The 53,681-nt window shown below is 71.7% G+C and carries 58 protein-coding genes and 1 riboswitch (2 of these 59 running past the window's edge); of the genes, 28 read left to right on the forward strand and 30 right to left on the reverse strand.

Translation table 11 applies throughout. The features are described from left to right. The 3 genes from PV419_RS16380 to PV419_RS16390 all read left to right on the forward strand — a co-directional run. A protein-coding gene (locus PV419_RS16380; protein ID WP_319689268.1) for a LuxR family transcriptional regulator crosses the window boundary here: on the forward strand, positions 1–85 show its final stretch. 842 nt of this gene lie to the left of the window's left edge; the window shows 85 of its 927 coding nt (coding positions 843–927); its start codon lies beyond the left edge, outside the window; it ends in the stop codon at positions 83–85. A gap of 291 nt (positions 86–376) precedes the next feature. After that, positions 377–1,132 carry an IclR family transcriptional regulator gene (locus PV419_RS16385; RefSeq protein WP_319689269.1) on the forward strand — a complete coding sequence of 252 codons (756 nt, stop codon included), beginning with the start codon at positions 377–379 and terminating at the stop codon, positions 1,130–1,132. A gap of 191 nt (positions 1,133–1,323) precedes the next feature. Continuing rightward, positions 1,324–2,460 (forward strand): aminopeptidase P family protein, encoded by a 1,137-nt coding sequence (locus PV419_RS16390; protein ID WP_319689270.1) that lies wholly within the window; start codon positions 1,324–1,326, stop codon positions 2,458–2,460. Between the two features lie 160 nt (positions 2,461–2,620). Here PV419_RS16390 and PV419_RS16395 read toward each other — a convergent pair whose 3' ends face one another. Next, on the reverse strand, positions 2,621–3,631 hold the full coding sequence (locus PV419_RS16395) for a zinc-binding dehydrogenase (RefSeq protein ID WP_319689272.1): 1,011 nt from the start codon (positions 3,629–3,631) through the stop codon (positions 2,621–2,623). Between the two features lie 79 nt (positions 3,632–3,710). Continuing rightward, a complete protein-coding gene (locus PV419_RS16400; RefSeq protein WP_319689273.1) occupies positions 3,711–4,883 on the reverse strand; it encodes an NAD(P)-binding protein in 1,173 nt (390 codons plus the stop codon). 135 nt (positions 4,884–5,018) lie between these two features. On the opposite strand from PV419_RS16400, the gene PV419_RS16405 reads away from it, so the two are divergent. After that, positions 5,019–5,765, forward strand: a complete 747-nt coding sequence (locus PV419_RS16405) for a pentapeptide repeat-containing protein (protein ID WP_415925314.1) — start codon at positions 5,019–5,021, stop codon at positions 5,763–5,765. Here the strand turns inward: PV419_RS16405 and PV419_RS16410 are convergent. The 5 genes from PV419_RS16410 to PV419_RS16430 form a co-directional block, all read right to left on the reverse strand. Next, a complete protein-coding gene (locus tag PV419_RS16410; RefSeq protein WP_319689274.1) occupies positions 5,750–6,247 on the reverse strand; it encodes a hypothetical protein in 498 nt (165 codons plus the stop codon). The genes PV419_RS16405 and PV419_RS16410 overlap by 16 nt on opposite strands. Before the next feature lie 100 nt (positions 6,248–6,347). Further along, the gene (locus PV419_RS16415) at positions 6,348–6,986 is read right to left on the reverse strand and encodes an MBL fold metallo-hydrolase (RefSeq protein WP_319689276.1); all 639 of its coding nucleotides are present in this window, start codon (positions 6,984–6,986) and stop codon (positions 6,348–6,350) included. Further along, a complete protein-coding gene (locus PV419_RS16420) occupies positions 6,986–8,071 on the reverse strand; it encodes an S-(hydroxymethyl)mycothiol dehydrogenase (protein WP_319689277.1) in 1,086 nt (361 codons plus the stop codon). Before PV419_RS16420 ends, PV419_RS16415 begins: the two co-directional genes overlap by 1 nt. Before the next feature lie 181 nt (positions 8,072–8,252). Beyond that, positions 8,253–9,866, reverse strand: coding sequence for a M4 family metallopeptidase (locus PV419_RS16425; RefSeq protein WP_319689278.1), 1,614 nt, complete (start codon positions 9,864–9,866; stop codon positions 8,253–8,255). Positions 9,867–10,138: 272 nt separating this feature from the next. After that, the gene (locus tag PV419_RS16430; RefSeq protein WP_319689280.1) at positions 10,139–11,050 is read right to left on the reverse strand and encodes a helix-turn-helix transcriptional regulator; all 912 of its coding nucleotides are present in this window, start codon (positions 11,048–11,050) and stop codon (positions 10,139–10,141) included. Between the two features lie 161 nt (positions 11,051–11,211). Between PV419_RS16430 and PV419_RS16435 the strand changes: the two genes are divergently transcribed. Next, a complete protein-coding gene (locus PV419_RS16435) occupies positions 11,212–12,018 on the forward strand; it encodes an SDR family oxidoreductase (RefSeq protein ID WP_319689282.1) in 807 nt (268 codons plus the stop codon). A gap of 272 nt (positions 12,019–12,290) precedes the next feature. Here PV419_RS16435 and PV419_RS16440 read toward each other — a convergent pair whose 3' ends face one another. After that, positions 12,291–12,920 (reverse strand): TetR/AcrR family transcriptional regulator, encoded by a 630-nt coding sequence (locus PV419_RS16440; RefSeq protein WP_319689284.1) that lies wholly within the window; start codon positions 12,918–12,920, stop codon positions 12,291–12,293. A gap of 85 nt (positions 12,921–13,005) precedes the next feature. Here PV419_RS16440 and PV419_RS16445 point away from each other — a divergent pair, with 85 nt between their 5' ends. From PV419_RS16445 to PV419_RS16460, 4 genes are all read left to right on the forward strand, one after another. Further along, positions 13,006–13,737 (forward strand): SDR family oxidoreductase, encoded by a 732-nt coding sequence (locus PV419_RS16445; protein WP_319689286.1) that lies wholly within the window; start codon positions 13,006–13,008, stop codon positions 13,735–13,737. Positions 13,738–13,739: 2 nt separating this feature from the next. After that, complete coding sequence (locus PV419_RS16450) at positions 13,740–14,651, forward strand: SDR family NAD(P)-dependent oxidoreductase (RefSeq protein ID WP_319689288.1); 912 nt, start codon at positions 13,740–13,742, stop codon at positions 14,649–14,651. A gap of 140 nt (positions 14,652–14,791) precedes the next feature. Beyond that, positions 14,792–15,382, forward strand: a complete 591-nt coding sequence (locus PV419_RS16455) for a Uma2 family endonuclease (protein ID WP_415925315.1) — start codon at positions 14,792–14,794, stop codon at positions 15,380–15,382. 299 nt (positions 15,383–15,681) lie between these two features. After that, positions 15,682–15,897: a DUF397 domain-containing protein gene (locus PV419_RS16460; protein ID WP_319689290.1), complete on the forward strand. Its 216-nt coding sequence runs from the start codon at positions 15,682–15,684 to the stop codon at positions 15,895–15,897. Positions 15,898–16,097: 200 nt separating this feature from the next. On the opposite strand, the gene PV419_RS16465 is transcribed toward PV419_RS16460, so the two are convergent. After that, positions 16,098–16,502: a VOC family protein gene (locus PV419_RS16465; RefSeq protein WP_319689292.1), complete on the reverse strand. Its 405-nt coding sequence runs from the start codon at positions 16,500–16,502 to the stop codon at positions 16,098–16,100. Positions 16,503–16,563: 61 nt separating this feature from the next. Between PV419_RS16465 and PV419_RS16470 the strand changes: the two genes are divergently transcribed. Continuing rightward, entirely contained in the window at positions 16,564–16,998 is a 435-nt protein-coding gene (locus PV419_RS16470; RefSeq protein ID WP_319689293.1) for a MarR family transcriptional regulator, read from the forward strand. A gap of 34 nt (positions 16,999–17,032) precedes the next feature. Here PV419_RS16470 and PV419_RS16475 read toward each other — a convergent pair whose 3' ends face one another. Further along, positions 17,033–19,414, reverse strand: coding sequence for an ABC transporter permease (locus PV419_RS16475; protein ID WP_319689294.1), 2,382 nt, complete (start codon positions 19,412–19,414; stop codon positions 17,033–17,035). Continuing rightward, a complete protein-coding gene (locus tag PV419_RS16480) occupies positions 19,414–20,181 on the reverse strand; it encodes an ABC transporter ATP-binding protein (protein ID WP_319689295.1) in 768 nt (255 codons plus the stop codon). Before PV419_RS16480 ends, PV419_RS16475 begins: the two co-directional genes overlap by 1 nt. A gap of 109 nt (positions 20,182–20,290) precedes the next feature. Between PV419_RS16480 and PV419_RS16485 the strand changes: the two genes are divergently transcribed. Continuing rightward, positions 20,291–21,514, forward strand: a complete 1,224-nt coding sequence (locus PV419_RS16485; protein WP_319689296.1) for a sensor histidine kinase — start codon at positions 20,291–20,293, stop codon at positions 21,512–21,514. Further along, the gene (locus PV419_RS16490) at positions 21,499–22,146 is read left to right on the forward strand and encodes a response regulator transcription factor (RefSeq protein WP_319689297.1); all 648 of its coding nucleotides are present in this window, start codon (positions 21,499–21,501) and stop codon (positions 22,144–22,146) included. The genes PV419_RS16485 and PV419_RS16490 overlap by 16 nt, the downstream gene beginning before the upstream one ends. 67 nt (positions 22,147–22,213) lie before the next feature. Here PV419_RS16490 and PV419_RS16495 read toward each other — a convergent pair whose 3' ends face one another. Further along, positions 22,214–22,789, reverse strand: coding sequence for a TerD family protein (locus PV419_RS16495; protein WP_319689299.1), 576 nt, complete (start codon positions 22,787–22,789; stop codon positions 22,214–22,216). Between the two features lie 197 nt (positions 22,790–22,986). On the opposite strand from PV419_RS16495, the gene arfB reads away from it, so the two are divergent. Further along, positions 22,987–23,415: an alternative ribosome rescue aminoacyl-tRNA hydrolase ArfB gene (gene arfB, locus PV419_RS16500; protein ID WP_319689301.1), complete on the forward strand. Its 429-nt coding sequence runs from the start codon at positions 22,987–22,989 to the stop codon at positions 23,413–23,415. 74 nt (positions 23,416–23,489) lie between these two features. On the opposite strand, the gene PV419_RS16505 is transcribed toward arfB, so the two are convergent. Together PV419_RS16505 and PV419_RS16510 are read right to left on the reverse strand one after the other, a co-directional pair. Then, positions 23,490–23,846: an arsenate reductase family protein gene (locus PV419_RS16505; RefSeq protein WP_319689302.1), complete on the reverse strand. Its 357-nt coding sequence runs from the start codon at positions 23,844–23,846 to the stop codon at positions 23,490–23,492. 63 nt (positions 23,847–23,909) lie between these two features. Beyond that, entirely contained in the window at positions 23,910–24,410 is a 501-nt protein-coding gene (locus PV419_RS16510) for a flavin reductase family protein (protein ID WP_319689305.1), read from the reverse strand. Positions 24,411–24,827: 417 nt separating this feature from the next. On the opposite strand from PV419_RS16510, the gene cdgB reads away from it, so the two are divergent. Together cdgB and PV419_RS16520 are read left to right on the forward strand one after the other, a co-directional pair. After that, positions 24,828–26,534: a diguanylate cyclase CdgB gene (cdgB, locus tag PV419_RS16515; protein WP_319689306.1), complete on the forward strand. Its 1,707-nt coding sequence runs from the start codon at positions 24,828–24,830 to the stop codon at positions 26,532–26,534. A gap of 198 nt (positions 26,535–26,732) precedes the next feature. Then, positions 26,733–27,740, forward strand: a complete 1,008-nt coding sequence (locus PV419_RS16520) for a CBM35 domain-containing protein (RefSeq protein ID WP_319689307.1) — start codon at positions 26,733–26,735, stop codon at positions 27,738–27,740. A 42-nt stretch (positions 27,741–27,782) separates the two neighbouring features. Here PV419_RS16520 and PV419_RS16525 read toward each other — a convergent pair whose 3' ends face one another. From PV419_RS16525 to PV419_RS16535, 3 genes are all read right to left on the reverse strand, one after another. Beyond that, on the reverse strand, positions 27,783–28,712 hold the full coding sequence (locus tag PV419_RS16525; RefSeq protein WP_319689309.1) for a 1-phosphofructokinase family hexose kinase: 930 nt from the start codon (positions 28,710–28,712) through the stop codon (positions 27,783–27,785). 154 nt (positions 28,713–28,866) lie between these two features. After that, the gene (nagA, locus tag PV419_RS16530) at positions 28,867–30,084 is read right to left on the reverse strand and encodes an N-acetylglucosamine-6-phosphate deacetylase (protein WP_319689311.1); all 1,218 of its coding nucleotides are present in this window, start codon (positions 30,082–30,084) and stop codon (positions 28,867–28,869) included. Further along, a complete protein-coding gene (locus PV419_RS16535; protein WP_319689312.1) occupies positions 30,084–31,016 on the reverse strand; it encodes an ROK family protein in 933 nt (310 codons plus the stop codon). Before PV419_RS16535 ends, nagA begins: the two co-directional genes overlap by 1 nt. Positions 31,017–31,246: 230 nt before the next feature. Between PV419_RS16535 and PV419_RS16540 the strand changes: the two genes are divergently transcribed. The 3 genes from PV419_RS16540 to otsB are packed head-to-tail and all read left to right on the forward strand — an operon-like array spanning position 31,247 to position 33,736. Beyond that, complete coding sequence (locus tag PV419_RS16540) at positions 31,247–32,509, forward strand: extracellular solute-binding protein (RefSeq protein ID WP_319689313.1); 1,263 nt, start codon at positions 31,247–31,249, stop codon at positions 32,507–32,509. 2 nt (positions 32,510–32,511) lie between these two features. Next, the gene (locus tag PV419_RS16545; protein ID WP_319689314.1) at positions 32,512–32,838 is read left to right on the forward strand and encodes a DUF3263 domain-containing protein; all 327 of its coding nucleotides are present in this window, start codon (positions 32,512–32,514) and stop codon (positions 32,836–32,838) included. Between the two features lie 55 nt (positions 32,839–32,893). After that, positions 32,894–33,736 (forward strand): trehalose-phosphatase, encoded by an 843-nt coding sequence (otsB, locus tag PV419_RS16550; RefSeq protein ID WP_319689315.1) that lies wholly within the window; start codon positions 32,894–32,896, stop codon positions 33,734–33,736. 55 nt (positions 33,737–33,791) lie between these two features. On the opposite strand, the gene PV419_RS16555 is transcribed toward otsB, so the two are convergent. Beyond that, entirely contained in the window at positions 33,792–35,252 is a 1,461-nt protein-coding gene (locus PV419_RS16555; protein ID WP_319689316.1) for a trehalose-6-phosphate synthase, read from the reverse strand. A gap of 99 nt (positions 35,253–35,351) precedes the next feature. Further along, the gene (locus PV419_RS16560) at positions 35,352–36,326 is read right to left on the reverse strand and encodes a glucosyl-3-phosphoglycerate synthase (RefSeq protein WP_319689318.1); all 975 of its coding nucleotides are present in this window, start codon (positions 36,324–36,326) and stop codon (positions 35,352–35,354) included. Between the two features lie 156 nt (positions 36,327–36,482). Further along, a riboswitch (SAM riboswitch) is annotated at positions 36,483–36,626 on the forward strand. Here PV419_RS16560 and thrC point away from each other — a divergent pair. From thrC to groL, 4 genes are all read left to right on the forward strand, one after another. Beyond that, on the forward strand, positions 36,620–37,966 hold the full coding sequence (gene thrC / locus PV419_RS16565) for a threonine synthase (protein ID WP_319689320.1): 1,347 nt from the start codon (positions 36,620–36,622) through the stop codon (positions 37,964–37,966). (Overlaps the previous riboswitch by 7 nt.) A gap of 77 nt (positions 37,967–38,043) precedes the next feature. Then, the gene (locus PV419_RS16570; protein WP_319689322.1) at positions 38,044–38,322 is read left to right on the forward strand and encodes a MoaD/ThiS family protein; all 279 of its coding nucleotides are present in this window, start codon (positions 38,044–38,046) and stop codon (positions 38,320–38,322) included. Between the two features lie 433 nt (positions 38,323–38,755). Beyond that, a complete protein-coding gene (locus tag PV419_RS16575; RefSeq protein WP_009716982.1) occupies positions 38,756–38,962 on the forward strand; it encodes a cold-shock protein in 207 nt (68 codons plus the stop codon). A gap of 305 nt (positions 38,963–39,267) precedes the next feature. Further along, complete coding sequence (gene groL, locus PV419_RS16580) at positions 39,268–40,893, forward strand: chaperonin GroEL (protein WP_319689325.1); 1,626 nt, start codon at positions 39,268–39,270, stop codon at positions 40,891–40,893. 105 nt (positions 40,894–40,998) lie between these two features. Here the strand turns inward: groL and murQ are convergent, their stop codons facing one another. Further along, complete coding sequence (murQ, locus tag PV419_RS16585; RefSeq protein WP_319689327.1) at positions 40,999–41,934, reverse strand: N-acetylmuramic acid 6-phosphate etherase; 936 nt, start codon at positions 41,932–41,934, stop codon at positions 40,999–41,001. Between the two features lie 82 nt (positions 41,935–42,016). Next, positions 42,017–42,946, reverse strand: a complete 930-nt coding sequence (locus PV419_RS16590; protein ID WP_319689329.1) for a MurR/RpiR family transcriptional regulator — start codon at positions 42,944–42,946, stop codon at positions 42,017–42,019. Between the two features lie 107 nt (positions 42,947–43,053). Here PV419_RS16590 and PV419_RS16595 point away from each other — a divergent pair, with 107 nt between their 5' ends. Beyond that, on the forward strand, positions 43,054–43,407 hold the full coding sequence (locus PV419_RS16595; RefSeq protein WP_319689331.1) for a hypothetical protein: 354 nt from the start codon (positions 43,054–43,056) through the stop codon (positions 43,405–43,407). Positions 43,408–43,468: 61 nt separating this feature from the next. On the opposite strand, the gene PV419_RS16600 is transcribed toward PV419_RS16595, so the two are convergent. Then, complete coding sequence (locus PV419_RS16600) at positions 43,469–43,711, reverse strand: hypothetical protein (RefSeq protein ID WP_319689333.1); 243 nt, start codon at positions 43,709–43,711, stop codon at positions 43,469–43,471. On the opposite strand from PV419_RS16600, the gene PV419_RS16605 reads away from it, so the two are divergent. Then, a complete protein-coding gene (locus PV419_RS16605) occupies positions 43,700–44,617 on the forward strand; it encodes an Lrp/AsnC family transcriptional regulator (protein WP_319689335.1) in 918 nt (305 codons plus the stop codon). The two genes, PV419_RS16600 and PV419_RS16605, sit on opposite strands and share 12 nt — an antisense overlap. Here the strand turns inward: PV419_RS16605 and PV419_RS16610 are convergent. Beyond that, positions 44,580–45,725 carry an FAD-dependent oxidoreductase gene (locus PV419_RS16610; RefSeq protein ID WP_319689337.1) on the reverse strand — a complete coding sequence of 382 codons (1,146 nt, stop codon included), beginning with the start codon at positions 45,723–45,725 and terminating at the stop codon, positions 44,580–44,582. The genes PV419_RS16605 and PV419_RS16610 overlap by 38 nt on opposite strands. A gap of 8 nt (positions 45,726–45,733) precedes the next feature. Between PV419_RS16610 and PV419_RS16615 the strand changes: the two genes are divergently transcribed. After that, positions 45,734–46,459 carry a TetR/AcrR family transcriptional regulator gene (locus PV419_RS16615; RefSeq protein WP_319689339.1) on the forward strand — a complete coding sequence of 242 codons (726 nt, stop codon included), beginning with the start codon at positions 45,734–45,736 and terminating at the stop codon, positions 46,457–46,459. 1 nt (position 46,460) lies between these two features. Here the strand turns inward: PV419_RS16615 and PV419_RS16620 are convergent, their stop codons facing one another. Next, the gene (locus tag PV419_RS16620; RefSeq protein ID WP_319689341.1) at positions 46,461–47,645 is read right to left on the reverse strand and encodes a Cmx/CmrA family chloramphenicol efflux MFS transporter; all 1,185 of its coding nucleotides are present in this window, start codon (positions 47,643–47,645) and stop codon (positions 46,461–46,463) included. A 129-nt stretch (positions 47,646–47,774) separates the two neighbouring features. Between PV419_RS16620 and PV419_RS16625 the strand changes: the two genes are divergently transcribed. Further along, positions 47,775–48,605, forward strand: coding sequence for a DUF1963 domain-containing protein (locus PV419_RS16625; RefSeq protein WP_319689343.1), 831 nt, complete (start codon positions 47,775–47,777; stop codon positions 48,603–48,605). A gap of 25 nt (positions 48,606–48,630) precedes the next feature. Here the strand turns inward: PV419_RS16625 and PV419_RS16630 are convergent, their stop codons facing one another. Beyond that, positions 48,631–49,200: a dihydrofolate reductase family protein gene (locus PV419_RS16630; protein WP_319689345.1), complete on the reverse strand. Its 570-nt coding sequence runs from the start codon at positions 49,198–49,200 to the stop codon at positions 48,631–48,633. 94 nt (positions 49,201–49,294) lie between these two features. On the opposite strand from PV419_RS16630, the gene PV419_RS16635 reads away from it, so the two are divergent. Continuing rightward, positions 49,295–49,885, forward strand: coding sequence for a TetR/AcrR family transcriptional regulator (locus PV419_RS16635; RefSeq protein ID WP_319689347.1), 591 nt, complete (start codon positions 49,295–49,297; stop codon positions 49,883–49,885). Positions 49,886–50,024: 139 nt separating this feature from the next. Here the strand turns inward: PV419_RS16635 and PV419_RS16640 are convergent, their stop codons facing one another. The 3 genes from PV419_RS16640 to PV419_RS16650 all read right to left on the reverse strand — a co-directional run bounded on the left by PV419_RS16640 (position 50,025) and on the right by PV419_RS16650 (position 51,578). After that, positions 50,025–50,543 carry an N-acetyltransferase gene (locus PV419_RS16640; RefSeq protein ID WP_319689349.1) on the reverse strand — a complete coding sequence of 173 codons (519 nt, stop codon included), beginning with the start codon at positions 50,541–50,543 and terminating at the stop codon, positions 50,025–50,027. 220 nt (positions 50,544–50,763) lie between these two features. Further along, positions 50,764–51,180 carry an SRPBCC family protein gene (locus PV419_RS16645; RefSeq protein WP_319689351.1) on the reverse strand — a complete coding sequence of 139 codons (417 nt, stop codon included), beginning with the start codon at positions 51,178–51,180 and terminating at the stop codon, positions 50,764–50,766. A gap of 26 nt (positions 51,181–51,206) precedes the next feature. Beyond that, positions 51,207–51,578 (reverse strand): VOC family protein, encoded by a 372-nt coding sequence (locus tag PV419_RS16650; RefSeq protein WP_319689353.1) that lies wholly within the window; start codon positions 51,576–51,578, stop codon positions 51,207–51,209. A gap of 173 nt (positions 51,579–51,751) precedes the next feature. On the opposite strand from PV419_RS16650, the gene PV419_RS16655 reads away from it, so the two are divergent. Beyond that, complete coding sequence (locus PV419_RS16655) at positions 51,752–52,567, forward strand: AraC family transcriptional regulator (RefSeq protein WP_319689356.1); 816 nt, start codon at positions 51,752–51,754, stop codon at positions 52,565–52,567. 133 nt (positions 52,568–52,700) lie between these two features. Here PV419_RS16655 and PV419_RS16660 read toward each other — a convergent pair whose 3' ends face one another. Beyond that, positions 52,701–53,429, reverse strand: a complete 729-nt coding sequence (locus tag PV419_RS16660) for a phosphatase PAP2 family protein (protein ID WP_319689358.1) — start codon at positions 53,427–53,429, stop codon at positions 52,701–52,703. 88 nt (positions 53,430–53,517) lie between these two features. After that, positions 53,518–53,681 carry the 3' portion of a hypothetical protein gene (locus tag PV419_RS16665; protein WP_319689360.1) on the reverse strand. Its footprint extends 127 nt past the window's final position, so only the last 164 of its 291 coding nucleotides appear in the window; its start codon lies off the right edge, out of view — the gene reads right to left on this strand; its stop codon occupies positions 53,518–53,520.

Below are 53,681 nucleotides of genomic sequence, written 5' to 3' on the forward strand. Positions count from 1 at the left end.
CGGGGTGCGCGCCGCTGAGCTGGGGCTACTGCCGGTCACACCGCCCGGGGACGCCCCGCGGGACCCCCCGCGCCACCGGCGCTGAGCCGGTGGCGCGGGGGCCGGTGACCGTGGCCGGTTGAGGTGCTGGCAGCTTCCTGTAGCCGCGTTGCGGGTGCTCTGGGCGTCCGGCTAGACATGATGAACTGACCTGACGAAAGCCGTAGTTGCGGACGGTCCTGGCGCATGGGAGTGACCGGCCCGACAAGGAGGCACTCTTATGACGATTTCAACTCCCGAAAAGCTGCTGACGAATCACCGGAAGACGACTCGGGGAAAGACGGCTCCGGCTGCCCCGGCTGTTCCGGCCGCCCCGGAAAGGATGACTCCGGAACGGATGTCTCCAGACCGGACTTCTCCAGACCGGACCTCTCCAGATCAACTGCTGAGCGGGGTCGGGGTGCTCGACAAGGCCTCGCTCCTGCTCGGCGTCCTGGAAGCGGGCCCGGCCTCCCTGGCCAGGCTGGTCTCCGCCACCGGCCTCAAACGCCCCACCGTGCACCGGCTGGTGCTCGCCCTGGAGCGGCTGCGGCTGCTCGCCCGGGACGCGCAGGGCCGGTTCATCCTGGGGCCGCGGCTGGGGCTGATGGCCCTGGAGGCCTGTCGGGACCACCTGGCCACGACGGCGGAACCCGTGCTGAGCGAGCTGCGCGATGTGACCGGCGCCAGCGCCCGGCTCTACCGGCGCCGCGGATATATGCGCATCTGTGTCGCCGAGGCCGCGGTGGCCGGCAACCCCGTCGCCCAGGACCGGGTGCCGGTCGGCGCCGCCCTGCCGATGAACGCCGGCCCCGTCTCCCAGGTGTTGCTGGCCTGGGAGCGGCCCGAGGACCTGTGCGAGGGGCTGCGCGGCGCCCAGTTCACGGCGGCCACCCTCTCCGGTGTACGGCGCCAGGGCTGGGCCCAGAGCGTCGGCGGGCGGGAGCACGGGATAGCCGCCGTGGCGGCCCCGGTGCGCGGCCCCGGCGGCCGGGTGGTCGCCGCGCTGTCGATCTCCGGGCCCATCGGACGGATGTCCGGCGCCCCGGGCCGGGTCTACGGCAGCGCGGTGATCGACGCGGCGGTACGGCTGGGCAGCGGGTTCCAGCGCTGACCTCGGAGGCGAGGGCCGCCGCAGCCAGATTCGGTTCGTCTCCGGGGCGCCACAGCCCCCTGTCGACGGTCGACCCTGCTCGGCCCTCCGCGCGCTCTCCCTTTCACAGCGCACATCAGCGCCTCCGGCGCGGGCGGCGCGCCCCTTCGGCTCAGTCGCGGGCGCGGCCACCGCTGCGGGATGCTGTCCGCATGCCGACGCCCGCTGAGCAACAGCTCGCCCCCATGACCCTTGAGGACTACACCGTCCGGATGTCCCGGGCGGCCCGGACCGCCGCCGACGCCGGGCTGTCCGGACTGGTGGTCACCCCAGGCCCGGACATGGTCCATCTGTGCGGTTACCGTCCGCCGGCGGAGACCGAGCGCCTCACCGCGCTGCTGCTCGTCCCCGGGCAGACGCCCCGGCTCCTGGTGCCCCTGCTGGAGCGGCCGGACGCCCTGGCCGCGACCGGCGTGGGGGCGACCGAGGTGACGGGCTGGACCGACGGCAGCGACCCGTACCGGACGGCGGCGGACCTGCTGCCGCCGCGCGGCCGCTACGGGATCTCCGACGAGACCTGGGCCGTCCACCTGCTCGGCCTCCAGCGCACCCTCCCGGACACCTCCTACTCCGCGATGGGCGAGGCGCTGCCCATGCTGCGCGCGGTGAAGGACACCCACGAGGTGCAGCGGCTCGCGGCGGCGGGGGCGGCCGCCGACGCCGCGTACGAGGAGATCGTCCGGGTCCGCTTCGCCGGGCGGCGGGAGCGCGACATCGCCGCCGACCTCCGCGCACTGCTGCTGCGGTACGGCCACAGCCAGGTCGACTTCACCGTCGTGGGCTCCGGCCCCAACGGCGCCAACCCGCATCACGAGGCCGGAGAGCGGGTGATCGAGGAGGGCGACATGGTGGTGCTGGACTTCGGCGGCCTCAAGGACGGCTACGGCTCCGACACCACGCGTACGGTGCACGTCGGCGAGGCCACGAAGGAGGAGCGCAAGGTCCACGACGTCGTACGCGAGGCGCAGCAGGCGGCGTTCGAGGCGGTCCGGCCGGGGGCGGCCTGCCAGGACATCGACCGGGTGGCGCGCCAGGTGATCACCGAGGCGGGCTACGGCGAGTACTTCATCCACCGCACCGGCCACGGCATCGGCGTCACGACGCACGAGCCGCCCTATATGGCGGAGGGCGAGCAGCTGCCGCTGGTGCCGGGGATGTGCTTCTCGATCGAGCCGGGGATCTATCTGCCGGGGCGGTTCGGGGTGCGCATCGAGGACATCGTGACCTGCACGGAGACGGGCGGGCGGCGGTTGAACAACACGGCGCGGGAGCTGCGGGTGGTGGCCTGAGGGAGCGGTGGCTGGAGTACTACTGGCGGGATGGGAGCTGGTGGGGCCCGCCGGGCCGGTCCCGCTCTCCCCTCGTGGAGCGGCACCGGCCCCGGCGGGCCGGTCTGGCTGACGGCACCGCTCTGGTGACGGCACCGGGACGGCTACGGCACCGGGACGGCTACGGCACCAGGACGACCTTGCCCGTCGTGGCGCGCGTCTCCAGGGCCCGGTGGGCGGCCGCCGCCTCGGCGAGGGGGAAGCGGTGCACCCCCGGGACGAGGCGGCCGGCCGCGGCCTCGGCCATGGAGCGTTCCTCCAGCGTGCGGATCGGGTCCGGTCCGCCGGCCTTCGCCAGCATCGGCGGGCCGAGCACGACCTCGGAGGTGATGCCGCGCGCCGTCAGCTCCTCCTCGCCCAACTCCAGCGGGCCGTCACCGTCGGTGAGCAGTCCGCCCGAGGACCAGCCGAAGACGAGGTGACGGCCGCCGGGGCCGAGCAGGTCCACGCCCGCGCGGCCGGGCTCGCCGCCGACGCCGTCGAACAGCACGGTCGCGGCCCGGCCGCCGAGGGCGGCGCGGACCAGGTCCGGCCAGTCAGGGGCCGTGTAGTCGACGGCGATGTCGGCGCCCAGTTCGCGTACCCGCGCCACCTTCTCGGGGCCGCCCGCGAGCCCGACGACCGTGGCGCCCGCGTGGCGCGCGTACTGCACCAGGAGCTGGCCGATGCCGCCCGCCGCCGAGGTGACGACCGCGACGTCGTCGGCGGTCAGATCGGCGAACTGCAGGATCCCCATCGCGGTCCGGCCGGTGCCGATCATGGCGACGGCCTGTGCCTCGTCCAGGTTCGCGGGCACCTCGTGCAGCTTCCCGGCGGCGACCACGGCCAGTTCCGCGTAGCCGCCGGGGACCATCCCGAGGTGGGCGACCACGCGCTTGCCGAGCCATGCCGGGTCGGTGCCCTCGCCGAGCGCCTCGACGGTGCCCGCGACCTCGCGGCCGGGGATGGTCGGCAGTTCGGGCGCTGAGTGCACGGTGGTGGTCCGGCCCTCGCGCAGGGTGGTGTCGAGCAGGTGGACCCCGGCCGCGGCGACCGCGATCCGGACCTCGCCGGGACCCGGCAGCGGATCGTCGGTCTTCTCGAAGGTCAGGTTCTCGGCGGGGCCGAAGGCGTGCAGGCGGATGGCGTACATGGTGGTCTCCCAGGGCTTCTCAACGGAACAGCCGGTGCTGTGCCGCGCCGTAACCCTCCAACTTCAACGAAACTTGAAGTCAAGGGGTGCCGAGCGGCGGGGAGGCGGCACGATGCCCGCCGAGGGCGAGCGTGGCGGCGGTGAGCGCGCTGTTGAACGACACCTCGCAGAGCACCCCCGGCGCGGCCACCTGGTCGCCCGCCAGATACACCCCGTCGCCCCGGTCGACCGCCGGCCGGTCCCGCCAGGTGGTGCCGGGCGCGTCCACCGCCCCCGTACGCCCGGTCGCCAGGGCCTCCCGCCGGAAGACCGTACGCTCGCGCCAGCCGGGGAAGCCCAGGCCCAGCAGGTGTTCGGCGCGGGCGATGCCGTCGGCCCTGGTCTCGTCCGGGCCGATCGGCACCTGACCTTGGATCAGCTGCTCGCCGGGCGGGGCCAGTGAGGGGTCCTGGGCGGTGAAGCGTTCGACCCAGCCGGGGGATTCGAGGTCGGAGACGGCGAACGCGTCGCCGCGCCGGGTGCGTACGGCCAGGTCGAGCAGCACGGTGCGGCCGCCGGCCCAGGTGAGCGAGGCGTCGCCGAGGAGCGCGCGGGCGGCGGACAGCTGGGTCGCGACGATCACCGGGCCCCGGTCGGCGGGCAGCGCGTCCACGCGGGAGCCGGTCTCGATCCGTACGCCGAGCTTCCAGGCGTGGTCGGCCATCCGGTCGATGACCGCGCCCCAGCCGCCGCGCACGTAGTGGGCCTCCGGCGGCACCTTGGCGGCGCGCCGGAAGCGCTCCTGTACGAAGGCGGCGGACAGCTGCCCGGGGGCGTGGTGGAAGGTGGCGACGCCCACGTAGTTCGCGGCCGCGCGGGCCCCGGCCGTGCCGACGACGCCCGTCGCCCAAGTGGTGAAGTCGGCGTCGACCGGCGCCTCTTTGGTCAGCAGCAGCCTGAGCATGGCGGCCGGCGGCACGCGGCGCAGCCGTCCGTCGCGGTGGAAGCGCAGCCGGGCGCCCTCCAGGGGCGGGAGTTTGGCGAGCGGGCCGAGCAGGCCCCGCTGCTTCAGCCATGACCAGTGCGGCCCGCCCGCGTAGAAGGCGTGCGGACCCTCATTGGTGCGGTACGGGGCGGGGGCGGTGCGGGCGCGGCCGCCGAGCGTGTGGTGGGACTCGTACAGGGTCACCCCGGCCCCGGCCCGGGCCTCGGCGGCGGCGATGGCCGCGGTGAGGCCTGCGAGGCCGCCGCCGATGACGGTGATACGACGCATGGGCAGCACTCCCTGACGTACTGCGACCCGGGTCGGATCGCGCTTCACGAGTACGACGACGCGGCGCGGCGAGGTGTGACATCGGGCCGCTGTCAGGCCGTTGTCAGTGGGGTGGTTCACGATGGAGAGCGGGTCATGGCGAGCGGACGGGACGGAGCGGCGATGGCAGGGCGCGGCAGGAGCGGGGCGAGGACGGCGGGCGCGGTGCGGGCGGCGCGGCGGCCGGAGGTGGCGCTGCCCGAGTTGCGGCCTTACGGGGGCGGGGAGCTGGAGCCCGAGGGGGACTACGACGGGCTGGACTTCGCGGACCTGGACTTCGCCGGGCAGCGGGCGGGCGGCGCCCGCTTCCTGGACTGCGGGTTCCGCCGCTGCGGGTTCGACGAGGCCAGGCTGTCCCGGGCCAGTTTCGTCGACTGTGTGCTGGAGGGCGTGCGGGGCGTGGGCGCCGATGTCTCGGAGGCGCGGCTGCGGGATGTGGAGCTGGTGGACGCCCGGCTGGGCGGCGTCCAGCTGCACGGGGCGGTGCTGGAGCGGGTGGTGGTGCGCGGCGGGAAGATCGACTATTTGAATCTGCGGACGGCCCGGCTCACGGACGTCGTCTTCGAGGGGTGCTTGCTGGCGGAGGCGGACTTCGGCGGGGCGGTGCTGGAGCGGGTGGAGTTCGTGGACTGCGCGCTGCGCGGGGCGGACTTCACGCAGGCGCGGCTGACGGACGTCGATCTGCGCGCGGTCACGGAGCTGGACATCGAGCGGGGCGTGGAGCACCTGGCGGGCGCGGTGATCAGCCCGTCGCAGCTGCTCGACCTGGCTCCGGCGCTCGCGGCCCGGCTGGGCATACGGGTGGAGGCGGAGGCTCGGACCGGGGATCAGACGCGGGGGTAGCGGGCCTGCAGCTCCCACACCGCCGGGTTGTCGGCCAGCCCCTCGTGCATATCGGTGAGGTCCGCGATCAGGTCGTGCAGGAAGTCGCGGGCCTCCCGGCGCAGCGTGGCGTGGTTGAAGGTGAGCGGCGACTCCTCGGCCGGCATCCAGTCGGCCGTGATGTCCACCCAGCCGAAGCGCCGTTCGAAGAGCATCCGGTCGGCCGACTCGGTGAAGTCCAGCTCGGCGTGGACGGGGCGCGCGGAGCGGCTGCCGAGCGGGTCGCGGTCGAGCCGCTCGACGATGTGGCACAGTGCCCAGGCGAAGTCGAGCACGGGCACCCATCCCCAGGCTGTGGACAGCTCGCGGTCCGCGTCGGTGTCGGCGAGGTAGACGTCGCCGCAGAACAGGTCGTGGCGCAGGGTGCGCACATCCGCGGTGCGGTAGTCCGTCTGCGGGGGGTCGGGGAAGCGGCGGGAGAGGGAGTAGCCGAGGTCGATCACGCGGTCGATGGTGTCACGGGGGGTGCCGCCCCCTCGGGCCGCACCCGTCACCCGCGCCGTCCCGCCGGGAGGGAAAGGCGCGGGGTGACGCGGGACGCGCTCAGTGGCCGCGGGCGATCCACTCCTCCAGGTGCGGGGCCTCGTCGCCGATGGTGGTCGGGTCGCCGTGGCCGGTGCGTACGACGGTCTCGGGCGGCAGCGACAGCAACCGCTCCCGGAGGGACTCGATGATCGTCGGGAAGGACGAGTACGAGCGGCCGGTCGCCCCGGGGCCGCCCTGGAAGAGCGTGTCCCCGGAGAAGACCGTGGTCAGCGCGGGGGCGTACAGACAGACGGCGCCCGGGGAGTGGCCGGGGGTGTGCAGCACCCGCAGTTCGGTGCCGGCGACGGTGAGGACGTCGCCGTCGGCCAGCGCCCGGTCGGGCTTGCGGTCGGGGTGGCGCATGCGCCACAGCACCTCGTCGTCCGGGTGCAGCAGGATCGGCGCGCCGGTGCGGTCGGCGACGTCCGGGGCCGCGTCGATGTGGTCGTCGTGGCCGTGGGTGCACAGGATGCCGAGCAGCCGCCGGTCCCCGACCGCCCGGGTGATCGCGTCCGCGTCATGGGCAGCGTCGATGACGTACACCTCGCTGTCGTCGCCGACCAGCCAGACGTTGTTGTCCACCTCCCAGGTGCCGCCGTCCAGGGAGAAGGTGCCGGAGGTGACCAGCCGGTCGACGCGTACGGGCGGGGGAGTCATCAGAGCGTCACCACCGAGCGCAGCACCTCGCCGCGGTGCATCTTCGCGAACGCCTCCTCGACATCGTCAAGACCGATCGTCTCGCTGACGAACGCGTCGAGGTCGAGCCGCCCCTGCAGATACAGGTCGATCAGCACCGGGAAGTCGCGGGAGGGCAGACAGTCCCCGTACCAGGAGGACTTGAGCGCGCCGCCGCGTCCGAAGACGTCCAGGAGCGGCAGCTCCAGCTTCATCTCCGGGGTGGGCACGCCGACCAGCACCACGGTGCCGGCGAGGTCGCGGGCGTAGAAGGCCTGGCGGTAGGTCTCTGGCCGGCCGACCGCGTCGATCACGACATCGGCGCCGTGGCCGCCGGTCAGCTCCTGGACGGCCTCGACGACATCGGCCGTCGTGCCGTTGACGGTGTGGGTGGCGCCCAGGGCGCGCGCCGTCTCCAGCTTCCGGTCGTCCAGGTCCACCGCGATGATCTTCGAGGCTCCGGCCAGCAGGGACCCGGCGATCGCCGCGCCGCCGACGCCGCCGCAGCCGATGACGGCGACCGAGTCGCCGCGCCCCACCGCGCCGGTGTTGATCGCCGCGCCGAGGCCGGCCATCACCCCGCAGCCCAGCAGGCCCGCCGCCGCGGGCGATGCGGCCGGGTCGACCTTGGTGCACTGCCCGGCCGCCACCAGCGTCTTCTCGGCGAACGCGCCGATGCCCAGGGCCGGGGACAGCGGGGTGCCGTCGGTGAGCGTCATGGCCTGGGTGGCGTTGTGGGTGTCGAAGCAGTACCAGGGGCGGCCGCGGCGACACGCCCGGCACTGGCCGCACACCGCACGCCAGTTGAGGATCACGAAGTCACCGGGGGCCACCTCCGTGACGCCCTCCCCGACGGACTCCACGACGCCCGCCGCCTCGTGGCCGAGCAGGAACGGGAACTCGTCGTTGATGCCGCCCTCCCGGTAGTGCAGGTCGGTGTGGCACACACCGCACGCCCGCACCTGAACCACCGCCTCGCCGGGACCGGGGTCCGGCACCACGATCGTCTCGATCCTGACCTGCTCGCCTTTGCCCGGGGCGATGACACCGCGTACGTGTTGAGTCATGGCAGCAGCGTAAGTGCCGATCAGCGGCGGGGACAGGAGCGGCAGCGGCGGAAGCGGCGGGTACGGAAGCGGCGGGTACGGGAAACGGGCCGCACCGGGTTGCGGTGCGGCCCGTCGTCGCCGCGGCGCTCCTGGCGCCGGGCCTACTTCAGGTGCTTCAGGCGCTTCGGGTGCTTCGGCTTCACTTCACGTTGATCGCGGTCCAGGCGGCCGCGACGGCCTTGTACTCGGCGCTGCTCGCCCCGTACAGGTCGGTCGCCGCGCTGAGCGAGGCGGTGCGGGCCTGCGCGTACTTGGAGGTGGAGGTCAGGTACGTGGTCAGGGCCTTGTACCAGATCTTGGTGGCCTTGTCCCGGCCGATGCCGGTGACCGTGGAGCCGTCGTACGTCGGGCTGTTGTAGCTCACGCCGTTGATGGTCTTCGCGCCGCTGCCCTCGGACAGCAGGTAGTACCAGTGGTTGGCGGGCCCGGAGGAGTAGTGGACGTCGATGTTGCCGAGCGTCGAGGACCAGTAGTCCCTGGACGCCCCGTCCTTGCTGGGCTTGTCCTGGTAGCGCAGCGGGGTGCCGTCGCCGTTGATGTTGATCTTCTCGCCGATGAGGTAGTCACCGACGTCGGCGGAGTTGCCGGAGTGGAACTCCACGGCGGTGGCGAAGATGTCGGAGGTGGCCTCGTTGAGGCCGCCGGACTCGCCGCTGTAGTTCAGCTTGGCGGTGGCCGCGGTCACGCCGTGGGTCATCTCGTGGCCGGCCACGTCGAGCGAGGTGAGCGCGTTGGCGTTGCCGGAGCCGTCGCCGTAGGTCATGCAGAAGCAGGAGTCCTGCCAGAAGGCGTTGACGTAGTTGTTGCCGTAGTGGACCCGGGAGTACGAGCCGACGCCGTTGTTCTTGATGCCGTTGCGGCCCAGCACCTCCTTGTAGAAGTCCCAGGTCTCCGCGGCGCCGTAGTGCGCGTCGACGCCGGCGGTCTGGCGGCCGCCGCCCCACGCGTCGTCGGCGTCGGTGAACAGGGTGCCGGTGCCCGACGAGCCCTGGTTAAGGTCGTAGGTCTTGTGGTTGCCGCGCGTGCCGTCGGTGAGGCTGTAGGTGCTGCCGCTCTTGGTGGTGCCGAGCGTCACCGTGCCGCTGTACTTGCTGGTGCCGGTGCCGGTCTCGACGGCCTCGTCGGTGAACAGCTTCTTGCCGGTGGCGGCGTCGGTGATGACGTGCAGCTCGCTCGGGGTGCCGTCCTTCTGCACGCCGGTGACGACGGTCTCCCAGGCCAGGACCGGCTTCCCGGTCGCCGCCCAGATGACCTTGCGCGGCGACTTGCCGGCCTTGTCGTCGGTGGGCGCCGCCTTGAGGGCGGCGCTCCTGGCGTCCGCGGACGGCACGTCGGCGGAGGTGGTCGGCACGGATATCGTGGCCGAGGTCGCCTTGGTCACGCTGCGCGCGCCGCCGGCCTTCTCGTGGACGACCAGGTCGCCGCCGAGGACGGGCAGCCCGGCGTACGTACGCTCGTAGCGGGTGTGAACGGTGCCGTCCGCGTCCTTGATGACGTCCCGCACCAGGAGCTTCTCCTGGGCCCCGAGCCCGAGGAACTCGGCCTGCGCGGAGGCGTCGGCCTGCGCGGCCTTGATCGCGGAGGCGCGCTCCTGGGCGGAGAGCGGCAGCGCCGTCGCGCCGGCTTCACGGCCGCGCTCGGCCTGGGCGCTGGCCGGGCCGGTCTGTACGCCGATCACGACCATCGCGGCGGAGGCGACGAGGGCCGCGGTGCGGATGGTCTTCTTACGGGTGGCGGAAGCGATGGATCTCACTCGGTCTCCTTGCCTTGGGGCCGCTGGGTCGCGGTCCTGTGTAGGGGGTGCGGGCAGCCATGGGTGGGTTGCCCGGTGGTGCGAGGAGTGGTGCGTGAGTGACGCTTGCTTGAGTGGTGCCGGCACCTGGCGCGCAGTCATCTGACGTGCATCTGAACATGCGCGGTGACCGAGCAGAGATTGTCATCGAACGACCTGTTCGGACAGGTCTGAAACAAGAATTTGACTTGGCGTTGTCTCTTCAGAAGCGATTCAGGTCAGGTTTCCGCCACTTAACCGCGCCTGGAAGATGAGGGCTTGTCACTTTTCGCGCGGCCGTCCTCGGCCGCCGAATCGGCCCCGCCCTGGGTGGCCGCCCAGCTCGCGAGCACCGCCAACTTCTCCGCGGCGGCCGAGCCCGGCACGGCCGTATATGCGACCAGAAGCTGGTCGGGATCGCCGGGCAGCGCGAGCGTTTCGTACCCCAGTTCCAGATCGCCCACGACCGGATGGCGCATGCGCTTGACCCCGTGTGTCTTCTCCTTGACCGGGTGGTCGGCCCAGAGCCGGCGGAATGTCTCGTTCTTCATCGCCAGTTCACCGATCAGCGATGCCATCAGCGGGTCGTCCGGGTGCCGGCCCGCATCCAGCCGCAGATAGGCCACCGTCTCCGCGGCCACCGTGGCCCAGTCGGTGTAGAACGCGCGGGCCGCCGGGTCCAGGAAGGTGTGCCGGGCGGCGTTGCGCTCCCCCTCGGCCATCGCGGAGAAGCCCGACACGGCGTCCGCGAGGGCGTTCCACGCGAGGATGTCCATCCGCCGCCCGAGGACGAAGGCGGGCGTGCGCGTCATGGTGTCCATCAGGGTGCGCACCCCCGTACGCAGCGCCCGCGCGCCGCCCTCCCGCGCCGCCGCCCCGCGGCCCCGGCCCCGCTTCGGCCTGGCCAGATCTCGCAGATGGGTGTGCTCGGCCTCGGTCAGCGCCAGCACCCGCGCGACCGCGTCGAGCACCGCGTCGGAGACGTTCGACCCGCGGCCCTGCTCCAGCCGGACGTAGTAGTCCACGCTGACCCCGGCCAGCTGGGCCACCTCCTCCCGGCGCAACCCCGGCACCCGGCGGCGCCCATGGGAGACCAGCCCCACCTCTTCGGGGCGTATACGGGCGCGCCGTGAGCGCAGGAAGTCACCGAGAGCGTCGTCGTGCATGCCTTGAGGGTAGGCCAGCCCTCCGCCGCCAACCTGGTACTGGCAGACCCAGGAAAAGCAGCACCCTGGGTACGGCGGCGCGGCGGCCGCAGTCTTGAGGACGTGCCGGGGAGGTTCCCGCACCGCACGACATCACCGCACCACACCTCAGGAGCAACGAGATGAGCCACGCCGACACCGCCGCGAACATCGCCGCGAACACCGCCGCGAACACCGGCGACCTCGCCGGGCGCACCGCCGTCGTCACCGGAGCCGCCAGCGGCATGGGCGCCGCGACCGCCCGGCTGCTCGCCGCCCGGGGCGCCCGGGTGGCGCTGTGGGCGCGGCGCGCCGACCGGCTGGAGGAGCTGGCCGGGAAGATCGCCGCCGAGGGCGGACAGGCTCTCGCGGTCCCGGTCGATGTGACCGACGAGGCCGCGGTCGCCGCCGGTGCCGCCCGGGTCCACGACGCCTTCGGCCCAGTGGACCTGGTGGTCAACGGCGCCGGGGTGATGCTGCCGAACCCGGTCGACGCCGGCCGGATCGACGAGTGGACCCGCATGGTGGACACCAACCTCACCGGAGCGCTGCGCGTCGTGGGCGCCTTCACCCAGGACCTGCTCGCCGCGGCGGCGGACGGCAGGCCCGCCGACCTCGTCAACATCTCCTCCATCGGAGCGCATGTGCCGTTCCCCACCTACGCGGTGTACTCGGCGACGAAGGCCGCGCTCACCCAACTGTCGGCGTCGCTGCGCACCGAATTCGGCCCGCGGAACGTGCGCGTCACCAACATCGAGCCGGGGCTGACCGAGAGCGAGCTCGGCAGCCACGTCGACAACGCGGCGGCGACCAGCCAGCTGGACGACATGTTCGCCGCCCTCGGCGGGCTCTCCTCCGAGGACGTCGCCGACCTGATCGCGTATGTCACCAGCCGCCCGGCCCATGTGAACCTGCGCCAGGTGATCGTGCTGCCCACGCGCCAGGCGTGACGTCGGCCGCGCCCACCCTGAGCGTGGCGTCGGCGGCCCTCGCCTCGGCGTCGGACCCCGGCGACTCGGCGACGCGGGTCTCGCCTGGCGCGCCCACCTGGCGGGCGCTGCCCGGCGCCGGCCCGCCCCGTCGGGGTGGCGCCTTGGCGGCCCGGACCCCTGCGGCTTGGAGGCCTGGCGGCCCGGCGCCCCGGCGGCCTGGAGCCTCCGCACCCCCGCGGTCTGGCGGCCCGGCGGGCGCTACCCCCCACCGGCCTTCGCGGCCGGGTGCTCTACCCGGCGTCGACCCCGCCCGCCGACGCAACCCCGCCCGGTGGGGCGAGCAGCCGGCGCAGCGCGGCTGACACCTCGTGGGCGAGTTCGGCGTTCACGGGGGCGTGTCGGCTCATCAGCCGGTACCACATCACCCCGAAGGCGAGGTCGACCGCGAGGTCGAGCGAGGCCGCGTGCTCGCTCAGCTTCCCCTTCCGTACCGCCCGCTCCAGCACCTCGCGCAGCGCGCGCCGGCGCGACGCGAGCAGCCCGGCCTGCAGCCGGTCGGCGAGCTCGGGGTCGCGCTGGGCCTCGGCCATCAGCCCGGCGACGGCCTGGCCGGTCAGCCGCGCGGTCATGGTGTACGCGGCGACGAGAAACGTCTCCAGATCGCGCAGCGGATCGCCGGTGTCCGGGAGAAGGGTTGGGGCCTCGCGCTCCGTCAGGTCGCGCAACGCCTCCAGCAGCACGGCCTCCTTCGTCGGCCACCAGCGGTAGACCGTCTGCCGCCCGACCCCGGCCGCCTCGGCGATCCCCTTGATGGTCAGCGGCTGGAAGCCGTCGCGATGGCACAGCTCCAGCGCCGCGGCCAGGACGGCCCGCCGCGCCTGTTCACTGCGCGGTCTGCCGCGCGCCGGGATGCCTGTCATGGAACCCACTTTACAAGACACCATGCCTCGAATTAAATTTAACGAGTCACCGTGCCTCGTAAAAAGTGCTGAGGAGAAGCAGGCAATGACGGAACGAATCGTGATCATCGGCGGCACCTCGGGCATCGGGCTGGCCGCGGCCGAGCGGCAGCTGGCCCAGGGCCGCGAGGTCGTGATCACCGGGCGGGACGCGGATCGCCTGGCGGCCGCCCTGGAAAAGCTGCGGAAGCTGGGCGGGGCCGCCACCGGCCGGTCCGTGGACGCGCGTGACGAGGCGGCGATGCGCGCCTTTTTCACCGGCCTCGGCGCGGTCGACCACGTCGTGATCACCGCCACTGGCGCCTCGGCGGCCGGCCCCTTCAAGGACCTGGCGGTCGACGAACTGCGCACCGCGGTCGAGGGCAAGCTCGTCGCCCAGACGGTCGCCGCACAGGCGGCGCTCGATGTGCTTGCCCCCGAAGGCTCGCTGACCTTCATCACCGCGGGATCGTCCGGCGCCTCGCTGCCCGGCACGGCGGGGCTGGCGGCGGTCAACGCCGCCGTCGAGGCGATGGTTCCGGTGCTGGCCGTGGAACTCGCGCCGGTGCGGGTCAACGCGGTGTCGCCGGGCGTCATCGCCACCCCGTGGTGGGACTGGATGCCCGCCGAGGCGCGGCAGCAAGCCTTCGACAGCTACGCCAAGGTCACCCCGGCCGGGCGTGTGGGCGCGGCGGAGGACATCGCCGACGCCATCGGATACCTGATCGGCAACAGCTACACCACGGGCACCGTCCTGTCGGTCGACGGCGGCCTGCGGCTCAACGCGGCGGCGCTGTGACGGTGCGTTCCGCGGTCGCGGGCCGGACCGTACTGATCACCGGCTCGACGGACGGGCTCGGTCGTGAGCTGGCCGTGCGGCTCGCCGCCGAAGGCGCGCATGTGCTGGTCCACGGGCGGGACGCGGAGCGGGCGGAGGAGGTGTGCGAGCGCATCCGGGAGGCGACGGCCGGGTCCGCGTCCGGCCACGGACCGGGCTCCGGGGCAGACTCGGGGGCCGGGCCGGCCACGGCTCGCGGCAGCGCCGAGGTGCTGCTCGCCGACCTGGCCGACCTGCGGGCGGTGGACCGCCTCGCGGACCAGGTCCTCGCCCGCTGCGACCGGCTGGACGTCCTGATCAACAACGCCGGCCTCGGCGGCGGCCCGCCCGGCCGAGGCCGCGAGGAGAGCGCCGACGGCTACGAACTCCGATTCGCCGTCAACTACCTCGCGGGCTACCACCTCACCCGCCGCCTGCTGCCCCTGCTCACCCGCTCCGCCCCGGCCCGCGTCGTCAACGTCGCCTCGGTGGGCCAGCGGGCGCTCGACTTCACCGATGTGATGCTGGAGTGCGGCTACGACCGTTCGCACGCGTATGCGCAGAGCAAGCTCGCCCAGATCATGTTCACCTTCGACCTGGCCGAGGAACTCGACCCCGCCGCCGTCTTCGTCGGCGCCCTGCATCCCGCGACGTACATGGCCACCACCATGGTCCGCGAGGCCGCCGTCGCGCCCTGGAGCACGGTCCAGGAAGGGGCGCAAGCGGTCCTGCACCTCCTCTCCGCCCCCGCGCGCGGCGTGCCTTCCGGCCGCTACTTCAACGGCACGGAGGAATCCCGCGCGGACCCCCAGGCCTACGACGCGCAGGCCCGCCGGAGGCTGCGCGAGCTGTCCGACGACCTCATCGCGCGGGCCCTGGCGCCGGGGTCCGCGTGAGCGAGCAACTTGGAGCTCAGAGGTGACACCCATGACCTGCGGGAACGCTGAGCACTCCTCGTATGGGTGACATCTGGCGCATTGATCCATCGGTTGCCCGCCTAGGCTGGGAGCGTCGCTCCGTACGAAGGAGGTCCACCGTGGCACTGACGGCTCCCGAGCTCGCACCGCACACGGACACCGACGGGAACACCGTCTCATCGGTCGAGGACGCCTTCGTGGCGTTGAGCGCGGCAGCCCCTGAGGGGTGGCGCGTGGAACTGATCGAAGGGAAAATCCACGTGGTGCCTCCCGCCAATGGCGAGCACGAAGAGATTGTGTCCGAAGTGACGGGGCAAGTGCGTGACCATCGGAAGGACCTGGGGCGTTACACCGGCATCGGGCTTCTCGTCCCGGGCGGGTCGCCCACCGGCAAGGTCGTACCCGATCTCGTCATCGCGCCCAAAGGCAGCTTCAGCGACGCGTTGGAGTACCACGACCCCAGCCCCACACTGCTTGTCGGCGAGGTCACCTCGGGCTCGACCGCCGAGAACGACCGAGGGCCGAAGCTTCGCGGCTATGCCCAGGCGGGCATCCCCTGTTACCTCCTGATCGACAGGGAACGGGGCCACGTGGTCGTGCACACCGAGCCCGCCGGGCAGCGTTACGCCCGGCGGACCGAGGTGGAGCTCGGCAAGACGGTTGCCCTGCCGTATCCCTTCGAATTCGAGCTGGATACGAGCGAGTTCTGATCCGCGTGGACCGCGTGTGCGCCGGTGGGCGGCATTCGGCTCGGGCGGGTGGCGGGCATCGTCTCGCGCCTTCGGCGCAGGGCCGAGCCATCCCTTCGAGGGGGTAATTACCTGTTGTGACAGCGGGATTGCCGTGGGTGTCCTAAATTGGGTGGACCTAAATACTCCCTTGCCTCGTCAAGGGGTGGAAACGGGACACAGGGGTGGGCATATGACGTTCCAGATCTGTTCAGGGCCATGGCCCTCTCGCCTTGCGACTCCGAGGCGATGATCCGAGCGGCGATGGAGGACTGGAAGGCATGTCGACCACCCCTGACCTGAACGCCGCTGTGTGGCGCAAGAGCAGCTACAGCAATGCTGACGGCGGCGAATGCGTCGAGGTGGCCGACGGCCACCCCGGCATAGTGCCCGTACGCGACTCCAAACACCCCGACGGCCCCGCCTTGGTCTTCCCCGCCCCTGCGTGGTCCGCCTTCGTGTCGGAAATCAAGGGTGACGGCTTTCTCGCCGACTGACCCCGGAAGTTCGCCGTGGTTCTGACGGTTGTCGAGCGTGCGCCGGATGCGGGCGCCGGCGCGCGTACCCTCGCGTCGATCGAGGAAGCCTTTGTGGCGCTCAGCGCGGCGGCCCTTGAGGGGGCGTGTGGAGCTGCTTGCGGTACGGCTCCTTCGGGGGCGAGTCGATGAGACCCCGGGCCTTGCTTCCGGCGGTTCGGTCAATAGGACTGCAGCTCCAGCAAGTTGCCCTCGGGGTCGCGGACATGGGCCGTGCGGCATGTCGGCCCCCATTCGGGGCGCGCGGTCGGCCCGGCGACGTCCTGCGCCCCGTTGGCGAGACACAGCGCATGGGCCGCGTCGACATCGGAGACCCGGCTGACCAGCATGACCGCATCCTGTGCGGGCCGGTGCTCGGGCAGCTCGGTGGTCCCGGCCGCCGCGGCCATGGCGGCGCGGTCGAAGAGCCTCACCGCCCCCTCCTCGCCCACGTCCCAACTCGCGTAAGGGCCCTGCTCATTGCCGCCTGTCAGACGAGCGCCGATCAGCTTCGGCAAGACCGAGTCGTAGAACCGGAAGCAGTCGCCGAATCGAGTCACGAGGAGGCGCGGGTGCATCGCGTCCATATGGATTCCTTCTCCAATGATAGGTGCGCACCAATGATTGGTGTTGACCTACCATAAGGGCATGTCCGCAATGCCTCCGAGTCTCACCTCGCTCACCAGCTACCTTCTGTCCAAAGTGGGCAAGAATGCCCGAGGTCTCCTCGCCGAACGCCTCGCGGTCAAGGAGCTGCGCCTGTGGCACATGGCGACGCTCGCCGCCCTCGCCGACTTCGGCCCGCACGCTCAGCGGGACCTCGCCCAGCGACTGGCCATCCACACAAGTGACATGACCAAGCTTCTCGATGAACTCGCCGCCCAGGGGCATGTCACCCGCGACCGCGACCCCGCCGACCGCCGCAAGGTCCTGGTCACCGTCACACCGGCCGGGCGCGATGCCCTCGCCGCTCTCATCGACGAAGCCGAGGCCGTTCAGGACGCGATCCTCGCACCCCTGAGCACCGACGAACGCACCCTTCTTCACGGCCTGCTGCTGCGCCTGCATGACGGGCCGGGCTGAGGCAGCTCGCGGAGGCGCTGATCGCCACGCCGTCCTATGCCGTTTCCCGGCGCATGGTTCGCCATGTGACGATCACGCTCGCCGCGGTGGCCAGCAAGAGGGAGCCGGCGATCACCCAGGCGACCGTGGACAGGTTCAGGTGCAGGCCGACGTCGGTGGAGGTCGCCTGGGACAGCCCGGACGCCATGCCGGCCAGCGGGCCCAGGGGCACCAGGACGCCGAGGGCCGCGCCGACGGTGGTGACGAGGGTGGTCTCGGCGACGGAGAACAGCAGTAGCTGCTGTTCCGTGCCGCCGGCCGACCTCATCACGGAGAAGTCGCGGCGCCGGCTGTGTGCGGTCATGGCCATGCTGTTGGCCACGGCGATGCCGCTGTAGCCGACGGCGATGACGATCAGCATGGTGGCGAGGCTGTCGGTCAGCTTCGCGTCGGTGTTGTAATCGTCGAGCGCGTACCGCATCGCGTCGTGCACGGCCGTGCCGGGGACGGCGGTGGCGGGCTGAGACGTGGCCGGGACGAAGATGTCGTCGGTGAGCGCGGCCGGATCGTGCTCGCGCACCAGCGCGCGGGCCACGACGAAGTCGCCGCGGGCGGGGTCGTCCGCCAGGACCTGTGCGATGCGCAGCGTCATCGTGGTGCCGTCGGCGAAGCGCACCGTGTGGCTGTCACCGGCCTTCACGCCGAGGAAGGCCGCCATCCGCTCGCCGAGCACCGCCTGGCCCGGCTTGTCCCAGCGCGCGTCGCGTGAGCCGAGCGCGTCGATGACGGCGAGGTCGCCGTCCTTGTCGCGGACGAAGGCGCGGGTGGGCAGCGCGGCCTTGCCCACCGGGTTGGCGGCGACCACCTCGTCGGTGTTGCCCGGTGTCCCGTCCGGAGTCACGATCATCTGTCCTTTGAGCTTGACCGCGTCGCCCGCCGGGTACGCCACACGCATGGTCTCCACCATGCCGCTGAGCAGGACGGCGAAACCGACGGCGGCTATCACCGGAGCGGCGAGGGAGGCCGCCCGGCGCGCGTTGGCGCCCAGCTCCGCCCGCACGAGCAGGGGGGCGGCCGAGCGGGACCGCTCGAACGGCGAGGTGAGGGCACGTCCGACGGGGCCGACGAACACCGGCGCGAGCAGCGCCGCTGCCACGATGAGCACCATCGTGGCGCAGATCGCCAGGTTGATGCGGCTGTCGGCGGCGACCGAGGCGGTCGCGATCGCGAGCACCAGGCCGAGGCCGAGCACGGTCAGGCCGCCGATCCAGCGTGCACGGCTCATGGTCCGGCTGTTCGCCCCGCTGTCCAACAGCGCCTCGACCGGCGCGACCTTGGCAGCGGTCCGTCCGGCCGACCAGGCCCCGAGGACGCTGACGCCGATACCGATGGCCGCGGCCGTGAACAGCGGCCACATCGCCACCCGCAGCGTGAGTTCCGGGGGCGTCACGTCGAGCCCCTTGAGGATGTCACGCAGCAATGGTGCGGCGCCGATACCGGTCAGGCAGCCGGTCAGCGAGCCGAGCAGGCCGATGACGCCCGCCTCGCCCAGGATCATCCGGCGCACCTGCCGGGGGGTCGCGCCGATCATGCGCAGCAGGCCGATCTCCCGCCGCCGCAGCCCGGTCGCCAGGGCGAGCATGGACGCGACGACGAAGACCGTGGTGAACAGGCCGAGCGTCGCCAAAGCCGTGATGAGCTGTGTGCCGAGGAACCGCTTGTGCTCCACGTACTCGGGCTGGAGCGCCGAGCGGCCGTCGCCGGTGACCACGGTGCCCTTGTCGCCGACGACGCTCTCGGCCTTCGCCTTGACCTCGCTGACGGAGGCGCCCTTGTCGGTGAGGATCGCGAGGGCGCCGACGCCGGGCTCCTGCCGTGCGGCGAAGGCGTCGGTGAAGTAGTAGCCCGGTCCGTCGACGGTGCCGACCACGCGGAACTCGGTGCGGCCGGCGGTGATGTTCACCGTGAGGGTGCTGCCCGGAGCCACCCCGAGCGACCGGTCCACCACGACCTCGTGGTCCGTGGCCGGCGCCCGTCCCTTGACGAGCTCGTACGGTGCGAGGCGCGCGCTCGGCCAGCCGTGCCCGGCCTCCAGTGCGCCCTTGTCCGCCACCGGCCGCTCGCCGCGGAAGGCCTGCGCGTAGAACGAGCGGTCCACGACCACGGAGGCCACGCCGGGCACCTCGCGCAGCCTCTCGATGAGCGGCTGCGCCTCGCTTTCGCTCCACGGCACCCGGTCCTTCGGGCTGCCGTCCTCGTCGGCCGCCTGGTCGGGGATCGCGAGCGCGGGGGCACCCGCCAGACGGGACTGGACGTTGGGGAGGGAGGAGTCGTAGATGATCAGCGTCGTGGTGATGAGCGCGACGCCGACCAGCACCGCGGCGAAGGCTGCCAGGAAGCTGCTCCAGCGCTCACGGACGTTTGCGAAGACCAGCATCACGCCTCCAGCTTTGCCATGTGGGCGGCGATCGAGGCGGCGTTGCGGCTGTCGGAGCCACGGCTGAGGGCGATCCGGTCCGTGATGCGGCCGTCCTTGAGGAAGACGACCACGTCGGCGACCGCCGCGGCCATGGGGTCGTGGGTGACCATGAGCGTGGTCTGGCCCTCCTGGTCGACCAGCATGCGCATCATGTGCAGCACCTCGCGCGAGGTGATGGTGTCCAGTGCGCCGGTGGGCTCGTCCGCGAACAGCACGTCCGGCCGGGTCACGAGCGCGCGGGCGAGTGCGACGCGCTGCTGCTGGCCGCCGGACATCTCGCTGGGGCGGTGCCCCGCCCGCTCGGACAGACCGACCGCGGCCAGCGCCTCGGCGACCTGCCCGCGGCCCACCCGGCGCCCGGCGAAACGCGACGGCAACTCGACGTTCTGCGCCGCGGTCAGTGATTCGACCAGGTTGAAGGACTGGAACACAAAGCCGATGTGGTCGCGCCGGAATGTGGTGCGCTCCCGCTCGTTCTTCCGGCCGATGTCGACACCGGCCACCACGACCCGGCCTTCGGTGGGCCGGTCCAGACCGGCCGCACACTGGAGCAGCGTGGATTTCCCGGAGCCGGACGGCCCCATGATGGCGGTGAAGGTCCCACGGGGAAAGCCGATGGAAACGCCGTCCAGTGCGGTGACGGAGCGATCGCCGGCTCCGTGGACCTTGCGGACGGTGTGAAGCTCAACCGCATCGGATGCGGGTGCCTGCCTGGTAGGGGTCATGGCGTCGATTTCAGCGGGACGACCCGTGCCACCGCACTGATCTGAGCTGTAGTCCGTAGGTAGAGCCAGCTCTACTGAGTTGACCGGCTGCGCGGGATAGCGTCGTCGCATGTACCCCAGAACGGCCTGGCAGGCCATGGCTCAGCGCCCACTGAGCTTCTTGACCTCCAGCTGGCCATGGCGCTCACTGGCGTATCTGGCCACCGGTGTTGTGGTCGGCGCGGCCGCGGTGGCGGTGTTCGTGACAGGGCTCGTGGCCGGGCTGCTTCTGCTGGTGGTCCTGGTCGGTGTGGCCCCGCTGGTCGGCGTCGTGCTGTCGTCGAACACCGTGGCGACGGTCGAGCGGTACCGGCTGCGCCTCGTCGACCGCGACGAGATGCCGAACCCGCACCGGCCTCCTGACGGAGCCGGTTTCCGCGCCTGGATGTCGACCCGGCTGACCGAACAGGTCACCTGGCGCGAGCTGGGGTTCGCGCTTGTCTCCGCGGCGGCGCTGTGGTGGCTGGACCTGCTGGTACTCGCCTTCTCCTTCGGACTGCCCGTGCTCACGTTCGAGGCACTCCAAGACAGGACCACCTGGCCGTGGGCGGTCTTCGGTGTCATCGTGCTGCTGGCCTCGCCGTACACCGTGACCTCGTGGGCGGGGGCGCGCGCCGCGCTCACCCGGACCTTCCTCGCCCCGCGGGACGGCGAACTCGGGGAGTCCCTGCGGGAGGTCCAGGCCTCGCGCGTGCGGCTCATCGACTCCTTCGACGCCGAGCGCGTACGCATCGAGCGCGACCTGCACGATGGCGCGCAGCAACGGCTGGTGTCGCTCGGGATGATGCTGGGTCTGATGCGCCTGGACATCCCCGAGGGATCTCCGCTGGCCGCCCAGCTGACGGCGGCCGAGGAGCAGCTTTCCACCGCCCACCAGGAGTTGCGCAGTCTCATCCGGGGGCTCAACCCCCCGGTGCTCGCGGACCACGGCCTGGTCGCCGCCGTGCAGGACCACGCGAGCCGTTTCCCCGTCCCGGTCACCGTCGATCTCCAGCTGCCGGGAAGACTCCCTCGGCAACTGGAGACCAATGTGTACTACCTGATCAACGAGGCCATGACGAACATCGCGCGGCACAGCGGCGCCAAGAGCGCCAAGATCCATGGCCGATACCATGCGGACGTGCTGGTTCTGGAGATCACGGACGATGGACACGGCGGCGCGGAGCCGAGCGCCGGCAGCGGTCTGACCGGTCTCGCGGACCGGCTCACCGCGTTGGAGGGCCGGATGCGGGTGTCCAGCCCGGTCGGCGGTCCGACCCTGCTCCATGTGGAGATTCCATGCCACTTCGCGTGATCGTCGCGGAGGACGCCGTCCTGTTGCGTGAAGGGCTGGTCAGCCTGTTGCAGCGGTTCGGCCACGAGACGCTCGCCGCGGTGGGCAGTGCGGACGCGCTGCTCGAGGCGGTCCACCACGACCGGCCCGATCTTGTGATCACGGACGTACGGATGCCGCCCGGGGAGGGAGACGACGGACTGCGGGCGGCGGTGGCCCTGCGCGAGACGTACACCAGGCTGCCGGTGCTGGTGCTCAGCCAGTACGTCGAGCGGTCGTATGCCGTACGGCTGCTCGACTCGTGCAACGGCGCGGCGGTGGGTTATTTGTTGAAGGAACGCGTCGGTGCGGTCGTCGACTTCATGGCGGCGCTGGACCGCGTGGCCGGCGGCGGGACCGTGGTGGACCCCGAGGTGATCCACCAGCTCGTCAAGCTCCGTCACGATCCTCTGGAACGGCTCAGCGCCCGCGAAAAGGAAGTCTTGAGCCTCATGGCGGAGGGACGGTCCAACGCGAATCTGGCGGCCCAGTTGTTCATCAGCGAAGCCGCCGTCAACAAGCACATCGGCAACATCTTCAACAAGCTCGATCTGCCAGTGGACACGGACGGGCATCGCCGGGTCCTGGCGGTGCTGGCGTTCCTCAGAGCGTGACACCGGCCTCGCGCCAAGGGCCGCCCTTGAACAGGGCGGCCCTCGGCGTGGTGTGGCTCGTCAGACCTCAGACGTTGACGCCGAAGTCCTTGGCGATGCCCGCCAGGCCCGCGGCGTAGCCCTGGCCGACCGCGCGGAACTTCCACTCCGCGCCGTTGCGGTAGAGCTCGCCGAAGACCATGGCGGTCTCGGTGGCCGCGTCCTCGCTCAGGTCGTAGCGGGCGATCTCGGTGCCGCCGGCCTGGTTGATGATGCGGATGAAGGCATTCCGCACCTGGCCGAAGTTCTGGCTGCGGGACTCGGCGTCGTAGATGGAGACCGGGAAGACGATCTTCTCGACGTCGGCGGGCAGGCCCGCCAGGTTGACGTTGATCTGCTCGTCGTCGCCCTCGCCCTGGCCGGTGACGTTGTCACCGGTGTGGACGATGGTCTGGTCCGGGGTGGACTTGTTGTTGAAGAAGATGAAGTGCTGGTCCGAGTAGACCTTGCCGCTCGGGTTCACGGCGATGGCGCTCGCGTCCAGGTCGAAGTCGGTACCGGTGGTGGTGCGGACGTCCCAGCCAAGGCCCACCGTGACGGCGGTCAGGCCCGGTGCCTCCTTGGTGAGCGAGACGTTGCCGCCCTTGGACAGGCTTACAGCCATGGGGAGTCCCTTTCGTGGTCGAGTCCTCGGGGCTTCGTACTCCGGACGAAGCTACCGTCACCCACCTCAACGCCGTCAGCCGCCCACCGGTTCCAGGTTCCTTTACCTTCTTTGCCAAGTCTTATCGCCGGGCGGTTCGCTCTCGCCCGGCGCGAAATACAGATGACGGCCCTCCGGCGGCGCGGGATCATAGGGGCATGCCCGGGCCCTATGTCATCCGTGGCTCGGTCTCCCTGCCGGAGGCCGAGCTGATGTGGCGTTTCTCGCGGTCGTCCGGGCCGGGCGGGCAGCACGTCAACACCAGCGACAGCCAGGTGGAGCTGCGCTTCGACCTGGCCGCGACCGAGGCGCTTCCGCCGGTGTGGAAGGAGCGCGCGCTGGAGCGGCTTGCGGGGCGGCTGGTCGGCGGGGTGGTGACCGTACGGGCCTCCGAGCACCGCTCGCAGTGGCGCAACCGTGAGACGGCCGCGGTCCGGCTCGCGTCGCTGCTGGCCGAGGCGACCGCGCCGCCGCCCAAGCCGCGCCGTCCGACCCGTATCCCACGCGGCATCAACGAGCGGCGGCTGCGGGAGAAGAAGCAGCGCGGCGACACCAAGCGGGGGCGGTCCGGGCGGGACTGGGGTTAGTCGGGGTGGCGCGCTTTGGCCGCTTGTCCTGGCCGACGGCGTGAAGGTCTGCTTCGACGGGCGGCTCCGGGCGGCTACGGGAGTACGGAGCGGACCGCGTCCGGTGTGCGGCCCACGACCGCCGTGCCGTCGTCCGCTGTGATGATCGGCCGCTGGATGAGGATCGGATGGGCGGCCAGCGCCTCGATCCACCGGGCGCGGGCGGACTCCTCGCGCGGCCAGTTGCTCAGGCCCAGTTCGGCCGCGGCGGATTCACCGGTGCGGGTGATGTCCCAGGGCTCCAGGCCGAGGCGGTGCAGTACGTCCTCGATCTCCTTGGCCGTAGGCGGCGCTTCCAGATAGCGGCGCACCGTGTACTGGGCGCCCTCGGCGTCCAGCAGGGTCAGCGCGGACCGGCACTTGGAGCAGGCGGGGTTGATCCAGATTTCCATGGGTTCGTCGGTCTCTCGATCGCCAAAAGGAGCGTGGACGACGTTACCCGAGCGGGGAGAGGGTCAGTCCAGCGTGCGGTAGCGGCCCCGGAAGTACATCAGCGGGCCGCCGTCCGCGCTCGGGGTCCCCGCCGACAGCACCCGGCCCACCACCAGCGTGTGGTCGCCGGCCGTCACCCGCTGCTCGGTGCGGCTCTCCACGATCGCGAGCGCCCCGCCGACGAGGGGCGCGCCTGTGGTGGCGCCGCGCGTATAGGGGATGTCCTCGAACAGTAGCCTGTCGCTGATGCGCCCCTTCATGGCGAATCGTCCCGCTATGTGGCGCTGGCTTTCCGACAGGACCGATACCGCCCAGAGGGGCTGTCGGGCCAGGAGGTCGTCCATCCGCGAGCCGTTGCGAACGCTCACCATGACGAGCGGCGGGTCAAGTGACACTGACATAAACGCGGTGGCTGTCATGCCGACGTCCTCGCCACGCGCCCCTTCCTCCGGGTCGTGGGCGGTCACCAGTACCACGCCCGCCGAGAGTCGGGACAGGGCGGCACGGAACTCGTCCTCACTCACCCCACCAGCATGGGGGATGGCGGGCTGCGCGGGGGCGGAACTCGATGGGTGCGGCACGTACTGAACGCTAACGCGGGCCCGGCGGGTTCCGCATCGGGCCCCGGGACCAGGCCGGTCCTAGGTCGCGGGCTGTATCCGCCCTACGCCGGGGGTGGCAGTGGGCGACCTTCGGATGAGTGGCTGAACGGCGTTTCGGGATTTGCATTCACAAAAAACAGGAGCGCTCCCACGCTTGTCTCCAAGGCTTGAACACTGTCTGTGACATGACTCACACCAGGCAGTAATTGTTGACCCTGTGTACCGAGTGGGCAGCTCGCTGTGATTCAGTGGCCATGGCAATCGGACGACAAGTCGGACGACAAGAAGGACGACGAGAAGCCAGGAGTTGCTGTCGAGGTCTCGGGGGAGTAGCAAGCGATGGAGACCGAGTCGGAGCCGTATATCCGCCTTGCGACCCTGCGGCTGTTGCACCAGGTGGTCGCCGATCTGAACACCGCCCGCAGCCTCGCCGACACCGTGCAGACAGTCGCCGACGGGGTGATCGCCGGGCTCGGCTACCAGCTCTCGGCCGTCAATCTGGTCCGTCCGGACGGCGATCTGGTCGTCGCGGCCGTCGGCGGAAACGCCGGGGCCGAGGCATTGATGGCCGGCCGGGTCGGCTCGCGCGCTTCTTGGGAGCGCCGGCTGTCCATGGGCGACCGCTGGGGCGACCTGCACTTCATCCCGTACACGGAGGGGTGGGTGCTGGACGAGGACGACGTTCCGGAGTGGCCCACCCCCGGACCCGCGCCCCGCTACGCCGACGAATGGCATCCCATGGACCGCCTGTTCGCCCCGATGTACACGGCGGGCGGCGCGGGCGGCGAGCTGATCGGCGTCATAACCGTCGACCGGCCGAGCAATGGCCGCCGCCCCGGCGCATGGGGGCGCGAGGCCCTGCAGATGTACGCCTTTCACGCCGCGACCGCGATCGGCAACGCCCGCCTGCGCGCCAACATGCAGCGCGCGTTGCTGCGCCTCGAGCGCGAGCAGCAGGCCCTGCGCGCCAGCGAGGAGAGCTTCCGGCAGGCCTTCGAGTACGCGCCGAGCGGCATGGCCATCGCCGAGATGGGCGGCGACCAGCACGGGCGGCTGCTGCGCGCCAACGACGCGCTGTGCCGGCTGCTGGGCCGCCCGGCCTCCGCCCTGCGCCGCTACTCCTTCTCCGACCTCGTGCACCGCGAGGACATCGGCACCCTGCTGCGCACCTCCGCCGAGGGCGGCCGCTCCGAGCTGCGGCTGGCCCGCAGGGACGGCAGCTACGTCTGGGTGAGCCTGCGCAACTCCGTGGTCGCCGACGCGGCTGACGGCCCGCGCTTTCTGCTCACCCACGTCGAGGACATCGAGGAGCGCAAACACCACGAGCTGCAGCTCGCCCACCGCGCCAGCCACGACTCGCTGACCGGCCTGCCCAACAGCGCCGAGCTGCGCGCCCGCCTCGGCAGCAGGCTGTGCGGCAACCCGCCGCGGCCCGGGCGGTCCGGGACCGGGGCCGACGCCGGGGCGGGCGCGCTCTCCCGCGGCTACGACGAGTTCGAGAGGTTGGCTGTCTTCGACGAGCCGGGCGTCTTCGATGCGCCGGGTGTCTTCGAGGGGCCGGGGCCGAACAGGCCGGGCGGCTCCATCCCGTACGAGCCCCATGTACACGCCATCGCGCCACGGGAGGACGACGACGTCGACGACGGCCACAAGGGGCTGGCCGTCCTCTTCTGCGACCTGGACGGCTTCAAGTCGATCAACGACCGGTTCGGCCACCACGCGGGCGACGCCGTCCTCATCGAGGTCGCCCGCCGGCTGGCCGCCGGGGTGCGGGAGGGGGACACCGTGGCCCGCCTCGGCGGCGACGAGTTCGTGGTCCTCGCGGACGGCCTCGGCCGGGCCGACGCCAAGGACCTGGCGGTCCGGCTACGCAACGCGATCACCCCACCGATCCGGGTGGACGGCCGGGCCGTCCGGGTCGGGGCCAGCTTCGGTATCGGCTGGGCCAGTTGCGGGATGACGGCCGAGGAAGTGCTGCAGTCGGCCGACCAGCGGATGTACGTCGAGAAGCGGTCGCGCGCCAAGGACCGCCGCCGCGTCGGATGAACCTTCTCCGACTCGCGTTGCCCTCGGCAGGGTAGGCTGCCCTGATGCGGCACTGCCGCCGAGGGTGAATCGATCATGAATATTGGCCATCCGGACAGTGCATGCCCTGTTGCGGCCCTCCCGGCCCTGATATGAGCTGTCATGGCGCATACGCACCTGAGCGCCTTTGGCCATATGCACAGGGGAGTGACGAGAGGGATGACGGCCGGCAACAACGGCTCGGACACGCCGGAGAATGACGACCCGTTCGCCTATCTGTACCGCTCGGAGGGCGGACAGGACGGCCAGCCGGGACAGTCGGGCTCCGCCCCCCGGACCGGCGGCTACGGCTACCCGGGCCCGGCCGCCCCGCACCAGCCAGGGGTCCCCCGCACCTCGTACAACCACGTCCGCGCGGTCGGCGAGCGCACCTACGGGCAGCAGAACCAGCAGCAGTACCAGCAGGGTCAGCAGATCCCGAACCAGCAGGCGTACGGCCGCCAGGGCCAGCAGCAGGGCCACGGGCAGCAGAACGCCCACTACGCCGCCCCCGAGACCATGCCCGGCGGCGCCCCCCGCCAGCCGGCCCCCTCGCGCGGCGGCCGCGGCCGTGGCCCCAACAACAAGGGGCTGCTCATCGGCGCGCTCGCCGTCGTCGCCGTGGTCGTGGTCGGCATCGGCGTCGCGATGCTCACGAACAATGACGGCAACAAGGACGACAAGGCCGACCCCACCAACTCGCCCACGGCGGGCGCGAGCGTCAAGCCCAGCGAGACCGCCGAGCCGTCCAAGAAGCCGTCCGCGCTGCCCACCGAGGACGCGTGGGGCATGCGCCTGGAGGGCGGCGCGGCCCCCGCGACGGACATCCCCGGCGCCAAGGCCGAGGGCGGTAAGTACGTCGGCGGGATGAACGCCCCCGGCGCGTCCGTGACCTGGAACGTGGACGTCGCCAAGGCGGGCCAGTACCGGGTGTACGCGAGGTACGGCGTGCCCGGCGAGAACCAGTCGCTCTCGCTCACCGTCAACGGGGAGCGGTCGACCCGGCCGATCAATATGGAGAACTTCGTCCCGGGCGCGAAGAAGGGCGACTGGGAGAAGAGCTGGACGAGCACCTGGTCCCTCGTCAACCTCAACGAGGGCACCAACACCGTCAAGGTGTCCTGTGAGGCCGGCGACAAGTGCGAGGTCATCCTCGACCAGCTGTGGCTCACCGGCAAGGACGGCTGACGACGCCGCCGTACGGCGCGGGGCGCCGGGCCTGGTGGCCGCTCAGGCCGCCGGGCCCTCGGTGACCTCGATCCGGCCCAGCAGCTCCTCGTAGGTGGCGCGGTCGAACTCGCCCGCCGCCGGGACCCGTACGGCCGCCGCCGACAGGGCCACCGCGCGTGCCAGCCGGTCCGGCCACGGGGCCCCGTCGACCAGGCCGGACAGCAGCCCGGCCACCGCGGAGTCCCCCGCCCCCGTCGGATTGCCCGCGAGGCGGCGCGGCGGGGCGGCCCGCCAGGTGCCCTCGGAGGTGACCGCCAGCATGCCGTCCGCGCCGAGCGAGGCGGCCACCGCGCGCGCTCCGCGCCGTTGGGCGTCGCGCGCGGCGCGCAGCGGCTCGGTGGAGCCGGTGAGCCCGGCGAGTTCGTCGGCGTTCGGCTTGACGATGTCGGGGCGGGCGGCGATGCCGCGGCGCAGCGGTTCGCCGCTGGTGTCCAGCAGTGTGGGCACGCCCGCCGCGCGCGCGTCCCGGATGAGCCGCGCGTACGTCCCGACGGGTACGCCGGGCGGCAGGCTGCCGCACAGCGCGACCGCGGACGCCTCGCGCAGCAGCTCGGCGTACGCGCGGAGGAACGCGGACCGCTCGGGCGTGGTGACGATCGGGCCGGGCTCGTTGAGCTGGGTGGAGTCGCCCGAGTCGGCGTCGACGACGCCGACGGTGCGCCGGGTCGTACCGGCGATCGGCACCAGGGCGTCCGTCACCCCGCCGCCGAGTTCGGCGAGCCGTTCCCGCAGGACTGTCCCCGTCACGCCCCCGGCGAAGCCCGTGACGACGGTGCGGTGGCCGAGGGCGGCCAGCACCCGGGCGACGTTGAGGCCCTTGCCGCCGGGCCGCTCGGTGACCTCGGTGACGCGGTGGGTGGTGTGGGCGCGCAGGCGTGGCACCTGGTAGGTGATGTCCAGGGCGGTGTTGAGCGTGACCGTCAGGATCACCCTGGCATCCCCTTCTTCTGGTTCTTCTGGTTCTTCTGGTTCTTCCGTCCCCCGGCCCGTCCTCGGCGCTGCGCGGCTGTGAAGGATCATGCCAAAACGGCGGCGGCGGGCCCAGACCCCCACCGGGGCCGGCCCGCCCAACCGAGGTGTCGGATCAGCCCACTTCGGGATCGATCACCCACTCGCCCCGGCGCATCACGCCCACCACCCCGAAGTCCTCGCCCAGCACGACCAGATCGGCGTCCTTGCCCGCCTCCAGGGAGCCCACCCGGGCATCGAGGCCCAGGACCTTCGCGGGGGTCGCGGACAGCGCTTGTACGGCCTCGGGCACGCTCAGCCCGTCGAGGGTCACGGCCCGGGCGAAGGCCTGGTCGAGGGTCAGGGTCGAGCCCGCGATCGAACCGGCCGTCGGGCCGCTGCTGATCCGCGCGACCCCGCCGGAGACCTCGACCTCCATCGGGCCCAGCGGGTAGATCCCGTCGCTCATGCCGGTCGCGCCCATCGCGTCCGTGATGAAGGCGACCCGGCCGGCGCCCGCGCGGCGGAAGGCGAGGCGCAGTGCGGCGGGGTGCAGATGCGTGCCGTCGTTGATCAGCTCGACGGTGATCCGCTCGTCCTCCAGCAGGGCGGCGACCGGCCCCGGCTCGCGGTGCAGCAGCGGCGGCATCGCGTTGAACAGGTGCGTCGCCACGGTCGCGCCCGCCTCGACGGCCTCGAGCGCCGCCTCGTACGCCGCGTCGGTGTGGCCGACGGCCGCGATGACGCCGCTGTCGGCCAGTAGCCGTACGGAGTCCAGGCCGCCGGGCAGTTCGGGCGCCAGGGTCATCATCTTCGCGGTGCCGCGCGCGGCGTCGACGAGCTTGCGCACGTCCGCGGGGTCCGGGTGGCGCAGCAGCGACGGCTGGTGGGCTCCGCAGCGGTGCGGGGAGATGAAGGGGCCCTCGAAGTGCACGCCGGCCAGGTCGCCCTGCTCGACCAGTTCGGAGAGGGCCGCGGCCTGCCGCGCGAGGTCGTCGAGGTCGCCGGTGACGGTGGAGGCGAGCAGGGTGGTGGTGCCGTGGCGGCGGTGCGTACGGGCGACGGTGAGGGCTTCCTCGGCGGTGCCGGCCGAGAAGGACGCCCCGCCGCCGCCGTGCACATGCATGTCGACGAAGCCGGGGACGATCCAGTGGCCGGTCAGATCGCGCGCGGAGCCGCCGGGGGCGGCCGCGCCGCCGCTGCTCACCTGCGCTCCGCCGGTCGCCGCCCTGCCCGCCTCGACGATGTGCCGGCCCTCGACCGTCACCCGTCCGTCCTCGACCACGCCGGTCGGCAGCACCACCCGGGCGCCCGTGAGAACCGTTCGAGCCGTGGGAGCCGTTCGTCCGATCATCAGGCGCTTACCTCCGTGGAGAGAAGATCCCAGGCGAGCAGACCCGCGCCCAGGCATCCGGCGGTGTCCCCGAGGGCCGCCGGGACGATAGAGGGCAGCTTCTGGAACGTGATCCGCTCCTCGACCGCCGTGCGCAGCGGCGCGAACAGGGTCTCCCCGGCCTCGGCCAGGCCGCCGCCGACGATCAGTACCCCGGGGTCCAGCAGGGTGACCCCGGTGACCAGGCCGTCGGCGAGGGCGCCCACGGCCTCCTGCCACACCGCCACGGCCCGCGGGTCGCCGGACTCGACGGCCTTGGCGCAGTCCGCGGCGTCCGCATGAAGGTCGCCGCTCGCCCGCGCCCAGGCGCGGCCCACCGCGGCGGCGGAGGCGAGCGTCTCCAGGCAGCCGGACTGCCCGCACCCGCACACCGGGCCGCCGGGCCGTACGACGACGTGGCCGATCTCCCCCGAGGAGCCGTTGGCCCCGGGGTCGACGTGTCCGTGGATGCCGATGGCCCCCGCGATGCCGGTGCCCACCGACACGAACAGGAAGCGGTCGGCCCCCTCGCCCGCTCCTATCCGGCCCTCGGCCAGCCCGCCCATGCGTACGTCGTGGGCCAGCGCGACCGGCGTTCCGGCGAGCCGTTCGGCCAGCAGGGCACGCAGCGGCACATCGCGCCAGCCGAGGTTGGCGGCGAAGACGGCGATGCCGCGGTCCTCGTCGAGGACCCCGGGCACGCCGACCCCGGCCGCGGCGGCCGGGGTGCCGTAGCGCTGCTCGCCGATGGCGCGCAGTTCGGCGGCGAAGTCGAGGATCGTGGCGACGACGGCCTCCGGTCCGCGCTCCCGGCCCGTGGGCCGTCTGTCCTCATGGAGGAGTGCGCCGTCCGCCCCCACGAGGGCGGCCTTCATGCCGGTGCCGCCCACATCCAGGGCGATGACGTGTCTCACGGGGACAGTCTCGCGCGATCCCCCGTAAGAGGTCTAGTCCACTCGCCGTGCGTACGGTGGACTAGGCTCCGGTTGTCCGCGAAAAGGTGAAAGTCGATACCGAAGCGATATCCGTATGGTGTAGACCCTGTGGAGGTACGCGGGGCAGACTCGCTCGACGCTCCTGGGGACCGGCCAGGGGGACAGTCGGACCACGAGGGTGGGGAAAAGCAGTGCAGCGTCGGCGATTCATGAGTCTGACGGCGGCGGGTGCCGCGACGGCGGCGATATCGCCCGCGCTGACGGCGTGCGGAAAGGAAGGCCCGGGCTCGGGCGACGTCACCCTGAAGGTGGTGGCGGCCGACTACGGCGACAGCTCGGCCAACGGCTCCCAGAAGTACTGGGACAAGCTGGCCCGGGAGTTCGAGGCCAAGCACGAGAACATCAAGGTCGACGTCACGATCCTCAGCTGGACCGAGGTCGACAAGAGCGTCGCCGACATGGTCAAGCGCGGCGAGGCCCCGGACATCGCGCAGATCGGCGCGTACGCCGACTTCGCCGCCGCGGGCAAGCTCTACCGCGCCGACCAGATGCTCTCCATCCCCACCCAGGCCGGGTTCATCGACTCGATCGCGCAGGCGGGCGAGGTCAAGCGGGTGCAGTACGGGCTGCCCTTCGTCTCCAGCGCCCGGCTCTTCTTCTACAACAAGCGGCTGTTCGAGGAGGCCGGTGTCCTCTCGGTCCCGGAGACCTGGGCCGAGCTGAAGGACGCCGCCGTCAAGCTCAAGGCGATGGGCGTGAAGATCCCCTACGGGCTGCCGCTCGGCCCCGAGGAGTCACAGGGCGAGGCCATGATGTGGATGCTCGGCGGCGGTGGCGGCTACACCGACAGCAACGGCAGCTACACCATCGACTCGAACGAGAACATCAAGACCTTCGAGTGGCTGCGCGACGAACTCGTCGGCGAGGGCCTCACCGGCCCCGACGTCCCTGCCCGCACCAACCGCCAGGACATCTTCGACGCCTTCACGCGCGGTGAGGTCGGCATGCTCAACGGCCACCCGACCCTGATGCAGCAGGCGGACGGCCATGGCATCGACTACGGCACCGCGCCGCTGCCCGGCCGTACGGGTAAGTCCAAGGCCACGATGGGCGTCGCCGACTGGGTCATGGCCTTCAAGCAGAACGGCAACCGCCGGCAGGCCGGGCTCTTCCTGGACTTCCTGTACGACGAGAAGAACGTTCTCGACTTCACCTCCCAGTACGACCTGCTGCCGGTGACCAGCAAGGCCTCCGCCACGATGCGCGGGGACCGCCAGTACAAGCGGCTGTGGAAGTTCCTCGACGAGCTGGCGACGGCGCAGTTCTACCCGGTGGACAAGACGTCCTGGGCGACGGTCCAGTCGGACCTGAAGAAGAAGATCGGTGCGGTGGTCTCCAAGGGCGGCGACCCGGCGGGTGTGCTCAGCGAGATCCAGCGCCAGGCCGACGCGCTGGAGAGCGCGCAGGGCTAGCGATGCACGGCGAGCAGGACCGGCCCGGCGAGACGGGGGGCAGGGGCGCGGAGGAAGACGCGGCCGGGCCCCCCGGCGAGGCAGCTGGGGGACCCGGCGAGGCGGCTGGGCTGTCCGAGCGGGACCGGGCCGTGCTCGCCGTGGAGCGGCGCGGCTGGCCGGGGCCCGGCGCCAAGGAGCGCGCGATACGCGAACAGCTCGGCATCTCGCCGACCCGCTACTACCAGCTCCTGAACGCCCTCCTGGACGACCCACGCGCCCTCGCCCACGACCCGGTGACCGTCAACCGCCTGCGCCGCCTGCGCGAGGCGCGGCGCGAACGCCGCTGACCGAGACCGCCCCATTGCCCCACCCCACACGCTCCACGGCGATAGGGTCGGCCACATGGGCAGCCACCCTCTTCCCGTACCCACGACAGCGGCCGGCCGTGAGGGCCTCGCGGCGATCCTCCAGCGGCCCGCGGAGGCCGTCGTCGCCTTCGACTTCGACGGCACCCTCGCCGACATCGTCCCCGACCCCGACCAGGCGCGCGCCCACCCCGGCGCCGTGCCCGCGCTCTCCCGGCTCGCCCCGCGGCTGCGTTCCGCCGCGGTGATCACCGGCCGTCCGGCCGCCCTCGCCGTGGAGTACGGCGGCTTCGCCGAGGCCGCGGGCCTCGACCACCTCGTGGTCCTCGGCCACTACGGCGCCGAGCGCTGGGACGCCGCCGGCCGCGAGGTCAGCGCCCCGCCCCCGCACCCGGGCGTCGCGGCGGCCCAGGCCGAACTCCCGGACGTACTCGCCTCGGTCGGCGAGGCGCGCGGTGCCACCGTGGAGGAGAAGGGGCGCGCCGTCGCCGCCCACACCCGCCGCGCCGCCGACCCGCGGGGCGCCTTCGAGGCGCTGCGCGAGCCGCTGCGCCGGCTCGCCGAGCGGCACGGGCTGATCGTCGAGCCCGGCCGCCTGGTGCTCGAACTGCGCCCGCCGGGCATGGACAAGGGCGTCGCCCTCACCGAGTACGTACGGGAGACCGGCGCCGGGGCGGTGCTGTACGCGGGCGACGACCTGGGGGACCTGGCCGCGTTCGCGGCGGTGGATCGGCTCAGGTCGCGGGGGGTGCCCGGGGTGCTGGTGTGCAGCGGCAGCGCCGAGGTCACCGAGCTGGCCCGGCGGGCCGACGTGGTGGTCGACGGCCCCGCGGGCGTCGTGGACCTGCTGACGGCGCTGGCCGGGGCGATCGAGGGCTGAACCCCTCAGGTGGTGAACACGCCGGGGTGGGTGAACACGTCTTGGCGGGTGGACATCACTCCGCCGTCAGCTCCCGCAGCTGTGCGAGGAACCACTGCGCGGGCGGCAGCGCGGTCGCGGCGGCCACCAGCCGCTCCGTACGCGCCGCCCGCTCACCGTCCTTCATCGACAGCGCCTCGTGCAGCGCCAGCGCCGTCGCCTCGATGTCGTACGGGTTGACCACCAGCGCGTCGCCGCCCAGCTCCGCGTACGCCCCGGCCTCCCGGGAGAGCACCAGCGCGCAGCCCTTCTCGGAGACCACCGGCACCTCCTTGGCGACCAGGTTCATGCCGTCCCGGATCGGGTTGACCAGGGCCACGTCCGCCAGCCGGTAGGCGGCGAGCGAGCGCGCGAAGTCGTCCTTCACATGGAGGGCGACCGGCTGCCAGCCCTCCGTGCCGTACTCGGCGTTGATCGCGTCGGCGACCCGCCGCACCTGCTCCGTGTAGTCGCGGTAGACGGCCAGGTCCTGGCGGGAGGGGTAGGCGAAGGCCACGTGCACCACGCGCTCCCGCCACTCGGGGCGCATCTCCAGCAGCCGCCGGTAGGCCAGCAGCCCGCGGACGATGTTCTTGGACAGCTCGGTGCGGTCCACCCGGACGACGGTCTTGCGCCCGGGGCCGATCTGCGCGCGCAGGGCCGTCAGCCGCTCGTCGACGTCCGCCTCCCGCGACCGCTTCCGCAGGAAGTCCGCGTCCGCGCCGAGGCCGTGTACGCCCAGCCGGGTCTCGCGCCCCTCGAAGCGCACGGACAGCCGCGCGCCGTCCCGTACCACCTCCGCGCCGAGCACGGCCGCGGCGCAGTCGGCGAAGGCCAGGGCCCAGCGCTCGGTGAGGAACGCGGCGCGGTCGCCGCCCAGGATGCCGCGCAGCACGCCCGCCGCCACGTCGTCCGGCAGCAGCCGGTAGTAGTCCGGCGGCGCCCAGGGGGTGTGCGAGAAGTGGCCGATCCGCAGGTCCGGCCGCCGCTCGCGGAGCAGGCCGGGCACCAGCGCCAGGTGGTAGTCCTGGACCAGCACGGCGGCGCCCTCGGCGGCCTCCTGGGCGAGGGCGTCCGCGAAGGCCGCGTTGTACGTCTCGTAGGCGTCCCACTGGGCGCGGAACTCCGCGCCGAAGACCGGTTCGAGCGGCGTCTGGTAGAGCAGGTGGTGGACGAACCACAGCACTGAGTTCGCGATGCCGTTGTACGCGGCGTCGAAGACCTGCGGCGCGATGTCGAGCATCCGCACCAGCTGCCCGCCGGTGTCGCCCGGGTCCAGATGCCCGGCCCCGGCCCGCCGGGCCGCCTCGCGGTCGCCGTCGCCCAGCGCCGCGCAGATCCAGACGGCGTCGGTGTCCGGCCCTATGGCGCTGAGGCCGGAGACCAGCCCGCCGCCGCCGCGCCTGGGGCCGAGCGAACCGTCCTCCCGCAGGGTGTAGGAGACCGGGCCGCGGTTGGACGCGACGAGGACCTGTGCAGCGGTGTGCTCAGAGGCCATGTCGCGTACCTAGCCATCCCACGCGCCGCGCAAACGTGCGTGCGGTTTCTTGCCCCGGTCGGCGCCTCCCGGCGGGGCCCGGGGCGGAGGCTGAGGGCGTCACGCCGCCCGCCGTTGCACATACTCCGGGATCTCGATCATCGGCGGCCGCTCCTCCGTGTCCACGGCGCTCGTCCGTGCCACGAAACCGGCCTCGCCCCGGTCGAACTGGGTCAGCCGCGGCCGCACCAGATGCCCGCGGGCCAGCCGCAGCTGGGCCGTGCGGTAGATCGTGGCCGCCATCCGGCCGAGCGCCTGCGGGTCCTGGTGGCGGTGTTTGCGCACGCCGAGGTCCACCTGGGCGAGCGCGTCGAGCCCGACCGTGTGCAGCGAGTCGATGAGAATGGCGAGCTCCACCCCGTAGCCGACCGGGAAGGGCAGCCGCTCCAGCAGCGAGCGGCGCGCCGCGTACTCGCCGCCGAGCGGCTGTACGAAACCGGCCAGCTGCGGCCAGTGCAGGTTCAGCAGCGGCCGGGCGACCAGCTCGGTGACGCGTCCGCCCTGGCCGGCCGCCCTGCCGGAGGCGAGCCCGCCGAACTCGGGGCCGAGCGGCCGGTCGTACATCCCCTTGACCAGGTGCACGTCCGGGTCGGTCAGCAGCGGGCCGACGATCCCAAAGACGAAGCGCGCGTCGAATTCCCGCAGGTCGGCGTCGATGAAGCAGACGATGTCGCCGCTGGTCGCCAGCAGTGAGCGCCACAGCACCTCGCCCTTGCCGGGCAGCGTCGGCAGCTCGGGCAGCAGGGAGTCGCGGTGCACGACCCTCGCCCCGGCCGCCGCGGCGACCTCGGCGGTGCGGTCGGTGGACCCGGAGTCCACCACCACCAGCTCGTCGACCAGGGGCGCGGCCCGGCCCATCAGCTCGCGACGTATGGTCGCGGCGATCTCACCGACCGTCGCCTCCTCGTTGAGGGCGGGCAGGACGACGCTCACGGCCTGGCCCGTGGCGCGCTTGGCGGCCAGCAGGCGGTCGAGCGGACGGTCGTCGGCGGACCAGGACCGCTCCTTCAGCCAGCGCTCCACCTCTTCCAGCACGTCCGTACCTCCCTGCTCAGCTGTGATGCATCTCGCGCTTCGGACGACTATCTCAACCATCCAGGCCTTCGGTTACAGTCTTGAACAACGCACGTGACCGTCGTATGTCGGGGGTCCTCGTGCGACAAACACGCCGGGCTGGGCCCGGCGTCATACCGCTCATCCAGAGGGGCAGAGGGAACGGCCCGTTGAAGCCCCGGCAACCCTCCAGCCGGTCCTGATTCGCCACGAAGCGGGGCCCCGGCTAGGGAAGGTGCCAATTCCGGCTCGCGGCGAGATGCGCCGTGAGGAAGATGAGGAGAAAGGGCCTCGCCTCCATGGCTGTGCAAGCTGTCGAAAGCTCAACTACTTCTGCCGGTTCAGCGGATTCCTCGGGTTCCACGGGGTCTTCTGTCTCCCTCGGCCCCGCCGTCGCGCTGTCCTGTCGTGAGTGCGGTGAGCGATTCCCCCTCGGCCCCATTTTCGCCTGTGTGGAGTGTTTCGGGCCGCTCGAGGTCGCGTACGACCTGCCGACCGGCGACCCCGAGGCGCTGCGCAAGCGGATCGAGGCCGGCCCGAACAACATCTGGCGCTACGCCCCGCTGCTGCCCGTCCCGGCCGACGTGGCCGACAAGCCCAACATCAACCCCGGCTTCACCAAGCTGGTGAAGGCCGACAACCTGGCCCGCGAGCTGGGTGTGACCGGCGAGCTGTACATCAAGGACGACTCCGGCAACCCGACGCACTCCTTCAAGGACCGCGTCGTCGCCCAGGCCGTCGAGGCCGCCCGCGCCTTCGGCTTCACCACCCTCTCCTGCTCCTCCACCGGCAACCTCGCGGGCGCGGTCGGCGCCGCGGCCGCCCGCGCGGGCCTGCGCTCCTGCACCTTCATCCCGCACGACCTGGAGCAGGGCAAGGTCGTCATGGCCGCGGTCTACGGCGGCGACCTGGTCGCCATCGAGGGCACGTACGACGACGTCAACCGCTTCTGCAGCGAGCTGATCGGCGACCCGGCGGGCGAGGGCTGGGGCTTTGTCAACGTCAACCTCCGCCCCTACTACGCGGAGGGGTCCAAGACCCTCGCGTACGAGATCTGCGAACAGCTCGGCTGGCGGCTGCCGGACCAGCTGGTCATCCCGATCGCGTCCGGCTCGCAGCTCACGAAGATCGACAAGGGGCTGAAGGAGCTCATCGCGCTCGGCCTGGTCGAGGACAGGCCGTACAAGATCTTCGGCGCCCAGGCCGAGGGCTGCTCCCCGGTCTCCACCGCCTTCAAGGCGGGCCATGACGTGGTGCGGCCGCAGAAGCCCAACACCATCGCCAAGTCGCTGGCCATCGGCAACCCGGCGGACGGGCCGTATGTGCTGGACATCGCGCGCCGCACGGGCGGAGCGGTGGAGGACGTGAACGACGAGCAGGTCGTCGCGGCGATCAAGCTGCTGGCCCGTACGGAGGGGATCTTCGCGGAGACCGCGGGCGGGGTGACCCTGGGCGTGACGCAGAAGCTGCTCGAGAACGGGGTCCTGGACCCCGCCCTCACCACCGTCGTGCTCAACACCGGAGACGGCCTCAAGACGCTCGACGCGGTCGCCCCGACGAGTGGGCCCACGGCGGTGATCCGCCCGAGTCTCGACGCGTTCCGCGAGGCTGGTCTGGCCTGAATCGGCTCGGCTCAAACCGGCTGGCTTGAATTCGCTCCTCGCCTCCCGCTGCAATTCCCACAGAAGGTGAAACGCTCATGAGCGTCAATGTCCGAATCCCCACCATCCTGCGCACCTACACAGGCGGGCAGGCCGAGGTCAGCGCCGAAGGAGCGACTCTCGCCGAGGTCCTGGCGGACCTCGACCGCAACCATCAGGGCATCGCGGCCCGCGTCCTGGACGACACGGGCAAGCTGCGCCGCTTCGTCAACGTCTATGTCAACGACGACGACGTGCGCTTCGCGGAGGGCCTGGAGACGGCGACCCCGGACGGCGCCGGCGTCTCGATCATTCCGGCGGTCGCGGGCGGCTGCTGAGCCGGTAACGGGCCGGTCACGGGCGGTCGTACCCCCCGAGATAAACGGAATCGCCTCGTCCTGATAGAAACGGACGGGGCGATTCCATGTGTGGAACCGCGATACAGTTACAGCGATCCCCTTCTGTCGGCCCCCGCGCCGACCGCATATGAGAACTCGTCAACTTGTGCCCAAACTGTGCGCGCGAATTGCCGGGCTGGTCCGTTATGTCCGGCCCGGCTTGCCCTGAATTCACGGGAATTTGCCGCTTATTACCGTTCGGCCGTCGCCAGAATTCTCGTCCGATTGACCTGTTGCACAGGGCAGTGGGACAGATACATTCAGCGGCGGTCGACGCGTTCCGGCGCACACCCCCCTCGACTCGGGGGGTGAGGTCTGACCCGGGTCCGCGGAGTGCGGTCCTGCGCAAGGGCCAGCAATAGGGGAGTTAGGAATGGCTCAGGGCACCGTCAAGTGGTTCAACGCGGAGAAGGGGTACGGCTTCATCGCGGTCGACGGTGGTGCGGACGTGTTCGTCCACTACAGCGCGATCCAGATGGACGGTTACCGCACCCTCGAGGAAGGCCAGCGGGTCGAGTTCGAGATCTCGCAGGGCCAGAAGGGGCCGCAGGCGGACATGGTCCGCGTGGCTGTTGGCTGAAGCGCCGACGCGAGGCAGCTGACTGGACCGTTCGAAGGGCCCGTACCCCCATGGGGAACGGGCCCTTTGACATGAGCTCTCGCGACCAGCTTGTCCCACCCTGTCACCCACTCACGCTTGCACTCTCGGGGGTCGAGTGCTAATCATTGGCGTTAGCACTCTGAAGGTGAGAGTGACAGAAGGATCGGGTCGGTGAGGTCCGTCAGGCCATGCGGGGCAAGGAACCGCAGGGCAGGCAGGCCGTCCGTCGCGGGCGCCAGGCGCGGTCCGGAGCAATCCACCCCGTCTTGGGAGGACCACTTCACATGGCCAAGATCATCGCGTTCGACGAGGAGGCGCGGCGCGGCCTCGAGCGCGGGATGAACCAGCTCGCCGACGCCGTCAAGGTCACCCTCGGCCCCAAGGGTCGCAACGTCGTCCTCGAGAAGAAGTGGGGCGCCCCCACGATCACCAACGATGGTGTATCCATCGCCAAGGAGATCGAGCTCGAGGACCCGTACGAGAAGATCGGCGCCGAGCTGGTCAAGGAGGTCGCGAAGAAGACGGACGACGTCGCCGGTGACGGCACGACGACCGCGACCGTCCTCGCCCAGGCGCTGGTCAAGGAGGGCCTGCGGAACGTTGCCGCGGGCGCCAACCCGATGGCCCTCAAGCGCGGCATCGAGAAGGCCGTCGAGGCCGTCTCCGCCCAGCTGCTCGAGCAGGCCAAGGACGTGGAGACCAAGGAGCAGATCGCCTCCACCGCCTCCATCTCCGCCGCCGACACCCAGATCGGCGAGCTCATCGCCGAGGCGATGGACAAGGTCGGCAAGGAAGGTGTCATCACCGTCGAGGAGTCGCAGACCTTCGGGCTCGAGCTCGAGCTCACCGAGGGCATGCGCTTCGACAAGGGCTACATCTCCCCGTACTTCGCCACCGACATGGAGCGTATGGAGGCGTCGCTCGACGACCCGTACATCCTGATCGTCAACTCGAAGATCACCAGCGTGAAGGACCTCCTTCCGCTGCTGGAGAAGGTCATGCAGTCGGGCAAGCCGCTGCTGATCATCGCCGAGGACATCGAGGGCGAGGCCCTGGCGACCCTGGTCGTCAACAAGATCCGTGGCACCTTCAAGTCCGTCGCCGTCAAGGCCCCGGGCTTCGGTGACCGCCGCAAGGCCATGCTCGGCGACATCGCCATCCTCACCGGTGGCACCGTCATCTCCGAGGAGGTCGGCCTCAAGCTGGAGAACGCGGGCGTCGACCTGCTGGGCCGTGCCCGCAAGGTGACCGTCACCAAGGACGAGACCACCATCGTGGACGGCGCCGGCGACACCGACCAGGTGCAGGGCCGGGTCAACCAGATCCGCGCCGAGATCGAGTCCTCGGACTCGGACTACGACCGCGAGAAGCTTCAGGAGCGCCTGGCGAAGCTGGCCGGCGGCGTGGCCGTCATCAAGGCCGGTGCCGCCACCGAGGTCGAGCTCAAGGAGCGCAAGCACCGCATCGAGGACGCGGTGCGCAACGCCAAGGCCGCCGTGGAGGAGGGCATTGTCGCCGGTGGTGGCGTGGCCCTGCTGCAGACCGTCTCGGTCTTCGAGAAGCTGGAGCTGGACGGCGACGAGGCCACCGGCGCCCAGGCCGTGCGCCTGGCGCTCGAGGCCCCGCTGAAGCAGATCGCGGTCAACGCCGGCCTCGAGGGCGGCGTCGTGGTGGAGAAGGTGCGCAACCTCACCCCGGGCCACGGCCTGAACGCTGCGACCGGCGAGTACGTCGACCTGATCGCCGAGGGCATCATCGACCCGGCCAAGGTCACGCGCTCCGCGCTGCAGAACGCCGCGTCGATCGCCGCGCTGTTCCTGACCACCGAGGCCGTCATCGCCGACAAGCCGGAGAAGGCCGCCGCGGCGGGCGCTCCGGGCGGTATGCCGGGCGGTGACATGGACTTCTGATCGACGACTTCACGTCGATCTGCTGTCCGCCCGAAACATCGGGTACGTCGGGGCGGCACCCTCTCCCAGGGGTGCCGCCCCGACGGCGTTTCACCCACTCGATCCCTACCCCCGCGCTGCCTCCAGGGCGGCCCGCAGACGGCCGTCCGACTCGCTCAGCAGCCGGGCGGCGGTCGGGGCGTCCACTCCACCGAGGATGGAGAGGATGGCGTGCTTCGTCTCGCCGTCGCTGGCCGCCAGCGCGGCCTCGATCTGCGGGTCGGGGGCGCCGGTGGCGAGGGAGACGATACGGCGCGAGCGCGCGCGGAGCTTCTCGTTCGAGGCGCGCACATCGACCATCAGGTTTCCGTAGGTCTTGCCCAGCCGGATCATGGTGATGGTCGAGACCATGTTGAGCACGAGCTTCTGGGCCGTGCCCGCCTTCAGCCGGGTGGAGCCGGTGAGCAGCTCCGGCCCGACCACGACCTCGATGCCGTGCTCGGCGGCCGCCGCGAGCGCCGAGCCCGCGTTGCACGACAGGCCGACGGTGAGCGCGCCGAGCCGGCGGGCGTGCTCGACCGCGCCGACCGCGTACGGGGTGCGGCCGGAGGCGGAGATGCCGACGACGCTGTCGTCCGCGCCGACACCCAGCGCGTCGAGGTCGGCGGCGGCCAGCTCCTTGCTGTCCTCGGCGCCCTCGACGGAGGTGACCATGGCGGTGGGCCCGCCCGCGATCAGCGCGAGGACCTGGTCCGGGTCGGTGTTGAAGGTGGGCGGGCACTCGCTGGCGTCGAGTACGCCGAGCCGCCCGGCGGTGCCCGCGCCCGCGTAGATCAGCCGGCCGCCGCGGGCCATGCGCTCGGCGATGGCGTCGATGGCGGCGGCGATCCGCGGGAGCTGGGTGGCGACGGCCGTGGGCACGGCCGCGTCCTCGCCGTTCATGATGCGGGCGATCTCGACGGTCTCCAGCCGGTCGATCTCGGCGAGTTCGGGGCGGAACGCCTCGGTGGTGAGCGTGTCCAGCTGGGCGCGCAGCTGTTCCTGGTCAGCGGCGGAAGTCATGGCGAAGCGGCTCTTTCCGGTACGGGGGTGGCGGCGGGGGGCCCCGCCGATACGGGGGTGTCCCGACTCGGTCAGCGCTCGGTCAGCGGGGTCCGGGCCGGGGGTCGTGCCGGTGGGCGAGAGCTTCGTACGAGGCCGCCAGCGCGGGCGCGGCCGCCTCGTACGTACGCTGCGCCACACCTATGAAGAGGCAGTCCACGACGAGGAGTTGACTGGTGCGGCTGGACATCGCCGCCGGGCGCAGCTCGCTCTCGCGGGCGGTGGACGTGGTGAGCACGAAATCGGCGTACTGCGCGACCTCGCCGTCGGGGCGGCCGGTGATCGCGACGGTGGTGGCTCCGTGCTCGAAGGCGACCCGCAGGGGCTCGATGACGTCGGTGGTACGGCCCGAGTGGGTGATCGCGACGGCGACGTCGCCGGAGTGCAGCTGCACGGCGTTGGTGACCGCGAGGTGCGGGTCGGCGTGGGCGTGCGCTATCAGGCCGATGCGCAGCAGTTTCTGGACCAGGTCCTGGCCGACCAGGCTGGAGGCGCCGACGCCGTAGATGTCGATCCGGCGGGCGGAGGAGAGGGCGGTGACGGCCGCTTCGAGCTGGCTGGTGTCCAGTCCGGCGGCGGTGTCGGCCAGACACTGCTGCTCTTCCTGGGCGAGCTTGGTGACGACGTCGGCGATGGGGTCGTCCACCGCGATGTCGGCCGTGACCGCCGGGGCGCGGCCGGCCGCCTGCTGCGCGGCGAGCGCGGCGAGCGCGAGGCGCAGATCGCGGTAGCCGGGGTAGCCGAGCAGGCGCGAGGTGCGGACCACGGTGGCCTCGCTGGTGCCGGTGAGCTCGGCGAGCCCGGTGACGGTGAGCGCGGCACAGCCGGCCGGATCCCCCGCCACGGCCTCGGCGACGCGCTGCATGGAGCGGGTCATGGAGGGCGCGAGGGTGCGGACCTTGGCCGCGAGGGCGCCGGGGGCGGGTGGAGTGGCTTCGGGCACGGTGAAAGTTTCCTTCAGCTTGCTACTCACCCATGAAAGATATTTTCGGCGCCTGGGGGGCGTCAAGAGGCCCCGCCATGGCGCCCTTCGCGCTGACCGACGGGCGCCAGTTGTGCTCAAAGGTGACAATGGGTCCCATGAAGCTCGAACAGGCACTGCACGCGGCACGGGCACTGGTGCTCGCCGATCTCGCGGCGGGAGAGGTAGCCCAGGCGGACATCGTCTCGCTCGTCGAGGACTCCATCGCGCACCGCCGATGGTGGGTCGAGCAGTGGCCGGAGGGCGCCATGTACGTGGCCGGGCTGGTGGCCCAGGACGTACAGGACGCCCTGCTCGAGCGGTACGGCCGCTGGCCGCTGTGCCCGGTGTGCACGGAGGGCGGCGATCTGCACGCGCTGGACGTGGAGCCGGAGTTGGGGCCGGATCCGCACTGGGTGTGCGGCAAGACGGCGGTCGCGGTGGCGCGGGTGGGGGCGCTCGGGACCGTGTGACGGGCGCGGCGGGGACGGTCATTGGAGGGTCATTAAGCGGTCATCGGCGGTCATCGGGCGGTCATTCGCGCGGGCCGCGCATCAGGGCCGCCGTCACGGTCGCGGCGGTGATGAGCCCCACGGCGACCCACAGAGCGTGCTGAGCCGCCTCCGACGCGGCCCGCGACCCGGCGGGCGCCAGGCTGTGCAAGGGCGCCAGGCTGTGGAAGAAGGTGGTGCCGAGCACGGCGATGCCGAGCGTGGCGCCGAGCTGCTGGACCGCGTTGAGCAGCCCGGCGGCGGACCTGGTCTCATGCGGGCGCACCTGGGAGAGCGCGGCGGTGAAGAACGGGACCGTGAACAGCCCGAGCCCCACGCCGCCGACCGCCAGCGCCCCGAGCAGCGGCCACGGCCAGCCGGTTGGCCGGACACCGGGGTAGACGGCGAGACCCAGTGGCTGGTCCGTATCGCCGCCACCCCGGCCACCGCGCAGACCCTCGCCCGTTCCCTGGCCCGGCGTCCCGACACCTCATGGGTCAAGCTGGCCTCCGGGGGCACGGAGATCGTCATGGTCGTCCACGCGCCGCGCGGCGCGGACGCCTCGCGCTCGATGCTGCTCCGCGACATCCCGCGGACCGCCGGAATCACGGCGGTCTCCGCCCACTTGCTGCTCCACACCTACCTGGGCGGCCCCACCGCGTGGCGCGGCCACCTGGGCGCGCTGTCCGACGAGCAGCAGCGACGGCTCGCCCCGCCGCCCGGCCCGCCGACCGAGGGCGATCTGCCTCTGGCCGAGGCCGACCCGCCCCTCACCGAGGCCGACCGGGCGCTGCTGGACGCCCTGCGCCAGGACGGCCGTACCAGCCACGCCGACCTCGCCGCCGCCACCGGTTGGTCACCGGCCACGGTCGCGCGGCGCCTCACCGGCCTCCGGGAGCGCGGCACGCTCTTCTTCGACGTCGAGATCGACGACGCGCTGTTGGGCGTCACCACCCAGGCGCTGCTGTGGATGGCCGTCGCCCCGGCCCGTCTCGACGAGATCGCGACCGCCCTCGCCCGCCACACCGAACTCGCTATCGTCGCCGCCACGACCGGCGCCACCAACCTGGTCGCCCACGCCCTGTGCCCCGACCCGGCCGCCCTCACCCTGGAGACGGCGCCCGTCCTGCACACCCTCAAGGCGGCCGGTCCGTTCAGTCCGCGGGTGCCGGCTCCGTGGGCCGCGCCGTGAAGAAGCGGGTGATGTCGTCCGCTGCGGTGGGGGACAGCATCATCGCCTGGACTCGTGCGGACATTTCGGCGATCGCGTGAGTTCTGGTGAACATCGCCTCTTCGTACGTCCGGATCGCCGAGTCCGGGTCGGCGGGGTTGGCGGCGAGTTCGCCGGCGAGTTCGGCGGCGTCGAGCATGGCCTGATTGGCACCCTCGCCGACCGGCGGCATGAGGTGCGCGGCGTCACCGATGAGGGTGATTCCCGGCTGGTTGGACCAGCGCGTACCGATGGGCATCGCTTCGATCCTGCGAGGCGTCGGCGCGCCGTCGCCGGCTTCGATGAGTGCGGTGAGGCCTGAGTCCCAGCCGTCGAACAGGTCCAGCAGAGCACGCTTACTACGGTATGTGTCGATGTCGCGATCTTCTGCGCGCAATGAGATCCCGACTCGTATGGTGCCATCGCCGAGGCGTTGTGCTGCAAGGATCTGGTTCACGCCGATGCACCACAGGTTCCCGGGGCCGACCAGCTCAGCGAGATCCGGGTGGCGCCGGTCGGCGTCGCTGATGTCCAGCTCCACCAAGGTGGCCACGTAGGACAGTCTCGCGTCGGTCAGCAGCGAGCGGACGACCGAGCGCGCGCCGTCCGCGCCGATGAGGATGTCGCAGTCGGTTCTGTGGCCACCATGGAACGTCAGCCCGAAGCCCCCGTCAGGTCGTGGCGTCGCCGCGACGAGCCGGTGCTGCCACGCAACCGCGTCGCCCGGGAGCGAATCGAGCAGCAGATCACGCAGTGTGCTCCGATCGATCTCAGGACGTCCGGAGAATGAGCCGGGATCTGGCTTGTGGTGCACGAGGGTGCGTCCGGCCGGGTCGAGGATGCGATGTTCCTCGCCCTCAGGCCGCGCCTCGGACCGGAACCGGTCGGCGAGACCCGCCTCGGCCAGGGCCTGTTGCCCGGACTCCGGGTGCAGGTCGAGCATTCCGCCCTGCGATCGCGCGGATCGGCTTGCCTCGCGTTCGTACACCACCGCGTCGATGCCGTGCCGGCGCAGGATTCGTGCCAGCGTCAGGCCGCCGAGGCCGCCACCGGCGATCGCAATTCGCATCGTCATCTCCGTACCGTACACTGTATTTCATGGATACGCCGTACGGTAGCGTCGTGCTGCCCATTTGGGAACGGCCCGAGCCTCAGCCGCGGGCGGCGCCGGTGCCGTTGAGCCGCGCGAAGATCGCCGCTACGGCGATCCGGCTCGCCGACGCGCACGGCCTCGACGGACTGTCGGTTCGCAAGCTCGCCAAAGAGCTCGGTGTCGGTCCGATGCGGCTCTACGACTACGTGAGCAACCGATCCGAACTGCTTGATCTGATGGTCGACGCCGTCTATGCCCAGATCGCCGAGGCCGACCAGCACTCCGAGTGGCGCGCCACGGTACTGGCCATCGTTCACCGGACCCGTGACGCCGCCCTTGACCATGAGTGGTTCTCCGACCTGCTCGGCGGAAGGCCACATTTGGGACCTCATGCGCTCGCCGTGGGCGAATCGACCGCGGCGGCGCTCAGTCAGGCTCCTGGCGTGCGCGGCATCGACGACCTCCAGCGGGCCTTGGGCGCCCTCAACGCCTTCATCATCGGAGCGCTCCGCAGAGAGATCACCGAGCGACGCACCGCCCGTTCCACCGGCACCGACGTGACCGACTGGCAGGTCAGCCTCGGGCCCTACCTCACACGCATGCTCGACTCAGGCCGCTATCCCACCGTCGCCCGGCTCGTCATCGACGGCGCCCACCTCAACGCCGAGGAAACCTTCAACCACAACCTGACCACCGTCTTGGACGGCATCACCAGCTATCCCCACACGTGACCTACTGCTCGCCGACGATCACGAGTGACGCGCCCTGGGCGTGATGCGACCGCGCGGCGAGCGCCGTCGTCCCGACGGCCGCCGCCGCGAGGGCCGCGCCCGTCCAGGCCACGGCCGGATAGCCCCAGCCCACGTCGATGACGAGCCCGCCGAGCCAGGGGCCGAGCGTGTTGCCGATGTTGAAGGCGGAGGTCGTGGTCGCGCCCGCGAGGGTCGGGGCGGCGTTCGCGACGTTGAACATCCGGGCGTTGAGCGCGGGCCCGGTGAAGAAGGCCGTCACGCCGAGCAACAGGGCCAAGACCACGGCGGCGACCGCGTGGTGCGCGGTCAGCGCCAGGGCGGTCAGCACGACGGTCGAGGCCGTGATACCGCCGTAGAGCGTGCCGAAGAGATGGGCGTCCGCGATCCGCCCGCCGATCGCCGTCCCCACGATCGCCCCGACGCCGAACAGCGCCAGCACACTCGGCACCCAGCCCTCCTCCATCCCGGCCACGTCCGTCAGCAGCGGCGCGAGATACGAGAACAGGCAGAAGACGGCGCCGCCGCTGAGCGCGGTGGTGACCAGCGCGAGCCACACCTGCCGGTCGCGGTAGATGGACAGTTCGGCGCGGAGCCTCGGCTGGTCCTGCCCGGTCGGCGCCTCCGTGCGCGGTACGAGCCCGATCACGCCCACGAGCCCGAGCGCCGACAGCGCGGCCACCGCCCAGAAGGCCGCCCGCCACCCCGCGTGCTGCCCGAGGAACGCCCCCGCGGGCACACCCACGACGTTCGCGACGCTCAACCCGCCGAGCATCACCGCCATCGCCCGCGCCCGCGCGTTCACCGGCACCAGCGACACGGCCACCGCCGCCCCCACCGCCCAGAACCCCGCACACGCGAGCGCGCTGACCACCCGGGACGCGAACAGCACCCCGTACGAAGGCGCCACCGCCCCCGCGACCTGCCCAAGCCCGAACGTGGCCAGCAGCGCGATCAGCGTTGTCCGGCGCGGCAGCCGCAGCGTGGCGGCGGCGAGCAGCGGAGCGCCGACCACCATCCCGATCGCGAAGGCGGAGATCAGCAGCCCGGCGGTCGGGATCGAGACATCCATGTCGCGGGCGATGGGCTGCAGCAGCCCGGAGAGCATGAACTCCGAAGTGCCGAGGGCGAAGACGGACAGTCCGAGGATGTGGACGGCGACGGGCATGCGGACGCGCGTGTGGTCAGTGGGGGACACGCCAAGTGCCAACCGCCGCCCAGAGCTTGGCATTCCGCATCCGTTTCCGCCCTCTCACATGCTCGTCGTTTTGTCCGAGGCGGGTGCTTGACTTCTCGTATGGATCCGAAGACCACTCTGGCAGCCCTGCGCGACTCCTGCGCGGAACATCTCGGCGCCGACCTCGCCGACCGCGTCGTCAGCCTGGCCCGGCCCGGCTTCTCGCTCACCGAGGCCGCCCCCGGCCAGGCCGCCGGACACAGCCGCTTCGGCGGCAAAGCCATGCTGGAGCCCGGCACCCCCTGGCCGGTGTGCGAGGACCTCCCGCTCAGCCTGCTCGCCGTCCTCGACACCGACGCCCTGGCCCCCTGGCTCGGCGACCTCCTCCCGCCCGGCACCGGCCTGCTCAACTTCTTCCATCTCGACAAGGAATCCGAGCAGAGCGACCCCACGGCCTGGAAGGTGGCGGCGGGCTTCGGCCCAGAGGGCCCAGAGGTGGGGAGGGTCGTCGCGGCCCGTTCCACCCACGCCGTCGAAACCGACCCACCCGCACGATCCAGCGTCTTCGCCCCCGTCCCGTGGGCGGCGGAGCCCGGCTTCGCCCTCCCCGACACCTGGGATGAGGCCTGGGACACACTCGGCCTGGGATACGGGGGGAGCGACTACGAGGCGGTGGAGGCGTTCAAGCACGCGATACGCACCGAGTGGTCCCCCCAGGGCGTGCTGTCCTGCGAGGACATGGCCTTCGGCCGACCGGTGTTCCCCACGGGAAGCTCGTCAGCGATGTTGAACGGCGACGATTCGAACCGTTACCACCACCTGCTCCAGCTCTCCGGCCGGCACGAGTGGTACATCGACGGGGAAGGCGGTTGGATGCACTGGTCGATCCCCACCGAGGCACTGCGCGCCGGTGACTTCAGCCAGGCGATACCGACCCCGGACCACTGGTGACCTTCCGGGTCACGCGTTTTCCGGGTTACGCGGCCGGGCGGTAGGTGGTCACGGTCCCGCCGTTGCTGAAGGTGAGCGTCTCCACGGGGGCGAACGGGCGGGGCTGGAACCCTTTGGCGAAGGCCGGCACGCCGTCACCGGCGACGACCGGATACCGCTTGAATACCAACTCATCGATCTCGGACAGGAGCTGCCCGGCCAGCACGCCCCCGCCGCACAGCCAGATGTCGCCCTCCCCGCCCTCGGCCTTGAGCCGGCGTACGAGGCCGATCGGGTCATCGGGGGCCAACTCGACGGCCGGGTCGGCGATCTCGGGGAGGGAGCGGGAGACGACGTACTGGCGCAGATGCGTGTACGGGCTGGTCACGCCGCCGAGCTTGTAGGTGACGCCCCCCATGACCACGGCGCCGAAGCGCTTGTTGGGCGCCTCCTCAAGACCCATGTCCGGGCGCATGTGGGTGGGCATGGTCTCGGGAAACTCCGCGCGCAGGTAGTCCACCATGTCCGGCGCCTGCGGATAGAAGTCGAACTCCCCACCCGGGCCCGCGATGAAGCCGTCGATGGAGACCGCGACGTAGTACACGAGCTTTCGCATTCTTGAACCTCGCCCCCCGGATTGACTCCGAATGTAGTACTTTGCTTGGAGTGGTTAGACCGTAGTACTACAAGTGAAGTGGTGTCAACGACTTATGGTGCGACGCAATCCGGAGAGAAGGGCGGCGCTGCTCGACGCCGCGATCGAGGTTCTGGCCCGCGAGGGCGCGCGAGGGCTGACCTTCCGCGCGGTCGACCAACAAGCGGCCGTACCCGGTGGCACGGCCTCCAATTACTTCACCAACCGAGAGGACATGCTCACGCAGGCGAGCGAGCGCGTATACGAGCGACTGGAGCCGGACGAGGCGCTGCTCGCCTCCGGCCTGGAAGGCCCACGCGACCGTGCCCGGGTCGCCGGGCTCATGCACGTCCTGGTGGACCGGGTGGCCGCGTTCCCGACGGGCTTCCTCGCCCTGCTGGAACTGCGCCTGGAGGCCACCCGCCGACCGGAGTTGCGCGAGGTCCTGACCCACCGCATCCGCGCCGACGTCGACTTCAACATCAGCAACCACCTGGAGTCCGGCCTGCCCGGCGACGCGACGACGGTGGTCCTGCTGTACCTGGCCCTCAACTGGCTGATCCTGGAGGCCCTCACCCTCCCCGACCTCTTCTCGGCGGAGCACCGCCGCGACCTGGTCACCGCCCTGGTCGAGCGCCTTCTGGCCGGGGAGACGGGTGGCCAGTGACTTTGCGGTGAGTTTGGGACAGCGACACGCCGACGCAACGGCGTGTCGCTGTCCCAAACTCACCGCAACTTCCGTCCGGACGTGCCCGGACAGCAGCCGTGCGAGGGGCCCGGCCCCTCGCACGGCTGGAGGCGGGCCGCTAGACCCCGAAGGGCGCCGCGTAACGGACGGTGCCGCTCGGCAGCGGGTGGGTGGCCTCGTCCATGGTGAGGGCCATCATGGCCTCGTCCGGGATGTCGAAGGTCACGTCGATGCCGTGGTCGGAGGCGCGGGTGAAGCCGAACCGCGGGTAGTACGCCGGGTGCCCGAGGACGGTGACGTAGTACTCGCCCAGGCCCTTGGCCGCGCCGAGCGCGGCCCGGACGGCCGCCGAACCGGCGCCCGTCCTCTGGTACTCGGGCAGGACGGACACCGGCGCCAGGCACAGGGCCGGGGTGTCGCCGATGTGGCAGCGCGTCAGCAGCGCGTGGCCGACGGGATCGCCGTCCGTGTCGGCGCTGACGACGGACAGGCCCTCGATCCACGAGACGTCGGCGCGCAGGGCGTCGACGAGATCGGCCTCGTACGGGGTGTCGAACGCGGCGAGAACGATCTCGCGGATGGCGGGGATGTCGGCCTTGGTCTCGGCGCGGGTGATCCACTGGTTGTGGGTACGCATGACGGGATAAGGATCCGTTCCATGGTTGGTTCGTGTGCAGGACTGCCCCGCGAGCTCACGCTCCCGGCGAGGCGGGTGACGGGATCAGGCCGTCGCCCGGGACGTGAGGACGGTCCGGGCGCTGCGCGGCGCAGTGGCCTTCGACGCGGCCATCAACTCGCCCTCCCTGTCGTCCTCGATCTGATCCAACACGAACTCCCGCACGCTACCACGCACCTTGTCAGTGGGGCGGCTCGGCTTTGCGGTCCAGCGTCTGCTTGATCACGTGAATCCCCTGGTCGACCATCTCGGCCATGGGTTCCCCGAGACTGCTCGGCGTCACGTCGGTGATCCAGACGAATCGGCTGCGGCCCCCGGCGTCGCCGAAGACTTGCATGGACGCGTGGTGGTGCGTCGGCTCCAGAGAGCCGCCGACGACCGCGTAGGCGATGCGTCGGGCTTCGTCGTCGAGGTCGACGATGAGCTCGCGCACCACGGCGCCGTTCGCGAAGGCCACGATCCTGATGTCGCCCTCGACGCGGGTGCCGGTGACGAAACCCGGTACGAGGCGTTTGCGGACCTCGCCGAAGGCGCGAACCGCCGCCCAGACGTTCTCGGGTGTGTCGGCGATCATGATTTCGCGGTGGATGGATGCCACAGTCGGTCTTCCTTTCTGCCGGGCGATCAGTCGCCGGAGGTGTCGGGGGCGAGACAGAACGGATGGCCCTCGGGATCGGTGAGGACGATCCACTGCCCTTCGCCCGGCTGGAAGTCGGGCCGGGACGCTCCGATGCCGACCAGTTCCTCGGCGGCGCCGTCCAGGTCGGTGACGGTGAAGTCGAGGTGCACATGGTTGGCGCCGTCGGGCCAGCTCGGCGGCTGGTAGCCCTCGACGCGCACGAAGGCGAGCTGTACGGGGGTGCCGTTGCCCACAGACGCGAAGTTCTGCTCGCTGGACGTGATCTCCCAGCCGGTGGCCTTCTGGTAGAACGCGGCGAGCGCGGCCGGATCGGCGCAGTCGAGCACGACCGTGCTGAGCTGCTTGAGAACAGGCATGCCGATGACTCCTGAGAATCGGTAGAGGATCGGTAGAGGAAGGAGCGCGATGGGGCGTGACGCCTCGGGAGCGCGGCCCGTCGCGACCAACCCCGCCAGGATGCTCGCGGCGGCAGGCCCTCGTCTTGAACATCCTTGCGCGGTTGTCGGACCCGCCGCGTAGTGTCCGAAAGATGCTCACCTCTGTTCCGGTCGCCAGTCGTCCCGACTTCGGCATCAGCGCGGTGGCCTGCCGCGCCGACCACACCCGCTGGTCGGCGCCGGAAGTCCGCGCTGACTACCGGGTGGTGCTCGTGCGGCGCGGCCGGTTCCGCAGAATGACCGCCGGCGTCCGCGCCGACATCGACGCGGCCTTGGCCTATGTGGGCTACCCGGGCGAGGAGGAGAGCTTCGCCCATCCCGTTGGCGGGGATCTGTGCACGGCGATCAGCGTGACGCCGACGCTGTGGCGTTCCCTGGCCGGGGACGCTGCGGTACCGGCCGCGCGGACGGTCTACGTCGACCCCCGGCTCGACCTGGCCCACCGCCGTCTCCTCGCGGCCGCACGCTCGGGAGATGTCGACTACGCGGTCTCGGAGGAGCTGCTGGCGCTCCTGTCGACCGCCATCGGCCGGGCGGTGGCCGGACCGACCCCGCTCGGCAGCGCCTCCACCGCACCCGATCGGCGCTTCGTCGCGGCAGCCCGCGAGGCGATCGCCGAAGGGCACCCCGCGTCGGACACGCTGTTCTCGCTGGCCGAACTGCTCGGTGTCTCCCCGTACCGCCTGAGCCGGGCCTTCCCCCGCGAGCTCGGCGTGTCGGTGACCCGCTACCGTCACCGCGTCCGTATCGGCCGGGCCCTCGACCGCCTGGAGGCCGGCGAGGACAGCCTCAGCGCCCTCGCCGCCGACCTCGGCTACGCCGACCAGGCTCACCTGACCAGGACCATGCGCCAGTACCTGGGCCGGACGCCGACAGTGCTGCGACGCCTGCTGACCCGAGCCCACTGACCGGTCGCGACCGGGTGCAGCACACCCCCGGGGAGTGTCGGCGAGGCCGCCTGCTCGCGGACGGCGGCGGCGTATGCGGCGTAGTCGTCGGGGGTGCACTTCGCCGTTCGTGTCGCCGGCGGTGGGCCGGGGGCTACCCGCCACCCAAGGCCGCGCCGGATCGCCCCCGCCGATCGAGCAGTACGGCCATGGCCCGGGCGACGGGCGGGGCGGCCTGCCACACCGCCACGGTGACGACGGCGGCCCCGAGCGCGGCGCCGGCCAGCACGTCGTGGGGGTAGTGAACGCCCGCCGCCACACGGGCCACCGCCACCAGCGCCCCGATCGGCAACGCGACGGCCGCCAGGCGCGGGCGCAGCAGGGCCACTCCGACGGCCAGCCCGGCCGCGAGGGTGGCATGGTTGCTCGGGAAGGACCAGTCACCCGTCCCCGGGCAGTCGGCCAACAGCTCCGCCCCGCGCACCGCGCGACACGGCCGCTCCTCGTCCACCACCAGCTTCAGCGCCTCGCTGACCGCGTACGCGACGGCGGTCCCGACGCCGACCAGCATCACCCCGGCCACGCCCCGGGCACTACGGCGCCGCACGGCCGCCCACCCCGTCCACGCGAGCAGCACCCCGAGGACGACCAAGAGCCCGTCGGCGGCGAGGTCCAGCAGCGCCCCCACCCCCGACGGCCCCTCGGCCACCACACCGTTGACTGCCCGGTACACGGCCACCGAGGCGCCGCCGGTCACCTCCACCGGCCCGGCCTTCCCCAGTCCGCCCGGATAGAGCAGCGCGAGAGCCGCAACTCCCGCGCCCAGCGCTGCCAGCGAACCGAGCACTCGGCGGCGGATGTCGTACGCAATTCTGGATTCCATGCGCCCGACGCTAGGGACGACCGGCCACCGACACCCGACGCGAACGACACCCCCGACCCCTGACGATCGTCGGGCTTGACGTGCCAGGTCAGGTGCCGTCGTCGCACGCGAGCAGCCGCTCGCCCCTGCTCTCCGCGACCCGCAACACGTCCGTCAGCGCCTCGGTCAGCCGGTGGGCCAGGAAACGGAGTTCGCGGCTGCTCGCCTTGCTGTCGGCGAGCAGCGCGGCGGCATGGCTGAGCAGTTGGGCAC

The organism is Streptomyces sp. ME19-01-6 (genome assembly GCF_033793745.1).
Taxonomy (GTDB): domain Bacteria; phylum Actinomycetota; class Actinomycetes; order Streptomycetales; family Streptomycetaceae; genus Streptomyces.

Coding starts and splice junctions, on each gene's coding strand:
- PV419_RS16385 (WP_319689269.1), top strand. CDS start 377: ATGTCTCCAGACCGGACTTCTCCAGACCGGACCTCTCCAGATCAACTG.
- PV419_RS16390 (WP_319689270.1), top strand. CDS start 1,324: ATGCCGACGCCCGCTGAGCAACAGCTCGCCCCCATGACCCTTGAGGAC.
- PV419_RS16395 (WP_319689272.1), bottom strand. CDS start 3,631: ATGTACGCCATCCGCCTGCACGCCTTCGGCCCCGCCGAGAACCTGACC.
- PV419_RS16400 (WP_319689273.1), bottom strand. CDS start 4,883: ATGCGTCGTATCACCGTCATCGGCGGCGGCCTCGCAGGCCTCACCGCG.
- PV419_RS16405 (WP_415925314.1), top strand. CDS start 5,019: ATGGCGAGCGGACGGGACGGAGCGGCGATGGCAGGGCGCGGCAGGAGC.
- PV419_RS16415 (WP_319689276.1), bottom strand. CDS start 6,986: ATGACTCCCCCGCCCGTACGCGTCGACCGGCTGGTCACCTCCGGCACC.
- PV419_RS16420 (WP_319689277.1), bottom strand. CDS start 8,071: ATGACTCAACACGTACGCGGTGTCATCGCCCCGGGCAAAGGCGAGCAG.
- PV419_RS16430 (WP_319689280.1), bottom strand. CDS start 11,050: ATGCACGACGACGCTCTCGGTGACTTCCTGCGCTCACGGCGCGCCCGT.
- PV419_RS16435 (WP_319689282.1), top strand. CDS start 11,212: ATGAGCCACGCCGACACCGCCGCGAACATCGCCGCGAACACCGCCGCG.
- PV419_RS16440 (WP_319689284.1), bottom strand. CDS start 12,920: ATGACAGGCATCCCGGCGCGCGGCAGACCGCGCAGTGAACAGGCGCGG.
- PV419_RS16445 (WP_319689286.1), top strand. CDS start 13,006: ATGACGGAACGAATCGTGATCATCGGCGGCACCTCGGGCATCGGGCTG.
- PV419_RS16460 (WP_319689290.1), top strand. CDS start 15,682: ATGTCGACCACCCCTGACCTGAACGCCGCTGTGTGGCGCAAGAGCAGC.
- PV419_RS16465 (WP_319689292.1), bottom strand. CDS start 16,502: ATGGACGCGATGCACCCGCGCCTCCTCGTGACTCGATTCGGCGACTGC.
- PV419_RS16470 (WP_319689293.1), top strand. CDS start 16,564: ATGTCCGCAATGCCTCCGAGTCTCACCTCGCTCACCAGCTACCTTCTG.
- PV419_RS16475 (WP_319689294.1), bottom strand. CDS start 19,414: ATGCTGGTCTTCGCAAACGTCCGTGAGCGCTGGAGCAGCTTCCTGGCA.
- PV419_RS16480 (WP_319689295.1), bottom strand. CDS start 20,181: ATGACCCCTACCAGGCAGGCACCCGCATCCGATGCGGTTGAGCTTCAC.
- PV419_RS16485 (WP_319689296.1), top strand. CDS start 20,291: ATGTACCCCAGAACGGCCTGGCAGGCCATGGCTCAGCGCCCACTGAGC.
- PV419_RS16490 (WP_319689297.1), top strand. CDS start 21,499: ATGCCACTTCGCGTGATCGTCGCGGAGGACGCCGTCCTGTTGCGTGAA.
- PV419_RS16495 (WP_319689299.1), bottom strand. CDS start 22,789: ATGGCTGTAAGCCTGTCCAAGGGCGGCAACGTCTCGCTCACCAAGGAG.
- arfB (WP_319689301.1), top strand. CDS start 22,987: ATGCCCGGGCCCTATGTCATCCGTGGCTCGGTCTCCCTGCCGGAGGCC.
- PV419_RS16505 (WP_319689302.1), bottom strand. CDS start 23,846: ATGGAAATCTGGATCAACCCCGCCTGCTCCAAGTGCCGGTCCGCGCTG.
- cdgB (WP_319689306.1), top strand. CDS start 24,828: ATGGAGACCGAGTCGGAGCCGTATATCCGCCTTGCGACCCTGCGGCTG.
- PV419_RS16520 (WP_319689307.1), top strand. CDS start 26,733: ATGACGGCCGGCAACAACGGCTCGGACACGCCGGAGAATGACGACCCG.
- nagA (WP_319689311.1), bottom strand. CDS start 30,084: ATGATCGGACGAACGGCTCCCACGGCTCGAACGGTTCTCACGGGCGCC.
- PV419_RS16540 (WP_319689313.1), top strand. CDS start 31,247: ATGAGTCTGACGGCGGCGGGTGCCGCGACGGCGGCGATATCGCCCGCG.
- PV419_RS16545 (WP_319689314.1), top strand. CDS start 32,512: ATGCACGGCGAGCAGGACCGGCCCGGCGAGACGGGGGGCAGGGGCGCG.
- otsB (WP_319689315.1), top strand. CDS start 32,894: ATGGGCAGCCACCCTCTTCCCGTACCCACGACAGCGGCCGGCCGTGAG.
- PV419_RS16555 (WP_319689316.1), bottom strand. CDS start 35,252: ATGGCCTCTGAGCACACCGCTGCACAGGTCCTCGTCGCGTCCAACCGC.
- thrC (WP_319689320.1), top strand. CDS start 36,620: ATGAGGAGAAAGGGCCTCGCCTCCATGGCTGTGCAAGCTGTCGAAAGC.
- PV419_RS16570 (WP_319689322.1), top strand. CDS start 38,044: ATGAGCGTCAATGTCCGAATCCCCACCATCCTGCGCACCTACACAGGC.
- PV419_RS16575 (WP_009716982.1), top strand. CDS start 38,756: ATGGCTCAGGGCACCGTCAAGTGGTTCAACGCGGAGAAGGGGTACGGC.
- groL (WP_319689325.1), top strand. CDS start 39,268: ATGGCCAAGATCATCGCGTTCGACGAGGAGGCGCGGCGCGGCCTCGAG.
- murQ (WP_319689327.1), bottom strand. CDS start 41,934: ATGACTTCCGCCGCTGACCAGGAACAGCTGCGCGCCCAGCTGGACACG.
- PV419_RS16595 (WP_319689331.1), top strand. CDS start 43,054: ATGAAGCTCGAACAGGCACTGCACGCGGCACGGGCACTGGTGCTCGCC.
- PV419_RS16605 (WP_319689335.1), top strand. CDS start 43,700: ATGCGGGCGCACCTGGGAGAGCGCGGCGGTGAAGAACGGGACCGTGAA.
- PV419_RS16615 (WP_319689339.1), top strand. CDS start 45,734: ATGGATACGCCGTACGGTAGCGTCGTGCTGCCCATTTGGGAACGGCCC.
- PV419_RS16620 (WP_319689341.1), bottom strand. CDS start 47,645: ATGCCCGTCGCCGTCCACATCCTCGGACTGTCCGTCTTCGCCCTCGGC.
- PV419_RS16625 (WP_319689343.1), top strand. CDS start 47,775: ATGGATCCGAAGACCACTCTGGCAGCCCTGCGCGACTCCTGCGCGGAA.
- PV419_RS16630 (WP_319689345.1), bottom strand. CDS start 49,200: ATGCGAAAGCTCGTGTACTACGTCGCGGTCTCCATCGACGGCTTCATC.
- PV419_RS16635 (WP_319689347.1), top strand. CDS start 49,295: ATGGTGCGACGCAATCCGGAGAGAAGGGCGGCGCTGCTCGACGCCGCG.
- PV419_RS16640 (WP_319689349.1), bottom strand. CDS start 50,543: ATGCGTACCCACAACCAGTGGATCACCCGCGCCGAGACCAAGGCCGAC.
- PV419_RS16650 (WP_319689353.1), bottom strand. CDS start 51,578: ATGCCTGTTCTCAAGCAGCTCAGCACGGTCGTGCTCGACTGCGCCGAT.
- PV419_RS16655 (WP_319689356.1), top strand. CDS start 51,752: ATGCTCACCTCTGTTCCGGTCGCCAGTCGTCCCGACTTCGGCATCAGC.
- PV419_RS16660 (WP_319689358.1), bottom strand. CDS start 53,429: ATGGAATCCAGAATTGCGTACGACATCCGCCGCCGAGTGCTCGGTTCG.